Origin of the sequence: Psychrosphaera sp. B3R10, from assembly GCF_018861025.1 — a bacterium.
Lineage (GTDB): Bacteria > Pseudomonadota > Gammaproteobacteria > Enterobacterales > Alteromonadaceae > Psychrosphaera > Psychrosphaera algicola.
In genome coordinates, this window is the sequence record NZ_JAHKQH010000042.1 from 174,978 (window position 1) to 232,648 (window position 57,671).

At 40.1% G+C, this 57,671-nt stretch carries 36 protein-coding genes (2 of these 36 cut by a window edge); 26 read left to right on the top strand and 10 right to left on the bottom strand.

Going from position 1 to position 57,671, the window contains the following annotated elements; genetic code table 11:
* Positions 1 to 378, bottom strand: partial view of a ferrous iron transporter B gene (locus KO525_RS16230; RefSeq protein WP_215964878.1) — the 5' portion only. 1,440 nt of this gene lie to the left of the window's left edge; the window shows 378 of its 1,818 coding nt (coding positions 1–378); its start codon is at positions 376 to 378; its stop codon lies beyond the left edge, outside the window.
* 22 nt (positions 379 to 400) lie between these two features.
* Positions 401 to 631 carry a FeoA family protein gene (locus KO525_RS16235; protein ID WP_215964879.1) on the bottom strand — a complete coding sequence of 77 codons (231 nt, stop codon included), beginning with the start codon at positions 629 to 631 and terminating at the stop codon, positions 401 to 403.
* A gap of 227 nt (positions 632 to 858) precedes the next feature.
* Between KO525_RS16235 and KO525_RS16240 the strand changes: the two genes are divergently transcribed.
* From KO525_RS16240 to KO525_RS16260, 5 genes are all read left to right on the top strand, one after another.
* Positions 859 to 2,196: a DUF1800 family protein gene (locus KO525_RS16240; protein ID WP_215964880.1), complete on the top strand. Its 1,338-nt coding sequence runs from the start codon at positions 859 to 861 to the stop codon at positions 2,194 to 2,196.
* A 2-nt stretch (positions 2,197 to 2,198) separates the two neighbouring features.
* Entirely contained in the window at positions 2,199 to 3,353 is a 1,155-nt protein-coding gene (locus KO525_RS16245) for a DUF1501 domain-containing protein (RefSeq protein ID WP_215964881.1), read from the top strand.
* A gap of 108 nt (positions 3,354 to 3,461) precedes the next feature.
* Positions 3,462 to 5,342, top strand: a complete 1,881-nt coding sequence (locus KO525_RS16250; protein ID WP_215964882.1) for a methyl-accepting chemotaxis protein — start codon at positions 3,462 to 3,464, stop codon at positions 5,340 to 5,342.
* 299 nt (positions 5,343 to 5,641) lie between these two features.
* Positions 5,642 to 8,980: an FG-GAP-like repeat-containing protein gene (locus KO525_RS16255; RefSeq protein ID WP_252736559.1), complete on the top strand. Its 3,339-nt coding sequence runs from the start codon at positions 5,642 to 5,644 to the stop codon at positions 8,978 to 8,980.
* A gap of 450 nt (positions 8,981 to 9,430) precedes the next feature.
* The gene (locus KO525_RS16260) at positions 9,431 to 11,863 is read left to right on the top strand and encodes an alpha-amylase family protein (protein WP_215964883.1); all 2,433 of its coding nucleotides are present in this window, start codon (positions 9,431 to 9,433) and stop codon (positions 11,861 to 11,863) included.
* 107 nt (positions 11,864 to 11,970) lie between these two features.
* Here the strand turns inward: KO525_RS16260 and KO525_RS16265 are convergent, their stop codons facing one another.
* The 4 genes from KO525_RS16265 to KO525_RS16280 form a co-directional block, all read right to left on the bottom strand.
* On the bottom strand, positions 11,971 to 14,502 hold the full coding sequence (locus KO525_RS16265; protein ID WP_215964884.1) for a sugar-binding domain-containing protein: 2,532 nt from the start codon (positions 14,500 to 14,502) through the stop codon (positions 11,971 to 11,973).
* A gap of 55 nt (positions 14,503 to 14,557) precedes the next feature.
* Complete coding sequence (locus KO525_RS16270; RefSeq protein ID WP_215964885.1) at positions 14,558 to 15,439, bottom strand: beta-agarase; 882 nt, start codon at positions 15,437 to 15,439, stop codon at positions 14,558 to 14,560.
* A gap of 322 nt (positions 15,440 to 15,761) precedes the next feature.
* Positions 15,762 to 16,040 (bottom strand): sulfatase-like hydrolase/transferase, encoded by a 279-nt coding sequence (locus KO525_RS20020; RefSeq protein ID WP_215964886.1) that lies wholly within the window; start codon positions 16,038 to 16,040, stop codon positions 15,762 to 15,764.
* A gap of 94 nt (positions 16,041 to 16,134) precedes the next feature.
* Positions 16,135 to 16,749 (bottom strand): GntR family transcriptional regulator, encoded by a 615-nt coding sequence (locus tag KO525_RS16280; RefSeq protein ID WP_215964887.1) that lies wholly within the window; start codon positions 16,747 to 16,749, stop codon positions 16,135 to 16,137.
* 786 nt (positions 16,750 to 17,535) lie between these two features.
* Here KO525_RS16280 and KO525_RS16285 point away from each other — a divergent pair.
* The 11 genes from KO525_RS16285 (at position 17,536) to KO525_RS16335 (ending at position 36,468) form a co-directional block, all read left to right on the top strand.
* Positions 17,536 to 21,183, top strand: a complete 3,648-nt coding sequence (locus KO525_RS16285; RefSeq protein ID WP_215964888.1) for a TonB-dependent receptor — start codon at positions 17,536 to 17,538, stop codon at positions 21,181 to 21,183.
* A 64-nt stretch (positions 21,184 to 21,247) separates the two neighbouring features.
* Entirely contained in the window at positions 21,248 to 23,407 is a 2,160-nt protein-coding gene (locus KO525_RS16290) for a hypothetical protein (protein WP_215964889.1), read from the top strand.
* Positions 23,408 to 23,575: 168 nt separating this feature from the next.
* Complete coding sequence (locus tag KO525_RS16295; protein ID WP_215964890.1) at positions 23,576 to 24,289, top strand: SapC family protein; 714 nt, start codon at positions 23,576 to 23,578, stop codon at positions 24,287 to 24,289.
* Between the two features lie 39 nt (positions 24,290 to 24,328).
* Positions 24,329 to 26,650, top strand: a complete 2,322-nt coding sequence (locus KO525_RS16300; RefSeq protein ID WP_215964891.1) for a beta-galactosidase — start codon at positions 24,329 to 24,331, stop codon at positions 26,648 to 26,650.
* 99 nt (positions 26,651 to 26,749) lie between these two features.
* Entirely contained in the window at positions 26,750 to 28,618 is a 1,869-nt protein-coding gene (locus tag KO525_RS16305; RefSeq protein ID WP_215964892.1) for a TonB-dependent siderophore receptor, read from the top strand.
* Between the two features lie 39 nt (positions 28,619 to 28,657).
* A complete protein-coding gene (locus KO525_RS16310; protein ID WP_215964893.1) occupies positions 28,658 to 29,980 on the top strand; it encodes a cytochrome c in 1,323 nt (440 codons plus the stop codon).
* A gap of 19 nt (positions 29,981 to 29,999) precedes the next feature.
* A complete protein-coding gene (locus tag KO525_RS16315; RefSeq protein ID WP_252736558.1) occupies positions 30,000 to 31,466 on the top strand; it encodes a hypothetical protein in 1,467 nt (488 codons plus the stop codon).
* 8 nt (positions 31,467 to 31,474) lie between these two features.
* Positions 31,475 to 32,377, top strand: a complete 903-nt coding sequence (locus KO525_RS16320) for a ThuA domain-containing protein (protein WP_215964894.1) — start codon at positions 31,475 to 31,477, stop codon at positions 32,375 to 32,377.
* A gap of 31 nt (positions 32,378 to 32,408) precedes the next feature.
* Positions 32,409 to 33,866, top strand: a complete 1,458-nt coding sequence (locus KO525_RS16325) for a DUF5060 domain-containing protein (protein WP_215964895.1) — start codon at positions 32,409 to 32,411, stop codon at positions 33,864 to 33,866.
* Positions 33,830 to 34,264: a hypothetical protein gene (locus tag KO525_RS16330; RefSeq protein WP_215964896.1), complete on the top strand. Its 435-nt coding sequence runs from the start codon at positions 33,830 to 33,832 to the stop codon at positions 34,262 to 34,264. Before KO525_RS16325 ends, KO525_RS16330 begins: the two co-directional genes overlap by 37 nt.
* A gap of 284 nt (positions 34,265 to 34,548) precedes the next feature.
* Complete coding sequence (locus KO525_RS16335) at positions 34,549 to 36,468, top strand: sulfatase-like hydrolase/transferase (RefSeq protein WP_252736557.1); 1,920 nt, start codon at positions 34,549 to 34,551, stop codon at positions 36,466 to 36,468.
* Between the two features lie 344 nt (positions 36,469 to 36,812).
* Here the strand turns inward: KO525_RS16335 and KO525_RS16340 are convergent, their stop codons facing one another.
* Positions 36,813 to 38,081, bottom strand: a complete 1,269-nt coding sequence (locus KO525_RS16340; RefSeq protein WP_215964897.1) for an Ig-like domain-containing protein — start codon at positions 38,079 to 38,081, stop codon at positions 36,813 to 36,815.
* A 242-nt stretch (positions 38,082 to 38,323) separates the two neighbouring features.
* Between KO525_RS16340 and KO525_RS16345 the strand changes: the two genes are divergently transcribed.
* From KO525_RS16345 to KO525_RS16355, 3 genes are all read left to right on the top strand, one after another.
* Positions 38,324 to 40,126: a sulfatase-like hydrolase/transferase gene (locus tag KO525_RS16345; RefSeq protein ID WP_215964898.1), complete on the top strand. Its 1,803-nt coding sequence runs from the start codon at positions 38,324 to 38,326 to the stop codon at positions 40,124 to 40,126.
* A 103-nt stretch (positions 40,127 to 40,229) separates the two neighbouring features.
* A complete protein-coding gene (locus KO525_RS16350; protein WP_215964899.1) occupies positions 40,230 to 42,581 on the top strand; it encodes an alkaline phosphatase D family protein in 2,352 nt (783 codons plus the stop codon).
* Entirely contained in the window at positions 42,574 to 43,599 is a 1,026-nt protein-coding gene (locus tag KO525_RS16355) for an SMP-30/gluconolactonase/LRE family protein (protein WP_215964900.1), read from the top strand. Before KO525_RS16350 ends, KO525_RS16355 begins: the two co-directional genes overlap by 8 nt.
* 95 nt (positions 43,600 to 43,694) lie before the next feature.
* Here the strand turns inward: KO525_RS16355 and KO525_RS16360 are convergent, their stop codons facing one another.
* Together KO525_RS16360 and KO525_RS16365 are read right to left on the bottom strand one after the other, a co-directional pair.
* Entirely contained in the window at positions 43,695 to 46,025 is a 2,331-nt protein-coding gene (locus tag KO525_RS16360; RefSeq protein ID WP_215964901.1) for an agarase, read from the bottom strand.
* A 154-nt stretch (positions 46,026 to 46,179) separates the two neighbouring features.
* Positions 46,180 to 47,643 (bottom strand): tryptophan halogenase family protein, encoded by a 1,464-nt coding sequence (locus KO525_RS16365; RefSeq protein WP_215964902.1) that lies wholly within the window; start codon positions 47,641 to 47,643, stop codon positions 46,180 to 46,182.
* Between the two features lie 169 nt (positions 47,644 to 47,812).
* Between KO525_RS16365 and KO525_RS16370 the strand changes: the two genes are divergently transcribed.
* From KO525_RS16370 to aldA, 5 genes are all read left to right on the top strand, one after another.
* Positions 47,813 to 48,457 (top strand): putative glycoside hydrolase, encoded by a 645-nt coding sequence (locus tag KO525_RS16370; RefSeq protein ID WP_215964903.1) that lies wholly within the window; start codon positions 47,813 to 47,815, stop codon positions 48,455 to 48,457.
* A gap of 529 nt (positions 48,458 to 48,986) precedes the next feature.
* Positions 48,987 to 50,090, top strand: a complete 1,104-nt coding sequence (locus KO525_RS16375; RefSeq protein ID WP_215964904.1) for a mandelate racemase/muconate lactonizing enzyme family protein — start codon at positions 48,987 to 48,989, stop codon at positions 50,088 to 50,090.
* Positions 50,091 to 50,106: 16 nt separating this feature from the next.
* Entirely contained in the window at positions 50,107 to 51,132 is a 1,026-nt protein-coding gene (locus KO525_RS16380; RefSeq protein ID WP_215964905.1) for a zinc-binding dehydrogenase, read from the top strand.
* Between the two features lie 92 nt (positions 51,133 to 51,224).
* Positions 51,225 to 51,989 carry an SDR family oxidoreductase gene (locus KO525_RS16385; protein WP_215964906.1) on the top strand — a complete coding sequence of 255 codons (765 nt, stop codon included), beginning with the start codon at positions 51,225 to 51,227 and terminating at the stop codon, positions 51,987 to 51,989.
* A 4-nt stretch (positions 51,990 to 51,993) separates the two neighbouring features.
* Positions 51,994 to 53,445 (top strand): aldehyde dehydrogenase, encoded by a 1,452-nt coding sequence (gene aldA / locus KO525_RS16390; protein ID WP_215964907.1) that lies wholly within the window; start codon positions 51,994 to 51,996, stop codon positions 53,443 to 53,445.
* Positions 53,446 to 53,715: 270 nt separating this feature from the next.
* Here aldA and KO525_RS16395 read toward each other — a convergent pair whose 3' ends face one another.
* On the bottom strand, positions 53,716 to 55,212 hold the full coding sequence (locus tag KO525_RS16395) for a tetratricopeptide repeat protein (protein ID WP_215964908.1): 1,497 nt from the start codon (positions 55,210 to 55,212) through the stop codon (positions 53,716 to 53,718).
* Positions 55,213 to 55,468: 256 nt separating this feature from the next.
* Here KO525_RS16395 and KO525_RS16400 point away from each other — a divergent pair, with 256 nt between their 5' ends.
* Complete coding sequence (locus tag KO525_RS16400; protein ID WP_215964909.1) at positions 55,469 to 56,710, top strand: endonuclease/exonuclease/phosphatase family protein; 1,242 nt, start codon at positions 55,469 to 55,471, stop codon at positions 56,708 to 56,710.
* Between the two features lie 51 nt (positions 56,711 to 56,761).
* Positions 56,762 to 57,671, top strand: partial view of an alkaline phosphatase PhoX gene (locus tag KO525_RS16405; protein ID WP_215964910.1) — the 5' portion only. Its footprint extends 473 nt past the window's final position; the window shows 910 of its 1,383 coding nt (coding positions 1–910); the start codon lies at positions 56,762 to 56,764; its stop codon lies beyond the right edge, outside the window.

Sequence of the window (57,671 nt, forward strand, 5' to 3'; positions counted from 1 at the left end):
AAAGCGCTTGAGTTCGTCAATAAAATTTACGACAAACGCTATGGGTTTACTCGCTTGAGTTGCAAGTTGTTGAGCTTGAAGAGCAAACACCAAACTGCGCTCTAAACGAGTCGCATCTAGAACACATAAAACCAAAGATGTGTCATCGTCAGCGAGCTTCGCATTTAGCTGGTTTATTGCGACTTCTTCATCTTTAGATAAACTATTTAAAGAATAGGTACCTGGAAAATCGATAAGTTCAACGTTGTCCATTACGCCACTTTTTATTTCGACAGTCACACCAGGATAATTTGCGACTTTTTGTCTTAGACCTGTAAGTTGATTAAACAGCAAACTTTTTCCACAGTTTGGCTTACCAACCATTAAGATTTTTTTCATGTTTATATCTTTAATTTGTAACTTAGTTTGTTGCGAGATATACGTGTTGAGCAAGCTCTTGTTCTAATGAGAAAACTGAGTCACCTAATTGGACGACGATTGGGCCAGAAAATGGCGTACGCCTTAAACACGTGATGGATTGATTCGTTTCAAAACCCATTTCCATAAGTCGCACTAACAATGCTTCCTCAAGGGTGGGAGACAGATGAGAAATCGTTGAAAGTGAGTTTTTAGTAAGGTCCCAAAGTGTCATTATTAATCTCCAAAGCCTTATAGGAACTGTCATTTTTTTGCAGTATACAGTGAAGTAATCATGTTGCAAATGATAATAATTATCATTTGTAAGGTTGCTTAAGGTCGCTTTTTGATAAGTATTTGCAAATTGTTGATATAAACAGCGATAACAAGTTGCTGAGTGTGGGGTTTTAGTATATTTAATAAGATACTTGAAATTTTATTAACTCAGAAAGCGTGGCGTTGATGCAATATTCTCATTTTAATGCCTCCATAATTGCGGCCAATCGATTTGGTTATGGAGCAAAGAGCACCGACAATGTTAAACAAAACATTGATGCAAAAGCCTGGTTGAAATCAGGGCTAATAGCCCCTGATTTTGATAATAGTTTACCGACGTCAATTTCGCTGCGTCAGCAACTGTATGAATATCAGCAACAGCGGAAAAAGGCTAAAAAACAAGGTAAAGAGCTGTCGAAAGAACAAAAATCTTTTCCTAGACAAACCTATATTCGTTTTATCGACGACTCTTTCACACAAGTCGTTAACGCAGATCATACAATTCAGTGGCGATTATTAGATTTTTTCTCTAATCATTTTTCTGTAACCGCACAGTCAAATGTATTAAACGTATTGGCCCCGACATTAGAGCGCGAAGCAATTGCGCCAAATCTTTTTGGTAATTTTGAAGACTTATTGGTGGCGGTGGTTAAACATCCCGCGATGTTACTTTATTTAAATAATGAACGGTCATTTGGGCCAAATTCCAAAATGGGAAAACGTGGCAAAGGCTTAAATGAAAATTTGGCACGTGAAATTTTAGAGCTGCATACGCTTGGCGTGAACGGTGGTTATACTCAACAGGACGTAATAGAGCTTGCAAAGGGTATTACTGGATGGAGCATTGCATATCCAGCTAAAGAGCCGGATCAAGGCTTTGTGTTTCGAGAAAAAGGGCATGAACCTGGTAGTCGCAAATTGCTGTCTAGAACCTATAAAAAAGGTGGTGTTGAGCAGGGCGAGTTGATGTTAAAAGATATTGCACAGCATGCGTCTACTCGTCATTTTATTTGTAAAAAGCTTGCTTCTCACTTTGTAAGTGACAATCCTCCTAAGTCATTATTGGATAAACTTGAAGTCACTTGGCAAAAGACAAACGGCAATATTAAGCAAGTTATGACAACGTTAATTGATGCAGAGGAATCGTGGTCTGCATCGCTTCAAAAGTATAAAACCCCTCGAGATTTTGTCTTGTCCAGTATGCGATTGCTACCGAATAACAAATATAAAGGCAGACAAGTACAACAAGTATTAAAACAACTGGGTCAAGCACCTTTTAAAGCTGGATCACCTGCCGGGTTTGCAGACACTGAGGCTGATTGGATGGGCGCAAATGCAGTAATGACCCGAATTGATTTAGCCATGAATGTTGCGTCTCGATTTAAAGCAAACGCTGAACAACTATTAGCCACTGCATTGTCTAACACAGTGTCGGAGTTGACCTATCTATCGGTGGTACGCGCAGAATCTCGTAAACAAGCAACAGCCATGTTGTTGCTAAGCCCAGAATTCCAAAGGAGATAGACATGAATAGACGTGACTTTCTAAAATTTTCAGGCGCCAGTCTAGTTCTTTGGCCATCTGCATCTGCTTTGGCAACTACGGCCGTTGTTAAGCCTAAAAAATTAGTGTTTGTTATGCTGCGTGGTGCTTTAGATTCGCTGCACACCATTATTCCTGTAAATGATAAAGCGTTACACCAACACAGGCCAAAACTGGTTGCCGTTGCAGAGAAAAAAGCACTCTCGTTAAATACTCAGTTTGCGCTTCATCCTTCATTGCAGACGTTACATCGTTGGTATCGGCAAAAAACAATGTTGCCAATCGTTGCAGTAGGTTCTGGATACGACGCTCGTTCGCATTTTGATGGCCAAGACTTTTTAGAATCAGGCCTTAATAAAATTGACCACGATACAGGTTGGTTGGGCAGAGCAATAGATATTCAACGTAAGTCGGGTTTGGCCGTGTCACAAACTACGCCGATTGTTTTTAGAAGTGCCAAAGACGTTAATACTTGGTACCCAACCAACTTAAAATCTGCAGATGAAGATATTTATAACGATCTAATAAATTTGTACCAAAATGATCCTAAGTTGTTAACCAAATTGCAAGAAGGGATGGAAACCAAAGCGCTGGTTGGAAGCAAAAACGATAAGAAAAAAAATCAAGATAAGTTTGTGTCACTTGCTCGTTCTTGTGGCCAATTACTTAATACGAAAGGGGGGCCGGATTGCGCAATGTTAGAACTTGGGGGCTGGGATACTCACAACAACCAAGCGAATCGACTCACACGTAAATTAGCCGAACTGGATAATGGCTTAAATGCCTTAGAAAGCGCGCTAAAAGAAACTTGGAATGACACTGTTGTCGTAATCGCGACAGAATTTGGTCGTACAGTCAGAGAAAATGGTACAGGTGGAACCGATCATGGCACCGCAAGTTGCATGTTTGTCGCAGGTGGTGCGGTAAAGGGTGGAAAGGTCCTTGGAGAGTGGCCGGGATTAGCACCAGAACAGCTGTTTGAAAACCGAGATCTACAGCCAACGTCAAGTGCTTTTTCCTGGATGTCTGCGTTGTTATCTGAACATTGGCAGATGTCACCTGATCAACTGGCAAAGGTTTTTCCTGGAAATTCACCCTATCCTGCACGTTTATTAAAGTCCTATGCTATCTTGAACTAATAAGGCGAAAGGCAATTTGGGTGGATTTGTTACGAACTTTTAATTAAAAGTAAATAATAAGCCCTAATTGCCGATAACTTGCGTAATAAGTTGATGTTAAGGATTAATATGAAATTACAGCAAAAAGTTTACTTAAGTTTAGTTACCGCTATTTTGTTTCCGCTTACCTTGTCTACGTTTCTATTTTCTTCTTCTATCACCTCATTTTTAACCGATAAGCTTGAAACCTCAGAGCTGCCAACGGCACTAGCAGAAGTGCGAAACGCGATAGAACTGGAATTGTCGAGTCCAGTTGAAGCATCCAAGGCTATAGCAACCAATACGATGGTGACCAACTGGATTACAAATGGTGAATCAAGTTCGAAATTAGCTGAATTTACCGAGTACCTTGCCAATATCAAAGCTAACAATGAAGCTATTTCTGCATTTATAGTCTCAGGTGAAACGTCAAATTATTACACCAATGACGGCATCATTAGACAAATTAATCAAAACGAAGATAAATGGTTTTACAAATTTACTAATTCAGGGAAAGAATTTGAACTGAGTTTAGATGTTGATAAAAACTTAGGGCAAGCTGCTGTTTTTATTAATTACAGCATTAAAGTGAATAATAAAGTGGTGGCACTCGCAGGTGTTGGACGTTCTCTTGAAGCAATGACAAAACTTATTAAAGGTTACCGAATTGCCGATACGGGAATTGTTTATCTAGTGGATAGCGAAGGGATAATTACTCTGCACCCAAATCATAACTTAATCGGGCGGAAAATTGATTTAGCTGCAACTAGAACAACATCCCTTAATGAAGTTGATATTAACGGCGAGGAACATATTCGCAGTAGCATTAAACTCAAATCAATAGATTGGAATTTAGTGGCTGAAATTCCAAAAGTAGAATTGTTTGGTGCAATTCAATCTGCAATTTTTCAGAATATTTTTGTCGGGTTATTAATTGCGGCACTTGGGTTTGTTTTAACTAAAATATTAGCGAATCAAATTTTTAGTCCAATTCGTTGGATCCATAAGTCGGTTGTTAACTTGACTGAAAAAGACGGTGATTTAACCGCTCGGATCAGAGTTGATGAACAAAATGAAGTGGGCGAATTGGCTCAACAGATCAATATATTCTTAGAACAACTGCACGGTATGTTTAAGCGGGTTTCAAATGCGACAGAACATGTAAAAATTATTGCCGACACAGTGGCTGACAAAGTAAACCATTCGAAACATCTAGCGGATACTCAGTCCAATAGTACCCAAACGGTTGCCGCTGCGGTTAACGAAATGGAATCCACAGTCCGACAAATCTCTGAAAATGCGGCAGTGGCATCCGGTGTTGCTCATGACACTGAGCTTAAGACAAATGCGGGTAACGAATTTGTGCAATTAACAATAGACCAAATGAAATCGTTGGAATTGTCGATGAATCATTCAGTGGATTCAGTTAACGAGTTGTCGAATGAGATCCAGTCGATCACCCACGTACTTGATGTTATTAAAGGTATTTCAGAACAAACCAATTTGTTGGCGCTAAATGCGGCGATAGAAGCAGCGCGAGCTGGTGAACAAGGGCGTGGGTTTGCTGTTGTTGCTGACGAAGTACGAACTCTTGCCAAACGTACAGCGGATTCGACGGAAGAAATTAATTCGATGATCGCCAAATTACAAAATAAAGCTTCAGATGCGGTGTCTGCTATCAAAATTGGCAGCGAGGGAACACAAAATGCGGCGGGTCGTTTGATTAAAACAGGCGAAACCTTCACTGAAGTTGCCCAGGAAATTGTTAAATTAACTGAAATGAATAACCAAGTAGCATTGTCAACGAAAGAACAAACATTGGCTACAGGTGAAATCAATGAAAACGTTGTGCTTATCTCTGACACAGCAGGGGACAATAAACAAAAAATGGAAGAAGCGGCTGAGCTTTGTTTAGAGCTTGAAACGAATGCAAAAGAGTTAGAACATTTGGTGTCTAAATTTGTACTTTAAGTCTCCCTCCTTGTTGCTATGTGTCACCAATTAAACGGTTAGCAGTCTCGATGTTGTTATAGACGTCGAGACTTTATTCACTCAAAAACGCCTCACTTCCTTTTTATAAGGTCAATCATCCTACCTAGTAAATTATCAAATAATTTTAAATAACTTATAAATATCAGCTTGTTATGTTTGTACTAGTAATTGTGTAATGTATTTTACAATATTTTTATTTGGTTAATTGTTTACAAAATACTATCCAAAATGGAAAAGCTAAGGTATGGTCTTAAAAAAAGGTTAACGGTTAAATTAAAATGAGATCAGCATTCATCGACAACAAAAATCACATAACTCACGCAGCGTTATTTCAAACGAGATCATTATTAAAACTTGCTGTATTAAGCATAATGCCGATTAAAAAATATCGGCAGGTTTTGTTGTTCGTTAAACCGGTTATATTAGCAACAGCGGTGATCTCAAGTGCGCTTACAGCAGGGTGTTCTGAGCAGGCAGTAAATTCAAATGTAGGTCTCGCCGCTTTTACTAATAAGACGGTATTGCCAAACTCACCCCTATCAAGTGAAGTCAATATCACGGGTAGTTTAGTGAAAAAGTTAACTATTGAATTAACTAATCCGGCAAATTACGCAAGTTTAAGTCTTTATGGTGATAACGTTTTACTCGCAGATAACCTCAATATTGCCAAGTCAGGAAAACAGTCCATAAATGTTTTAGTACGGTTTCCCTCAAACGGAAAGGTTAAATTAACATTTAGGTCAAATAACGCCGACGTAATGATTAATCATTTGCTGCTCGAAGATATGGGACCAATAAATGTACCTAATTTTTCAGACATTTCGATTAAGGCCGGAATAGATAAAGTGAACTCGATAAAATACGGCGGGCCGACTATCGCCGACATCGACCAAGACGGTGATTATGACTTTATCGTTAATAACCACAATCAAGAATCGAGTAAACTTTATTGGAATAACGGTGATGGTACGGTAAGCAAACACAATAAAGACTTAGCGCGTTGGTTTATGCATGATTTACACGGTACATCAGTAGGTGACTTTGACAACGATGGAGATTTAGATCTTGTAGTTACCCAAGGCGGTGGCAATGGTAAAAACCCTTCAAAGGCAAATTTTTATACCAACAATAATGGCACTTTTGTATTGACCACTGGTGATGTAGCGATTGACAAAGGCGGGCGCGGACGAGGTGCAAAATGGTCCGACATGGATCTCGATGGCGATCTTGATTTGATGTTAATCAACGAGACTAGCTTAGCGGGCTCAAAGCCCCAGCATTTTTTCTATGAAAACTTAGGCGATGGCACGTTTACCTATAAACCAATTGCTGGCTTGCAAGACCAACATCCTTCCAGAGCGTTAATAACCGATATTAACAATGACCATATAGACGATGTGATTTTGTACGGTCCGTTGTCAGTATGGCAAGGCAATGGCGATTTTACATTTACCGACATCACATCTCAATTTCCCGCAGATATATCGTCTATTAAAGGTGTAATGGGGATTGCGGATTTAGACATAGATAACGACGGTGACCTTGATTTGTACCTTGCTAGAGGCAAAGAATTTGAAGGTGGCTTTGGCGAAAAACCGTCACTTGATCACGACCCGATCACTAAAGAATTGTCTATAAAGCCAAGAGGATACAAAGGGGTTGATTCATTTGAGTTTACCGCCGACGGCGATATCAAGTTTCATAGCTACTATTATTTATCCCAGGGGATTTTTAGGGGCAAAGATTATCCCATTTTTTTAGGGGCTAACAAAAATGCTACAGTTTTGGCATCCGGTGATGAATTTGTTATTGAGCAGCAAAGTTCAATTGGGTGGCCCACCGATTTAACGGAAAATGGCATGTACTTTGGCTTTGTTGGTGATAGTGATGTTGGTAGTGGCACAGGCTCCAACCCTAACAAAGGTAAATGGAAAGCAGCGTTGGTCAGAAATGGCGACATATTTTGGGGCTTTAATTTTAGTTTATCTGGCATTAATAGCGTGACGCCAAACTTCGAACCGGAAAATCGTAATACCCAAGATATCTTATTAAGAAATGACAATGGCACATTCACCAATGTAACGGAAAGTTGGAATTTACCAAGTGGTGGCAACGCCTTAGGGGTAACGGTAGGGGATTTTAATAACGACAGTTTTCAAGATGTATTTGTCTATCGTTGGGGCAAAATAGACGGCAGAATTTCAGATTATATGTTGTTAAATGACGGCAAAAATCAATTTCAAACGGTGACGATGCACGGTGCCAATGATGTAGGCGGACCGGGCAATGGTGATATGGGTCAGGCATTTGATTTCGATCTAGATGGTGATCTTGATTTACTCAATGGTAGTGAAGGTGGTCAATGGTACTTATATCAAAATGGTGTCAGTGACCAAACTGAGTCGCTTGCAGATAATGCGTATGTGCTCGTTAATGTTGGTTATTCACCACAATCCCACGTTGACGCGATTTCGGCGGAAGTTATTGTCAAAACAGCTAAGGGAGAATTTACCAAGCGAGTCGGTTCAGCTGGGTCAGTTTTCTCTCAAAGTTTATTAAATATAGTGCATTTTGGTCTTGGTGACGTTGACGTTATAGAATCAATTAAAGTGCGCTGGCGCAATGGCGAAACGATAGCGTTTCGCCACAAGGCGGTTAATCGACTTTATGCCACTGACAGGCTCGACCCAAAGGTATTAGACGTGTTTGTTGATGCGGAAAACAATCATATCAGACAAAATGCGACGATTCAGCTTAATACGGCGATGGTACCAAGTAACGCGGACAATCAAATTAACTGGACATCCAGTAACAAAAATATCCTGAAAGTTGATGAACGCGGTCGGGTAACCGCTGTGGGTGACATAAATCAAAGTGCAATAATTACCGCAACAGCTGCCGTAAATAAACTGACAAGTTCAGTAGAACTAACAATTATCCCTTGGACTCCAAAACCCGTTACTGCAGTTACAATTGCGAGTCAAGATGCCGCGGTTCGTCAAACTATGGTGGAAGGTGAGATTCAGAAATTACGCGCAATTTTATTCCCGATAAATGCAGACAACGTCATTGTTAACTGGAATAGCAGTAACCAAGAAATAGCAAGGATTGACGATAACGGTAAGGTCACCGCGTTAAAACCGGGTACAACAACGATAAGTGCCAAATTAGGGGACTCCGCAGTTAATAACGCAAATAAAGTCGTCGATAAGTTTACTTTGACCGTAAAGCCGCTAATAAAGCCATTTATTAAAATTACAAATGCTGAGGCGTTTTCGGGTAAACCGATACCTGTGAACAGTCAAATTGAAGTTAAGGTGCATTACAATGCCGGGACTGGGAATCAGGTGATCTCTTCAGATGAAGGGGGAATTCGATTTTGGTTAAGGCACTTTCAGTCAAAATGGATCCCGGTAGAAGATAGGATTGTTGTTGATTCATCGGTATTAAAAACTAACGAAGGAATTTCAAGTAAGGTCATTTCTTTGGCTGGCTTGAAGCCAACGTCAGAATTACCCGAGGGTCAGTTTTATCAACTAAGAGTGTCATTTGCATCAAGTGACGGAACGATGAATGACGCCTTGATTTACCCGCTTAACTTAGTTGCAATCGATTAAGATAGGCACTTTTTAGCAATGCTTCTCAGCGACTGTTAAAGGGCATTTGTCAGCAACAATTTAATTAATAAAAAATAGCGCAGTGTTGCCAGGGGTGCCTGCGTTATTTTTTATCTGAGTACAAACTCGACATTCTAGCCAAACGGCATATTCACCAATCTGCTTTAAATCCTTGACCTAATTTTTACTCGCACTTAACGATAGTGCATATTGCAATATGGTATAAAACCATACTTATTCTGCAAAAAAACAAGACAAAATAAGGTTAAAAACCGTACCAACAACTAAATGAAAATAATAAGTTATTGTTAAGTATGAGTAATTTTAAATATATTACTCTTTAAAAATTATCCATATACATATGATGTTTAAAAATATAAGATGTATCTCAGAAGGTTAAATTTATATTTTAGCTCTGGTTAAATCCAGAACAAAGATCAGGAGGCATCAATGAAACGTCACTTAATAGGCGCGGCCATCGCTTCGGCCCTGTTGTTAACAGCGGCTTGCAGCACAAAAGAAGAAGTTGCAGCAGAAACCGCACAGGAACAAATAGCTAATTTTAACGAACTGAGTCCATTGGAGCAGGAAGCTCGAATTAAGTTAGTTGAACTTAAAAGCATGATGGAAAAAGCGCAGAACAACGAAATAGATGTGGCCAGAGAAGAAACCATAGTTTGGTTTTCTGAACAGTTTTTAACGTTTGCTAATTGGGATGAAGCCAATCGAGACTCAATTGAAAAAGCATTTGGTTACGAGCGCTACTACGCAAAAGATAAAAAACGATTAGCAGATGAATTACCCGATTTTGAACGTCAAAAAGTTATCGATATTCTCGATAAAGGGATTGAGGTTTTGGCTCAAGAATTACGTGGCGAAATTAAACGTCGACCAGTTAATAAAGTCGATTGGCAAGGAACGAAGGCGTCAGACAATATGTTTATCAGCAATGGCAAGCCTATTTTCCCATATGACTATTTCTCAAAAACAGTGGGACAACCGCTAACAAATACCGATATCTACAATGACCATTTGGGGGCCTTGTATCATGGTGGTGAAAACCTATACCCTGTCGATCATGACAGGGCCATTAATTCATTTTTGTTAAAAGAAGACGGCACATTTGACCAAGAATTAATGAAAGAGTTAACAAGCATTCCAGACACTAATGTAGGATTTCTTTATTATTGGATCATGGGCATTCCAAAGTGGGTGGAAGAACGCGAACCGGAAGTACGCAAAGGTCGCTCATTGTTTACTGGTTTTGATGTTGATAACCCATTAGTTCGTGATGTTTGGGGCAAGATCATCCGTGAAACGGGTCGTTTAACTAAAGGTAAAAAAGTTACTGAACTTGGTTTTGTGTTGGCAAATGAACCTCATTGGTTTTCTGAAAAAGACCACTGGACGTATCGTTTTAAAGAAATGAACGACATTTCATCTTACACGCTAAACAAATTTCGCAATTGGTTAGACGCTAAATACAGTGGCGATGTCGCTGAATTGAACAGCAACTGGGGCGCTGCTTTTACAAGCTTTGACCAAGTGCAAATTGACATACCTTTGGACACTAAGTTTAAAGGCCAGCCAATGTGGTATGACTGGATGCGTTACAATATGGACCGCAGTACCGAGTGGTTTAAGTTTATGCAGGACGAATTGCATACTGTTAATGCCGATGCGGATACGCATATAAAGATCATGCCACGGATGTTTATGGATAATTCCCGCTCTGGTGGTATCGACACTGAAGCACTAGCTGAATTAACGACTATGGTTGGCCACGACGCTAAGTCATTTGGTAGCAAAAATATTCGTCCAGGTAAGTCTTCTGAATGGATAGAAAAATACGCTTATCACTGGGGCATAGTTGCAATGTTCCATGACTTTATGGAGTCAGTTGCACCGGATAAAATTAACGTAAATTCAGAATCACACTTTCTGTCGTCAGGCCAATGGCGTGACTTAGATACTCGAACAAGTTACGTCAGAAGCGTATATTGGTTAGCGACGTTACTTGGCATGGACGCAAATATGGGCTGGTTTTGGGCCCGGGATCCAGATGGTTCGCCAGAAGATCGTTTAGAAGGGGATTTAGACTTCTTCGATCCTGGTTTAGGTGGCGCATACGCCGGTTCTAATAACATGCAACCTCACGTCACTAATGAAGTTACCCAGGTAATGTATGACTTAAATAGTTTTTCTGAAGAAATCGTTGAGTTACGTGAACAACGTCGACCCATCAGACTGTTCTACTCAGAAACCACTGCAATAAACGCAGACGATTACATGACTCAAGGTTATAAGCTTTATGAAGAACTGTTCTTTGAAGGCATGCCGGTCGGCTTTGTGACTAAGAACATCATTCAGAAACAAGATAATGGGCTTTGGGATGTTGTTGTGGTTTATCGTAACCAGTTTGTGACAGATGCCGAGTTTGCTGCACTGCAATCATACCTAAACCAAGGCGGCACTGTAATTCTCGATACCAAAGATGCGTTATCTTTAAATGAATATGGTCAGAAACGCAAACAGCAACTGGTTAAAGGCAACGGTAAGTTGTTGGTGTTAAACACTAATAATATCGCTAAAATTAAACAAGCGACGTTAGATGAGATTAAACCAAGTAGTAAACCTGCTGTTGTGCTAAAAGAAATTAACGGTGTTGCCCACAAAACCACTATGTGGCGTGTTGTACCCAATGGTAAAGGGGGTTACTTGGTTAACATCCTCAATGTAGGTCATAACAAGGCAAATATTGAGCTGACACTGGCAAATGGCAAATCGGTCGATATCACAGATATGATGACGAGCAATCCACTGGAAACTCGATTTGAAATAGCATCTGAGCAAGTTTTGTTGTTGGAAGTAACACCAAAATAATAGGGCTAGAGATATAAAAACCCGGGCTTCGCAATGACTGCGTCGCCCGGGTTTTGTTTATATAGCTCACTAAAATCAATCGATTCAGGTTTGCTGACGTAAAAGATTTATCCGTTATTCAACCAGACCGTTTTGCTGGTTAGTCCTTGCCCCGAAATCGTTATCCAAGCCGGTTTGTTGTCATTTACTCTTACAATACCTAAAGCACGGCCTTCGCTGGTGATTACTTTGGTATTTTGATATTTGTCTATGGTGCGAGAGTTACCACTGTCTAAGCCAAGTAATTGTACATTGGTAGAGACATCAAATTGCAGTTGAATTTCTTGGTGGTGGACGGCAATATTATTTTCATCAGTGAGCTGTATTTCGATATGAGCAACATGATGAGGGTTAACGTCTAATGTCGATTTATCAATTGAAATGGCGAACTGACTAGCATTTTTTGCCGTAGTCACTTTATCGCTTGCGTCACAACCATCTAAGCCTTTAGCGACGAGTTGCCCAGCAGTGAAATTTACCGCCCACTTCAACTCGTGGTCAGGTGACTCGGATAAGCTTTGTATACCTAAAGATGACTCATTTTGAAACAGTTCTACACGGTCACAATTGCTGAGAACTTCAACAATGACAGATCCACCTTCTTTGTAGTTCCAATGGCGGTTTACATCTTGCCATAACCAAACTCGCTCGGCCCATTTTCCTTCTTTCTTTTCAACAACCTGTTGCCCATCTACTTTGTAAAGAGATTTATCTTCTACTTGGCTGGTTATGTGGATATGAGGTTGGTTATTCCACAACGTTTTATACATATGGAACGATGGGGTTTTAAACCCTGCGGTATCTAACATGCCTGACTCTAACGCCTTGCGAGGCCAACCATTGTTTGATTCGCCTAAATAGTCAATGCCGGTCCAAAGGAAGGTACCTGGTATAAAATCTCGTTCTTCAATGGCTTTCCATTCGTGCCATTGCACAACGTTTTCGGTCCCCAAGATCATTTTATCCGGAAACAATTCATGTCCATAATCGTAGATTACCCGACGGTAACTATAGCCAACAACGTCCAAAGCATCGGTATAACCCGAAATATGGCTTACCGATGGTAATATTAAATTTGCGGTAACAGGGCGTGTTGTGTCCATTTCTTTTACCCATTTAGACAGTTTTTGAGCTGTTTTTGCGAGTACATATTGGCCTTCTTCGCTGCTGTGGAAGCGCTCCTTGATTTCTTCGGGCGAAATAAACGGTGGGTTAAAAAAGTAGTTGCCCGCGGCGTTCATATCAAAATATCCCGTGGCTTTTTTATAACGAGGGTAGGTCCACTCAATTTCGTTCCCGATGCTCCACATAATTATCGATGGGTGGTTTCTATCGCGTTTAATTGGGTCTTTTAAATCGTGTTCAGCTTCTTGTTGAAAAATATCGGCATATCCACGGCTTATATCATCGTCGTGACGTTCCCATTGATTTAGCCGTTTATCTTTAGGGTTATCCCATTCGTCGAATATTTCCGCTTGAACTAATAAACCAAGCTCATCACACAACTCTAAAAAAGAAACTGAAACTGGATTATGAGCCGTTCTCACTGCATTTACGCCAGCTTCTTTGAGGGTTTCCAGCCGACGTCTCCATACATCATTTGGTACCGCTGTGCCAACAAGACCGGCACCATGGTGTAGATTTACGCCTTTGATTTTGTGATTTTTACCGTTTAAAAAGAATCCTTTGTTCGCATCATATTCGATAGTACGAATACCAAAGGGCGTTTTGTAAGTATCCACCGTTTTGCCATTTAGGCGCAGTTCACTTACTAAGGTATACAGGGATGGGGAATGCAGATCCCAGAGTTGTGGTTGAGACACTTCTGACGTGCTAGATAACGTTGTTTGTGTATTAGCTGCCAATTGGCCATTTAACGAGTGTTGGCTCACGAGGGCGTGGTTTTGGTCGTAAATTCGATTCACTAACGTGAAAGACTGTGCCACATCAAAATTGTTTTTAATTTCAATTTGGCTAGCAACTTCGGCGCTGCTTCTTGTCACTTTTGGTGTGGTGACATAAGTGCCCCAAATAGGAATGTGCAATTTGCTGGTGGATACTAAGGTAACATCGCGATAAATTCCTGATCCGGTATACCAACGACTGTCGATGTAACGTTCATGTTCTACTTTGACTGCAAGCACGTTTTTGTCTGCATTCAAGTGCTTGCTGATATCAATGTAAAATGGCGAATAACCGTTTAAACGGCCTCCAATATGTTTGCCATTCAAATACACTTCTGAATTGGCATATACACCATCAAAATAAATATAGGTCGAATTATCTAACCATTGTGGATCGGCTTTAAACGTTTTTCGATACCAACCCGTTCCGCCGGGTAGATAAGCTGTCGCCCCGTGATATTTTTGATCAAATTCGGCTTCAATGCTCCAGTCATGTGGTAGCGTTAACGTTCGCCATTTTTCGTCGTCAAATTCGACAGTAGCAAAGTCTTGGTTGTCCCCAAGGGTAAATTGCCAATCGTTATTAAAGTTTAGGGCACGTTTTTCAGGTAATGGAATGTGGGTTAACTCGGTATTGGTGCAAGCTTGAATAATTATTCCAAACAATAAAATGCCTATAAAATGTATGGTTCGCATCGTACGTTTCCTTTGTTGTCTAATGGTGGCAAATGTTGATTGTTCATGAGTAAGATTAAGTTTTAGGAACGGGTTTATAAAAACGCACCCAGTCTATGAGGTAGATGTTTTTTTCTGGGTCATGCATTTCAATATCGGTTGGGGCGATGCCCATATCAGATCGCCAGTCGTGGGACTCAGTATTAATTATGGCCTGCATCGGTTTATTTAGACCCGAACCATTTGTGTAATTAACAGGATCAATAATATCTTTGCCACTACTGGATTTAATAAACTGGCCGTCAACGTAATATTCTAAATGCCATGGATCACGCCAATAAGCGCCAATGGTATGGAAGTCATCTTTCCACTTTATGCCGTTTCGTGCATACCAAGTATCATCTGTTTTAGGTTGATAGTCTTGAAACGGATTGCGAATAAATACATGGTGACTCAAGTGTAACCGTTCGGAGAACCATTTTTGATCCGCTCTATCGCTGCCATAAGCCTCCAAAACGTCAATTTCTTGAGTGGAATCTTTACTTAAAAACCAAAAGTTAGACGCGGTAACCATATTTGATATTTTAGCTCTGACTTCCATATAGACAGGGTATTCGATGGATTGTTTTGAAGTAATACTGCCGGCAAAAACACTGCCGTTTGTTTCGTTTCGACCGGTGGTTATTCTTAAATACCCATCTTTAACTTCAGAGTATTCTGGATGCCATTCCGTAAGACCTGGGCCATTCCAGGCGTTAATAAAGCCCTCAGTCCAGCGTTGATGAAATTCTTCACTTTTGCCTTTGGCGGGGGCGGTGTAATTGAAATCGTCTGACATATCAGATAACTCCCAAACCATACCATCAGGTGCTATCGCTGGAATGGGATAATCATTCCAATCGTTTACTTGGAGCGGTGCGATAACCGCGCATGCCGAAAGCAAAATAAGGTTTTTCATATAGCCTCTATTGGTAACTGTTTATTGTTGACAATTTGAGGGTAAAACGAATAGCTTAAAATTTCCACTACTAATTTAGCTACTTAGGAGATTTTGGTGCTGTTGTACAAATTAGCGGTTTTGGAGGGGAGGGGCGTAAAGTTAGACTCTGTAAATCCAGGTTTTTATTGCTCTAAAAATTGGTGGTCAAAATATTAACTCTGGTTAAAACAATAAGTCTGATCATAAATGAACAGACTTATTGAGAAAATGACTTACTTAACTAGTGAGTCATTAATTGGTGGTTACTTTATGGTATAAGGCGCTAGCTCTTTTGCTTCTTTTAAATTTTTCTCAAATAACGCACGGTAAAATTGCGACATGGCGAGTTGTCGGCCCAATCAAAACTTGGCCACCAGGTGTCTGGATACAAACCACCATTATCTGATAGGAAAAATATCAATGTGTTTTGGTATTTTCCTTGTTGTTTTAGTGAGTCAATCAACATGCCGATACCTTGGTCCATTTCGTCAACCATAGCAGCATAATAGGTAGGGCATAGCCGTCTGAATTTATTGTGGTTTGCTCGGGATAGTAATGACGGCCACCATCTAAAATACATTCACAATTAACAACACTTCAACCTGTGTTGTTAATTGTTGACAATATTTGATGGTTACAAAAAAACCTTGTTTGTGCAACAAGGTTTTTCGTTTCTATTTGATATTTGCTTTAGTCGACTTTATCGCCTGGGCAATATTCCCTTCTCTAAGGGCATTTAGTATTGCTCTGTGTTCGTTAACGCATTGCTCAGTATTTACGATACGTTTGTAATTTAAACGCATACGCATAACATATGGATACCAGATATTGACAAGTTCATCACCGCCAGCTTTTTCTATAATGTAGTGATGGAATGAAATGTCGATTTTGGTTACCGCCGTATAATCTTCATTTTCTAACGCTTCTTGCAAGGCAATTAGGATGTTATCCAATGCATTAAAGTCGCGTTCAGTCAATTTGTCTTTGATTTGCTCCAAAGCAAAAACTTCGATTTCGCGTCTAAGCTTTATCATTAATTTTTGTAATTTTGGTTCGAGGATACAATTTACAGAAGCACCGCAATTGTTTTTAGAGATCAAAAGGCCTTCTTTTGTTAATTGTAAAATAACATCACGAATCGGCCCACGTGATAGACCAAAGCGTTCAGCAAGTTCTTTTTCATTGAGTTTTGTGTTTGGTAATAAATCACCTGAAATAATATCTGAACGAATTTGATCGGCAATTTGGTCTTTTACGGTAAGGATTTTTGTAGTTCTGGTAACGGCCATCGAGGTTCCTCAGTTGTTAAGGCGGTAATTTTAGTGTTTTCGCAATAAAATGCAATTGTTTAATTGTTTACAAAAGACCAGTGTTTTTTGTTGAATTAGCCAGTAAAACGAATTAGCTATATATAAGTAACCACTGATCAAAGGTTAAGGTGATAAGAATTGTCAAATTACGTTCATTATAGTTAACAATATCGCAATGCTAATTACTGATACTTTTGCGCGTTACTTGTTTAGCGTTAAATAAAGGTTTAATAGTTGAATGCGTAAGTTAGTAACTTATTGGATTTGTTCACTTGCCTGCATGTCCGTTTGCTTTGTTTAGTTCATCAATCAATTTCAGCGCTAGTGTGGTGCTTTATATTTTACTTTCGACTAATCTAAAAAAATTATTTGGCAGCGAATCATTAATTTATTGCCTTAGTTTTCATTTTGTTACTGGGGTAATTACCCTCGTTTAAGAGCCAAAATAGTAATAATTGAAAATTGTTAACAAAATATTTGTGAGGTTTATGTACGCGTCGCTAGCAAACAAATGGGCGAGTTAGGTTATGTCATAATAAACGGCAAAGTGAATGGAAATAGAGATTGAGGCTAAATGCTTCAAACTATAAAATGACTTTCTTTTGTATGTCGTATATAAAAAGTTAATTGAAGATTGTTAACAAAAACTTGTTGACATAAGTAATTGGGTAGATCTAAAGTGTGTGTAGATTTTATTCAAACTCTGTAGTTGGTGGGCGAGATAAAATCAACAACTATTAAAACTAGATCAACTGGGAAAACACAATGTCAAAATTAAAGACGAGTTTTAAGTTAAGTGCTGTCTACATGGCGATGCTTGCTTCAACAAGTTATTCCTCACACGTCATTGCTGAAGATAACGATAAAAATAACAAAGCAGAAGAAGACGTTGAGGTCATTGAAGTTAAGGGCTTTCGAGGAAGTCTTAAGAAATCGCTAAATGATAAACGATTTGCTTCGGGAGTTCGTGACACAATTAATGCTGAGGATGTGGGTAAATCTACTGACCAAAACATTGCTGATGCTTTGGGCCGAGTAACTGGTGTTACCGTAGTAAGTAGCGACGGTGAAGGTACTCAAATTACAGTACGTGGTGCTGATGCTAATCAAAATAATATTACGCTTAATGGTCAAGCATTAACATCAACGGATTTCTCTCAAGCTGTGGATTTAAGTTCGTTCTCCGCCGACATACTTTCTAAATTAGAAGTTGTAAAAACACCAAGCGCCGACCACGACGAGGGGTCATTAGGTGCGAGTGTCAATTTAGTTACCGTACGTCCATTAAACCAAATAGATGATATTCGTTCTCTAACGGTTCAAGGTCGATACAATGATTTTTCAGATGAAGCAAACCATAAGATACAGTTTTCAATTTCAGAAAAATTTTTAGATGAAACATTAGGTGTTTCACTTACTGCGTACGATGAAACAAATGCATATCGTAAAGACCAATACAATGCAGGCAATTTTGTCGAATCCCAAGAATATACTCAAGCTGTTGATCAAAATGGCAATGTAATATCTGGTGTTAAAGCCATCGAACCAAGTTTTGCAAGTTATGAACTTCATCAAAATGAAAGCAACCGCCAAGGGGCTTCATTAGGCATTCAGTTTTTACCAACAGACACATCAGAACTAATGTTTGATGTTACTTATAGTAAACAAGATTCAGTTAGAACATTTGATGCGATACAGGCAAAAAGCTTTTCGAATAACCTTAACTGGATTGAAGGTCAAGTACCGACAAGTTTCGTAAGAGCGCCAAATCCATATTCTGATCCAATTGACTGGATCCAAGTGGATACAACGACGCACGACATGACAAAACGAGTTAATCGTTATGGTAACGGTAATATGGTCCGTTCAGACGGTGGTCAAGACAATGAGAACTTGAGCACGACGTTAAACTTTCAAACTGAATTAACCGATAATTTGCGCGTACAAGCGCAAGTAGGTTATTCATCAAGTAAATCAGAAAGTTTACCAAATGCTTATACGGTTATGGAAAACTATTATCAAGTTCCTGGTCAGCTATTATGGGATGCCGGTGCAAATATTGAACCGGTCGGTGTTGATTGTACCGGGGGCGGTGATACATGCTCAATGGTATACGGTGATTCATTTGTTGATTTAGGTGACCATTTATACGCTTATACCGATCCTGAGACCGGCTCTCGAGTGCTAGGTAGCGCCGATAACGTGGCCTTAACAGGTTTCAACCCTCAAGATGTTTCATCCTTCCATTTAGGTTATATCCGTGAAAATGATCGTAATATTAAAGATACTATTGCTAATGCTCAAGTGGATTTCGACTGGGATATAGATGACTATGGCATTACAACTATTGAGTTTGGTGCTAAAACTTCAAAACGTAACAAAGATGTTGATGATCAATCTTATAGTTTCCAATCTTTGGAAGCTACGGAGATTATCAGAGACCCTGTTACAAATGAAATAGCGGTTGAGCTTGGTGGTTCATTAACGGATATACGCGGTGATATAATCGCAGGTGACCCAATAGAGTATGATGACTTTATGGAATCACTTGGATATGCACGAGAAGGGTCAACAGTTGGCTGGACACCTATTGATGTCAAAATGGCTAAAGAGATGATTTTAGGCGACGGAAATGTGATTCGCAATGTCGACAACACTGCCTCTCGTGAAACCAATATTGATACAAATGCCCTTTATTTCAAAACAAACTTTGAATTTCTTGATGGCCAGTTAACAGGTGATATTGGTGTTCGTTATGTTGAAACCGAAGTAGAAGCTATTGGTTACTCAGGTATGAGTTATTATGAACAAGGTGGTTCAGATTTAGAGCGTGACATTGACCGCCATACTTTAGGTGAATTGGCTGATAGAAGTCTACCTGAGTGTCGAGCTGTTAATTTAGGTGATGATGGCGTTGCTCAAGATTATGAATTAAAATATCAACGTGTAGATGGAACTGGTTGGGATACAAGTGCCGGTCCTGATCCATCGACTTGGACTCGTATTGAAGACCAAGGGGCTTGTCACGATCCATTATTTGCTAATTACGCAGATGCATTAAATGATTATCGAGCTGGAAACGGTGCAATACCTACACTGGCTGACTATAGTTTGTTATGGCAAAGTATGTGGCGTTATGCTGATATAGGTACTGGCCGTACCTATGGCTGGGACAATCTACCTGCATGGAACGGAGAGTCCACAGGCGTAATTACTAATTACTCTTGGGAAACATCGACTAATAATCAAGTTGCATCAACACCAGCATATAAAACTCATAAATATACGAATGTTTTACCTAGTTTAAATTTAAACTATGCATTCTCTGATGATTTTGTTGGTCGTTTAGCTTTGTCTAAAACCATGACACGTCCAGAAATAGATTTGTTACGTCCAGGTTATAAAGTGACAGAAGCTGGTTATTGGGGCAGTGGTAATACTAATGTAGGTCGTGTTGATATGTATAACACGCAATTAGAGCCATTAGAGTCTAATAATTTGGACTTATCACTAGAATGGTATTTCAGTGAAACGGGTATGTTAAGTCTTGCATATTACAAAAAAGACATGTCTAACTTCACAGATCGTGAAACTACTTTGTCGCCAATTTACAGTGTCAGAGACCCTGAAGACGCACCAGAAAGCGGTGATGAATTAATCTTGCAAAATGAAGCTGACATTGCTGAATGTCACCCAATTAGAGCGACGACTGAATTCGGTTACCTAGCGAGTGACCCAACAACGTTTAGCGGTGATGCAAGTGACAACTGTGCAAATATGACAGTGACAAAAACAGTTAATGCAAAAGACGCGACAATTGAAGGCGTAGAAGTCGGCTACATGGATACCTACGACTTCCTACCTGGAGTTTTCGGTGGCTTAGGTATTAATGCAAATTATACTTATCAACAAAGTGAATATGAATCAGAGTATTCATCAATCAATCCAAACCTGTTACTACCGTCATTCCCAGTAGCAGATACTCCAGAGCACAGTTATAACTTTACCGCGTTCTGGGAACAAAATGGTAATCAAATACGTTTAAGCATGCGCGGAACCTCTGATTCATTAGTGGGTAAAGATTGGGCGAATGGCCAATACGGTCGTAGCTGGAACCAAGGTTCAATTTGGAATGAAGGTCGTACGACGCTTGATTTGTCAGCTTCTTGGCAAGTAAGTGAAAACATGTCGTTGACATTCCAAGCAATTAACTTAACTGATGAAGCATACCGCACCTACTTTACTAGCCGTACGTTAAATGTTGTACGAGTCGCGGCAGACAATGCAGCAGGTTACGACTTTGTTGCGTTAGAAGAAGGTAATCCACTTGAGGGGGATGCACCAACACATCGTACTTATACTAAGTACAAAGTTGGTACGACATACCGCTTAGGGTTACGCGTTAACTTCTAAAAGTAGTTCGGATTGTGGCGGTATTACACCGCCACTAAGCAAAAACAGAATTTGGTACAAAATAATGAAAACAATAAAAACAAATAGAGTTTTATTAGTTAGCTCAATACTGGCAGCATTAGCTGGATGTAACGTAGAAAATCCAGAATACGACCCAGAATCAATGGGTAATTCAGTCGCGCCGACACACGGTGGTGATATTGTTGTTGATCTTCACGAAAAAAATGTATTCAAACAATACAATTTATTAGGTTCAATAACGGGTGAAAATACTGGTGAAAGCATTGCAAAAGACGCCGATGGTAATTATTTGTCTGTAACGGATATAGCCATTACCACATCTGGTGATAGAACCGAAGATATCGGCTCTGACGGTATTTTAATTCAAGGAAATAAAGTAGGTGTTAGAGCTTTGGATATCGCACCTAATTTAGATACTGACGAAACCCACACGGTTGTATTAACTTACAATATAACTGACGGCGTAAACAAAACGCCTCGTACAGCAACTTTTAACTTTACCGGGGAAGATTTTGCTCCTGAAATTACCGGCGGGTTACTTGGTAATTTCACGCGAGACGCTGGTGCCAGTGTATTAGATGGGCTTAAAAATGTTACTGATGCTGACAATGAAATACTTACGTTAAGCAACTTAGTTGCTGACGCAGCGAACCCATATAATTTGCCTGTTACTATAAATGGCAGTAATTTAGATGTAGATATATCTGCAGTTGAAAGTAGTATTCCTGATGGCCAAAAAGTGACATTTAACTTTACTTATACAGTAAGTGATCATCGTTTTGACCTTACGCGTAATTTAACTATTAATGTACTAGGTGTACAAGATATCAGTGGCGCACCATTAGTTTTAAACTACTTTAAAACTGATAAGTTTGACGAAACCGACGGTTTAAAAGTTTACAACCTAGCGGATGAGATAGAAGAGCGTGAAGGTGATGACATCGTAATTAGTGACGTTATGTTAGACGGTTCTGCGGAATTACCATTTGGTGTTAAATTTGAAGGCACAACATTAACGTTTAACCCTAATGCATTTTATGACGATATCGCGGCTAATTCATTTAAAGACTTTGTTTTTACTTATAAAGTAGCGGATTCCAATGGCAACATGTCTGACGGTACTCCAGAGTTAGCTCTGACTGTTGATGGCGTTGAGTCGAACTTATTTAAAGCGTTAGGCGCAGACGTAGGTTTTGAAAATGGTGGGACTGGATTTAGTTTGTTTAACTGTCCTGCAGGGATTGAATTTACAAACTCAATCGTTGCCAACGGTGAACATTCTATGCAGATGTTGGGTAATCCTTGTTATGTCACTATTGGCGCTCAGTATTTCCCTGATTTAGCCGCGGATCAAAAGTATTACTTTAGTTACAATGCTTATGTAGGTGCGGGTGATGCATCGCCATACATGATGATCAGTAATGACCCAAATGGTGGACATAACTTCTGGGCAGGTGCTCGCCCTTGGCATCCAGCTAATGGGACTTGGCGTCCACTCATGATAAATTATGATACCAATAGTGGATATTTAGCGACAGCCAATGCTGCCGGTGAAAAACCAAATGAAATTGGTGATCAATTACAAATGTTTATCATGAGCGCATGGATGGGTAATGACGGCATGCCGGTCTTTGATGACTTTAATATGGTTCGTTATGATAATTTAGAAGGTGTTGATTTACTAAATAATAACGAAGGAACATTTGAAGCCGCAGATTATGCTCCAACGTCTTCAGGTGGTGGAACGGTTGAAGTTCAAACCGACGCAAATAATGCGGATAACAAAGTTCTATATGTGGATACAACTGGCGCCGATGCTGGCGGAGTTAAAGTAGAATTTGCAGTTCCCAATGGAGCAATTGTTTCTGGTGGTAAATATCGAGTCACTTTTGATATTCAGTATGTGAACTTTGAGGAAAATAAAGCAGCAGCAACTGATCCAAATATTAACCAGTGGGGCGGTTACACATTAGATGTAGTATTTGCTAATGGTGACAATGACTTAAACTTTACTCTAAACAATACGATATGGAATGGTGCAGGCTTTGGCCAAGTTCAAGGTATTGCGGATGAAACTACCCATTGGTTCGGCTTTGGTGCTAATACTGATTGGAACAGCGATAATGTTACCGCAACCTTTGTTTTAAAAGGGGTTGGCGCTAAATACATTATTGATAATATTAAGATTGACCGCGTACCTTAATTGTTCGTAGTTAATTAAATTTGATAATAAAGGCCGGCTTGCCGGCTTTTTTATTGGGTAAAATTAATTTAATGTAGATTGATAATTGTTAACAATTGTAAAAGGGTGTATAAAAGAATATAAATTTAATAGATGAAGTCATCTCATAAAACGTGAGTAAAGATCAAAATGCCAAAACAACAATATGAATTAGTTAATACAGAAGCGCATAAACATCTAAAAATTAACACGCAGCAAGTTAATGTAGTTGAAAACAAAGTGAATGCCTGTGTTGTCGTGGCAGGTGAACTTAGTACTTTAGTTCATGAATACCCTATATTTATTAGCAAAAGCCAGCAAACACAGCAGTATCAATTAACCGCTATTTTAGGGTTACATAGTGGTGAAAACCTCTATTTAGACGGTGAAAAATGGCGGGCGAAATTTCTGCCACTAGATATTTTACGTAAACCATTCCACGCATTTATTCCCGACCCTAGCAAGCCAGCTAAAGGTTCAATTGCAATCGATCTTAACAGCGCCATGGTCAATGAAAATGACGGGCAAAGCTTATTTGAAGACGATGGCAACGCGACGGATTACTATAAAAGAATTGAAACAACATTTGCCCAATTAATGGGTGGTAGTAAGTACAGTGCAGATTTGTTGCAGCTTGCCGCTGATTTAGAATTGTTAGAACAAGTTTCTCTCGACATTGATTTACCTAATGATCAAAAAACTAGCTTGACGGGATTATACGTATTTGATCAGGAAAAACTGACTGCACTTACCGGTGAAAAACTAGAGAAGTGTCATCAATCAGGTTTATTGCAAGTTAGTCATTTGGTTTTGAGTTCTTCCGTACATCTCCAAAAATTAATTAATTGGTTTAACGAAAAATAGCCGGTAACCAGCTTGGAATTCAGCAAGAAGAACACAAAAATGAACATTAACAAGACACCGACAAACATTTCTATAGTTGCATTTGCCCTGATCGCTATTCCTATATTATTAACTGGTTGCGGTCAAAGTAAACATCAAGACTCCGTTGAGCCAAAGCCTGCGCAAACCCTGTTTAATTTTGAGTCAGATGCAGAACTTAGACAATTAAAATTAAACAACGCTTTGGCGACACTAAGCCATATAAATCATAGTCAGGCAGCTAAGATTGAATTTTTAAGTGCTCATAACCATGAGTCAATGGTGGAATTTGTCCCTACTGAAAAATGGAATTGGTCAAAGTTTAATGCATTTGGTGTCGCGCTAGATATCAGTAACTCAGAAAACTCGTCGGTACATTTATACGTGACTGTTAAAGACTCCCATGGTTCGAGGCATAACCGTAGCTTTGTGGTACCTGCTAATTCATCAGACAAATACGTAATGGAACTTGCCGGAATTGACTTAAACATTGAAACCGGTATTCGTAGCAACCCATTTAGTTGGCAAGATAAATATAAACCAATAATTTGGCGGTATGGTTCAAAGAATATTGATTTAACGGATGTAGCCAGTATTTCTTTTAAAGTGATTGGTGTTCCAGAAAATAAAATTTTGCATTTTGATAATGTCGAATTAGTCGAACCCAAACAGATTGATCAAGATTACTTAGTTGGTTTAGTAGACAAGTACGGTCAAAGCACAAAAATTGAATTTGCCAATAAAGTTTCGACAGACGTTGAGTTAGTAAAAAAATCACAACAAGAAATTGAACGGCTTAACAAAGCTGCAAACTTCGATAGATCGAAATTTAATGGCTGGAAGTCTGGCCCCAAACTTCCTGCCACAGGTTTTTATCGAGTGGATAAATATCAGGGCAAGTGGACACTTGTAGACCCACAAGGCTATTTATTTTATTCCAACGGAATTGCCAACGTTCGTATGGCAAACACCACGACAATTACCGGTTATGATTTCGACCCAACACACATTAAACCTCGCGACCCTGGTGATTTAACTCCAGAAGATTCAATTGGTTTAAATACGGCACCTGCGAAAGCATGGCCTACACGTAAACGAACTTCTGACCTTAGAGCAAATATGTTCACTTGGTTACCTGAGTATGATTCCACGTTAGGGCAATACTTTGGATACCGTCGTGAAGTACATAGTGGCGTAATTGAAAAGGGCGAAACCTTCAGTTTTTATCAAGCTAATTTAAGTCGAAAATATCAAATGAAAGACATGGATAAAGTCGAACGTACATGGCGCGAGACCACCATTAAACGAATGCAAAATTGGGGCTTTACCTCGTTTGGTAACTGGATTGACCCAAGTTTTTACGACATGGCGGAATATCCGTACTTTGCCAACGGATGGATAATTGGTGACTTTAAAACTGTTAGCAGTGGCAATGACTATTGGTCGCCGCTACCAGACCCATTTGATCCAAAGTTCAAAACGCGCGCCTTTATTACCGTTGAGCAGATTGCGAAAGAAGTCAAAAACTCTCCCTGGTGTGTTGGTGTGTTTATCGATAATGAAAAGAGTTGGGGACAAATGGGAAGCCACAAAAGTCAATATGGTATCCCATTGAGCGCGTTGGCACTGAATAGTAACAACAGCCCAAGTAAGGCCCATTTTAGCCGCTTGATGAAACAACAATACAATACAATTGAAGGCTTAAATCAAAGTTGGCAAACCAATTTTGAGTCATGGTCTGAGTTTGATAGTGGCGTTGAGTTACAAACGCTAACGGATAATATTGTTGCTGACTTATCAACGATGTTGTACGAATTTGGTCGACAATATTTTGTCATTGTAAATCAGGCGATGGAACAATATATGCCAAATCACTTATATATGGGCGTGCGTTTTGCCGACTGGGGGATGACACCAGAGTTACGTCAGGCAGCCGCTGAAATCGCGGATGTCGTAAGTTATAACTATTACAAAGAAGTGATAAATGATGATTTTTGGCAATTTCTAGCTGAAGTTGATAAACCAACAATCATTGGTGAATTTCATAATGGTTCCTTAGATTCTGGCCTGCTCAATCCGGGTCTCATTCACGCAAGCGACCAAAAAGATCGAGGTAAAAAATACGCTGAATACGTCAACAGTGCGATTGATAACCCGTATTTTGTCGGCACACATTGGTTCCAATACATTGACTCGCCACTTACTGGGCGAGCACTTGACGGTGAAAATTACAACGTCGGTTTTGTCTCGGTGACCGACATTCCGTATCAACCGCTCGTAGATGCGGCGAGCGAAGTAAATCGTAATTTATACCAACGACGGTTTAACGATAAACGAAATTAACACTAAGCCAGTGACAAAAACATTAGCGTGTGTAAGTCGCTGGTGTTTTGGTCATTAAAAAAACTTGTTAATAATCAATTGTATTGAGGTAGATTGGAATTGCGTAACATAACAGCCATATTATTAGTAGTCACAAGTTGTTCTGGGTATTCTGCTCAAGCAACGGGTGCTGAAAAAGGCAAACCAAATGACATAGAAACGATAGAAGTTTTTGCTAACTTTAATCCGGTTCGGTCGAATCAAATGCCTAGCTCGACATTTGTATTAGAGAAACATCAAATCGATAAAATGCAGGGGACGTCAGCGTTAGATCTTTTGGCGCAAGTACCCGGGATTACAACAAAATCGTCTGGAATGGTGCAAGAAATTTTCCTTCGAGGGGCCGAAACCAATTTTGTCATCTTGCAAATTGATGGTGTGCAAGTCAATAACCCAATGGACAGCCGTGGTGGTAGTTTTGATTTAAATTCAGTCTCCAAATATATCATCCAAAGAATTGAGATCATTAAAGGTGCTCAATCTTCAATTTATGGCTCCGATGCCATTGCCGGAGTGATAAATTTAATTACTTTTGAGCCATCTAATGACGTTCGCACAGTAGGCCTTCATTATTCAAAACACGGAAAAAAAATTGCGACAATCGCAGTTGGCGGCCAAAACAGCACGCTTTCGGCAAATTACACAACCACTGATGTTCAGCCCAACGGAAACAAGTTAAGGGCCGCAGAATTTAGCATTCATCATCAAGTCAACTTGCTTGATGACTCTACAACGCGTTTTAACATAAGGCACAGTCGTTATCGTCAGCAAGGTTATGCGGACCAAAGTGGTGGCGCCATGTATGCCGTAAATACAGACAAAGAAAACAAAGATGGTAAATCAATAACTGCTGCGGTGCGTCATACCCAGAAGGTGAGTCCCGAATACCAATTGGGTGTTCAAGCTGAATATTATTTAGCGGAAGATAATATTACTTCACCAGGCATACAGCCTTATGACAATGCGCCACCATCGCAAAGTCAAAACGAATATGAGTACATTAAAGTGCGCTGGTTGAATCAGTTACTGTTAGGAAGTAATACACTCACCGCTGGCATAGACATTAAAAGCGAGCAAGGCAAAACCGATGGGCAGATGTTGCTGTTTGGGTCTGAACTGCCAACCATTTACGATTTAACAAGAGATAACTTCGCGGCTTTTATAGACAGCCATTGGAAAATTGCCCGTGCAAGTTTATTTGCCAGTTTTCGACATGACTATAGCAATGAATTTAAGAGTATAAATACTTGGAAGTTAGGCGCTGATTATAACTGGAGTCCTAATATTAGAGGGTATATTAATGTTGGCACTGCATTTAAACAACCCAGTTTATATGCACTAAGTAATAACTTAATCGGCAACATGGACCTTGAGCCAGAGGAAGCATTCAACACCGATTTAGGACTTGAATGGTTCGTTAACTCATCAAGCTTGAGTGCCTCTATTTTTAGTTATGAATATGAAAATCTAATCGATTTTGATGGGCAAACGTTCGCTTTAGTCAATCGTTCGAATATTCGCAGCGCTGGTGCAGAAGTTATTGTCGAACACGAATTGACAACACAGCTGTCGATGTCGGGTCACGTCACCTATGTTCATACTAAAACCCAAGAAGGGGCATTATTAACAGGCCGACCAGAGTGGCAGGCTGGGTTAACTATGAACTACCAACACAACAAAAATTTGTCTACCTCCATTAGTACAACTTATATCAGTGATACGACAGCAACTAGTTTGCATACAGGTACATTTTCGGTTGAACAGTTGTCAGCTTACTCTCCGTTTCATGCAGCGCTTTTTTGGCAACTCAGTGACAAGCATTTATTGGATTTTTATTTAACAAATGTTTTTGATGAGCAGTATCAAACTGCTGTTGGTGTGCCCGGCGAGCGTCAAACTTGGGGCGTTAAATATCAATATGTATTTTAACTTGGTATGCGTAATTAACCTTTTGGAGTGTCATATTTAATGAAGAATGGCGTTTTTAACCTAGTACTTTTGCTTTTGATCTTATCGAGTGACTTGATGGCAAACGAAGTCAATCAGCGACTCACGCAAAAAAGTTTGTCGCCGATTGAGATCAAACAAGGCCAGCAATTATTTGAGCAGGTATGTGCTTCTTGTCACAGTAAGGATCTAAGTGGTGCTTCGGGTTTTAATCTCAAAGATGCAGAATGGGTTCATGGTAATAAACCCGAGGCCATCTTACATAATGTCAAAACGGGTTTTGCTAATGCGGGCATGCCAGCGTTTGGTGCAATATTTACCGAGTCGCAATTGGAATCGATAGTCGCGTATGTCATTTCTAAGCGAGAGGGATGGGATAACTTATCTTACAAGTTGTATCAGTTGAATGGCGAACACGATAAAGAAATAACGGCCGACAAATTAGTGAAATCAGGCTCATTACCTAAAGGTTTTGCGGATTATTCGATTCCTGAAATTGAACATTATTTCATAGAGTTTGAGGGTGACTTTTACGCCCCAAAAAATATGGATTCGCAACTTTGGCTCCAATGGGGCTTCCCTCATGAATACAATGTATTTATTGATGGGTTACAAGTGCATAAAGGCGGAACGGCGTGGTTTCCAACTTGGGGTTTAAAACGAGGCAAGCAACGACTTAAGGTAACTTACCATTCTGGAACGTCAAAACCCGGTCAACGAAATTTAATTGTCTATGTTACTAACCTAGATATGACCATCAAATTGTTTGCTTTATCTAGTCGAGCAGAGCAAATCATGGCTGGAAAAAACTACGAGATAACCGCGTCGAATAAAGCCGTTGTTGAACGAAAACGAATCAATGAACTACCGCCCTATACTATTTCGGTAGGGTTACCTTCAAAAATAAATTACGCTTTTAATACTAAATCTTGCTCTATTGTCGGCCTTTGGTCGGGTGATATGTTGAATATAGGTCCAAACATTGATGGTCGCGGTGATTTCCCAAGTTTACCTCTTGGTGATTTAGTTTTTAAATATCCTAAACAAATCAAATTTGAGCCTTCTCATTCTTGTAAGTATTTGGGCTATACCACCCTTAATGACGTTCCTGTTTTTAAATTTCAAATACAAAATGAAACCTATCAATTCTGGGGAGAAAGCAACAGCTCGAAGGAAATTTCTTTCTATTGGCAGTTAACGGGTCATAAAAACTTACGTTTATCACTGCCTCAGGTTGACTCTATTCAGTGGCAAGATCATAACGGTAAAACAGTAGAAAACGGTTTTGATGCAATGCCAAATAAAGAACAACAAGTATTGCTAAAAGCAGTCATAAAACAATAACTATTGGGGTTGAATTAAGATGAATAACGTATTCATAAAACAATTTTTTAGAACTGCTTTCGCTATCTCTAGTGTTTTGACAATAGGCACTGCGAATGCCGCGCAAGCACCAGAACATACTTATAAACCAGACGGCTACAAGATCATTACCGTTGAAACGCCAAAAGATGTTCGTTTTCACGCGACCGGTTTAGACAGCGACAAAGAAGGTGTCATTTGGGTGGCAACTCGATTGGGGGAAGTTTGGTATTTAAAAAATAATAGTTGGTCTAAATTTGCGGAAGGTTTGCATGAACCAACGGGGCTATTAGTGGATGAAGATGGTTCTATTCTCGTTGCACAAAAACCAGAGCTAACTCGCTTAGTTGATGCTAATGATGATGGTGTTGCTGACAGTTATATACCAGTAGCGAACCAATGGACGTTTCACGACAACTATCATGAATTTACCTTTGGTCCAGTAAAAGATAAACAAGGGAATTTATACGGCACTTTGAACCTAAGTCATAATCACCCTGATGCTTTCAGAATGGGCGCGATGGGGACGACAGGCGGGAATCGAGGTTTTGCTTTTAAAGTAGACAAGGAAGGGAAATATACGCCTTATGCTCACGGTTTACGCTCGCCTGCGGGTATAGGTGCTAGCCCTCAAGGGGAAGTGTTTTTTACGGATAATCAAGGGGATTGGGTACCAACCTCTAAAATGCATTTATTAAAACAAGATAAGTTTTATGGTCACCCCGTATCGTTAATTGAAATCGACGGATTTACTCAAGAGCGTGTAAAAGCATTACCCTTAGACACACTAAGCGCTATGAGTGAAAAGCCAGTGGTTTGGATACCTCATGTTGAAGTCGCCAACTCACCAGGTAATCCAGAGTGGAACACCACTGAAGGAAAATTTGGCCCGTTTGAAGGGCAAATATTTATAGGTGACCAAACCCAATCAAATGTATTTCGAGTCTTATTAGATGAAGTGAACGGCCAATATCAAGGAGCTGTTATTAACTTCATGAATAAATTTCAAAGTGGCAATATAAGGGCTGAGTTTGATATTCATGGTCAGTTATGGATAGGACAAACTGCACGAGGTTGGGGCGCTCAAGGTGGTAAACCATTTGGCTTGGAAAAAGTGGTATGGGACGGAACAAATCCATTTGAATTGCTGGACATCAAACTCACGAAAAAGGGCTTTAAACTAACCTTTACTGAAGCGCTAAACCCTGAGTCTGTTACCGCTAAAAGTCTCAGTGCCCAATCTTGGCATTACCATTATTCTAGTAACTATGGTTCCCCTAAGGTGGATTTAACCTCTTTAACCATTAATAAGGTTACCTTGTCTGAAGACCACAAAACAATCTATGTTCAGATGCCTTTGGCAAGCGACAAAGTAATACAAATTGATTTTCCCGGTTTAAGAGACGTCAAAGGACGGTCTGTGAGCGTGGAAAAAGTGTATTACACCCTGAATCAGCTACGTAAGTAAAAGCCGTGATGAAACTAAAATTAATGCCTTTAGTGCTATGTTATTTTTTGCTTAGTTGCTCGGTGATTAATAAAGCTGAACCTAAGCTAAAGGTACTGATTATTGATGGCCAAAATAACCATGCTATCTGGCCAAAAACAACCCAGATGATGAAAGTGTACTTGGAGAGCATTGGGCAATTCGAGGTTGATATTTATCGCACCCAATTCACTTGGATGGGAAAAGACTTAATCACCAAATTTCCAGCTCAAGATGGCAGAACACATCAAGCTTCTAAACAACCTAAACATGATCCTACATTCAGTCCAACGTTTTTAAACTATGATGTTGTGATTTCCAATTTTGGTTGGCAAGCAGCACCTTGGCCAGAATCAACACAATTAGCGTTTGAGCAATATATGAAAAATGGCGGTGGTTTTGTCACTGTTCACGCGGCGAACAATTCGTTTCCTCAATGGGGTGAATATAACAAAATGATTGGGTTAGGTGGTTGGGGTGGTCGTACTGAGAAAGATGGCCCTTACCTCTATTTCGACGACGCTGGCGAATTACGAAGGGATATGACACCGGGTAATGGTGGAGGTCATGGGCATCAACATGAGTTTGATATTCAAGTGAGAAACAAAAACCACCCAATTATGCAAGATTTACCAACGAGTTGGCGTCACAGTAAAGACGAGTTATATAACCGGTTGCGAGGTCCTGCGGAAAATTTAACCATATTAGCCACGGCTTACGACGATAAAAAATTTAATGGTTTTGGACGGAATGAACCCGTCTTTATGACCATTAAATACCATAAGGGCCGAGTATTTCATACGACCCTTGGACATGATTCGACGGCATTCCAAGACACAACCTTTATGTCGATACTGGCAAAAGGCACTCGCTGGGCAGCAGGTTTAGAGTAAAGCTTGAATAACTAAGTTAAAGGCGTTTTCTATGTTTCGCAACATGACACTATCGATGAGTTTGTATGGTTTATTAGCGTTATTTTCTTTTTGTTCCATCGCTCAAGTCCCAGTTTCAGTTCAAGGTGAGCTGAAAAAATGGCACAAGATCACTCTTGAATTTGCTGGGCCAAATGTATCGGAACAGGATAACTACAATCCGTTTATTAACTATAAATTGAACGTATTGTTTACCCATTCAAAGACCAAAGCTACTTACCTCGTTCCCGGGTATTTTGCCGCAGATGGGAATGCGGAAAATACCAGTGCTGATTCAGGCAATAAGTGGCGTGTGCACTTCAGTCCAGATGAAATAGGGCTATGGAATTGGAAGGCGAGCTTTATTAAAGGTAATTATGTTGCCGTTGCGAAAACCAATAAAACAGGATTGAGTGCTGGTTTTATGGATGGGCAATCTGGCTCATTTGAAGTAAATGCCACGGACAAACGAGGTCCAGATTTTAGAGCATACGGCCGTCTACAATATGTTAATAAGCCCTATTTAAGGTTTGCGGATCAAGGTGGATATTTTATAAAAGCAGGACCTGACTCTCCTGAAAATTTGCTGTCGTACGCTGATTTTGATGGCGGATTTAAAAACGATGGGTTTAAAGATAATTTAGTCAAAACCTGGCAACCTCATGTTCGAGACTGGCAAAAGGGGGACCCTACGTTCAAATCTGAAAAAGGCAAAGGGCTGATCGGCGCACTTAATTATATTGCCAGCAAAGGCATGAACTCGATTTCATTCTTAACGCTTAATATTGTTGGCGACGATCAAAATGTATTTCCTTATGTCGATAATAAAGATTTTTTACGCTTTGATGTGTCGAAATTGGCGCAGTGGGAAATTGTGTTTGAACATGCTCAATCGTTAGGTCTGTTTTTACACTTTAAGACACAAGAAGTGGAAAATCAGGGTCTATTAGACAATGGTGGATTGGGACTTGAACGCAAGCTTTATTACCGCGAACTAATAGCACGCTTTGGACATCACTTAGCGCTTAACTGGAATTTAGGGGAAGAAAATGGTGAATGGCATCCTAATCCGCCAACACCACCACAAACCACCATCCAGCGGTTGGCAATGGCTAAGTACTTTAAACAAACCGATCCGTATCAACACCACAGAGTCATACACAATGGTCAATACTTTCATGATATAGCAGCCAACAACAGCCAATACACAGGCGCTTCAGTGCAAACTTCCTCACCCGATTTTTCACAAATTCATGGTGCGGTTAAACGTCTCAGAGATTGGCCTGTTAATAATGGCCGACCATTGGCTATCGCAGTAGATGAGCCCGGTGACGCTGAATACGCTTTGCGTTCTGATGCACTAAACCCTGAACATTTTGATGCGCGTTCAAATGGTTTATGGGGCGCATTAACCGCAGGCGCGTGGGGCACTGAATGGTACTTTGGTATAAAAATAAACACTCGGATTTAACCGCGCAAGATTGGCGAACCAGAGATAACTTTTGGTCGCAAGCCAAACACGCTATCGACTTTTTTAACATCACCAATTTAGATTTACCTAATGCCGTCAACAAAGATGATTGGGCTACAAACGCTTGGGTGTTAGCCAAAGATAATGAATTTTATGTTGTTTACACCAAAGATGCATCAGCAGGTGTTTCGCTTAAATTACCCGGGGAGCCTGCGAATTATAGTGTGTCATGGTATGACCCAAGAAACGGTGGTGAATTACAACAAGGCTCAGTAACTCAATTGTTACAAAACGAGCCATTTAAACACTTTTGGGTTCGACATCAAAAAGATTTAGGCGCTGCACCAAACAATCCAGATAAAGACTGGGTGATTTTGGTTCGTAAAATCCAGCAGTAATGTAAGTCAATAGGGCAATCAGGTTGTGTATGAGGATACTTACAATCCTATTACCACTATTTTGAGAAATAAAACGCAAAACATTTTTTTGGGAGATCAAAGAATTGAAGTGGATTGGAATTAACAAAACGATACGTACAAAAGTAATTTTGCCAAAGGTGCTCATGATCGCTCCTTAAAAGAGCTTAATAATTATTCCGATATAGCGTGTGAACATTAAAGTTTGTTGTATTCGCAAACTAAGAGTTAAAACAAAAATTAGAACATTAACCTGAGTATATTTTATGAAACGAAAAAGTTACAAAATCACCTCTTCAATGATATTTATTTTGCTCACTGCCGTAATGACTGGCTGCAATAGCTCACAGACTGCAACGAACAGTCAAACAGCAATCCAAAAAGAAAAAGAGCAACCCAATATATTGTGGATCATTACAGACGATCAACGACCAGACTCGGTCAGTGCATACAATCGCGTAATGTACGGTACCAACGAGAGCCCGTTAGGGTATGTAGAGTCTCCAAACATTGATAAGTTGGCTGCAGAGGGCACGCTATTTGTTAATGCATTCACGAACTCGCCGGTGTGCGGGCCTTCAAGGGGCTCGATGTTGACAGGTCGTTATCCTTTTAGAAATGGTCATTATGCATTTGAATTGACTCATCAGAACCCTGACTTTGTAAAACCTACGGTGTCACAAACCATTCGTGACAATGGTTATCAAACCTCTGTTTTTGGCAAAGAAGACTCTTATATTTTTAAGTGGGGACCCGGTCAAGGTTTTCATGATGCAGGTTTGTTCGACTATAAAGTGCATTTTAAACATCACTTACAGGCAAATAACAAAGGCGATATCTTCGGCGAAGCGTCGTACGGCGAAGTTGATGGTTCCCCAGTAATGAACGGTTATGCTGAGAACGTTGTTTATGCAGACGGTCGTACTCGTGAGTATTTTCTTAAAAGAAAAGGTGGTGAGCTTACTGAACGAGATTTAGCTGAAAGAGAAGTGACCAACCAAGAATTTGATATTTTACGTGCGTATACGCGCACCAATACATCGCTAATTTTAGCAGGGGAAAATCCACAACCTGCAGATAAAACGGTTGACGCTTATATTGTTAAAGAGTTTGTAAACTACTTAGATAATGCAAATAAAGCATTTAAAACCAGTTGGGGCAGTGACGCTAAAGGCGCGAATTCAAATAAACCGCAATATATGCAATTGGGATTTCATCTGCCACACACGCCGGTTTTACCGCCTAAATCCATTCGAGATAGATTTAAAACTAAGTCCTACAACATACCTGACTATTCAGCCGCAGAAACTGATAAGTTGCCAGAGCAACTGCAGGCGATTCAACAAGCCGGTGACATATCGGGCATGACTTATGAAGAGAAGCAAAAAGTAATTCAAGACTATTATGCCTTTTGTGCTCACGGCGACGACCTAATTGGTAAAGCCGTTGAAGCATTTAAAGAATACAGTAAAAACAGTGGCCGAGAGTACGTCATCATCTACACTATAGGAGACCACGGCTGGCATTTGGGTGAGCAAGGCATCGAAGCCAAGTTTGGTCCATGGGCGCAATCAACCGCGAATGCTGCGATCCTTGTATCGTCAGACAAGTCCCTTATCCCAGCGGGTAAAGTGTATAAAGACTTAGTGGAGTTTGTTGATTTCGCTCCAACGGTATTAAGTGCCGCAGGCGTTGATACCAGCACAGAACAATTCGATTATTTAGACGGCTATAACTTGTTTGATGTATACAGTGGCAAGCTACCAAAACGCGATTATGTATTGGGTGAAATAAGTGTAATTTCGGGACCAAGAGCTTATCTGCACTCTGAACGTTTTCGATTCTCAATGCGAACACGACCATTTAATAATTGGGCAACAGAAGAGCAATTAGGTAAAGAGTTAGATTGGGCGCTAACGACAACGGCAGAGAAAGCTGAAATGACGCTATACGACTTGGACAACGACCCGTTAGAACAAAACAACCTTGCTTATCAAAACGATTATGTTCAACTCGCGGGCTGGTTCAGGAATAAACTAGGTAATATCGTGCTGGGTGATGGACGTGTTGAAGCCGATTGGCGCAAAGCCAACGCTTACCACATCAGTAATTTTGCTAAAGGTGCGGATGATAAGGTGCTCGATATACCACAAGAGCTCATTCCTTCAATTGCCGGTAGGAAATAATATTTATTTAATGGGTAATTATTTAGTTGAAAGGGTTGCCGTTAGGGGTTGGTTAGTCGTTGGGTTAATAACGAGATAACTGGCTGAACAGCGGTACCTGACTTATTGTCAACACAGTGACGTTACAAGCCAAATATTTACCCATTGATACAATAAGCTTTTGAACATAGCAAGCGAAAACCTAAGCACAAAGTAGTTATCGGCCACTGGAACACTACTACGTCAGTTTTACACGGAAATTAATGCCGAAGTTGATCAGCGAATGGAAAGGAAGACAAGCTCAGAATTTTAATTCTGAGCTTTTTTATTTGCTTGTTAGTTATCTCATTTACTAAATTATTGTGTTATTGATCTTCTAACTTCCAAGTTCTCACCCAATCAATATATGCCGTATTTACGTCATTGTTTGAGAGTTCAGACTTTTTAGGAAGACCGCCCACCCAACTCGCTTCACTAGTCCAAAGATCAAATATTATTTCTAAATCTCTGGTAAATTCACGATCGTACGTTTTGCCATCTAAATGCTCACCGACTTTGACTTTTCCTGCTGGTTCGCCATTTAAATAAAACTGCAGGTTGTTGGCATCTTGCCACCACACACCATAAATATGGTAATCCTCATTCCAACCCACATTTTTTAGCGGATTGACATCCGACAGGCCTGAACGCAAAAAGTTACCATGTTCACGAACGGTTTGAGGGTCTTTGTTTGAATCTGCTTGGAAATACTGAGAGTTCATTTGATAAGGGTATTCAGGTTTACATCCACATGAAGGGTTTGAGTTATTTTCTATAATGTCGATTTCATCTCTGTTGTTGCTGTCTCCATTGTTTAACCAATATGTTGTATAAGCTGACAAATGGGAGGTTTTTATTCTCGCCTCGGTATACATAGGGTATTTAGTTTCGGCTTTACTGTGAACTCGAGCAGTTTGGAACCAACGCCCTTCAGGATTGCTTTCATTTAATGTTGCTTTAAGCCATAACTTGCCGTCGGTAACACCTGAGTTTTCGTCTGTTGTGGACATAAAAACCGGGACGCCATAGTTCCACGACGATTTGAACCATTTCGAATTATCCCAAGAATCAAATTCGTCTGACATAGATTCGAGTTTAACCCAAGACTTTCCTGTTGGCGTGGTATCTGAAATAGATACAAAAGACGGTAAGCTAGGGTCCATGTTGTTAAATAGCTCTGCGGTCAGCTGGGTTTCTATTTCGTTTACTGTAATTGATACAGTCGCTGTTACTTCGTCCCCATCAGCATCGGTCAGCGCATAAGTGAATGAGTCGTTACCTGTGAAATTTTCATAGGGAATATATTGAAATACGCCATCAGAAATTTCAGTTACATCACCGTAAACGGGATAATGAGTAATACTGTAATCATCTCCGTCGCTACCGTTAGCACCAATATCGTCGTTATTTGATACGGCAATTTGGTTTGCCGAGCCTGTTTGACTATTTGCATCGACGGTTAACAAATCATTTTGTGCGCTCGGTACAGTATTTACAGACGTGTTTTCATCATTATTTGAGCTACAGCCTAACATCAGAGATGCGCTTAACATAGACATGATAAATGGAGATTTTTTAAGGTTTAGTGTGTTCATATTTTTATGAGCTTCAGTTGATATAGAGGTACTAAAGTTATCAGAATATTTAACAAAAATACAATTTGTTAACAATTTACTATAAACAAAGTTGTTGGTGCTTGGAATAAACTTAAATTTGTTATTACAAATGCCTAAGGCGTTCGTCGTCTACAAATGTTTGTATTGTTAACAAAAAACAGTTGACTAAGTTGTGTATTTTTATATTGTTATATTCTTTATATAAATAATGAAATGCATAAATGTTTGAATCGATTCGCCGAGCTTTATTGTCACTAACATCATTGAGTTTGTTGGCGTGTAATAGCATAGAAACAAATACAAGGGACATATCGTCAGTTCCTTTTGAAGAGGTTTCTAAACCAAATGTGGTGTTAATTTTGATCGATGATCTCAATCACTATGGCATAACAGCCTATGGCGCAAATCGGTTACATTCCTATGATGGTGAATTCAAACATAAAGTATTTTCAACCCCGAGTATTGATAGCTTAGCCCAGAAGGGGGTGTTGGTAGAGAGGGCTTACGCGCATCCCATTTGCGAAAATACACGGATTTCGTTAATGAGCGGCAAAAGAAATAACCGGAATTATTTAAGACCTAAATCACAACATCATTCTGATTTAACTTTTGGCGATGCTTTTAAAAAAGCAGGTTATAAAACAGGACTTTTTGGTAAGTGGAAACAATCTCGAGGCACTGAAGAGATCGCCGGTCAAAGTTATTTATCTGAGTTTGGCTGGGATACATATACTGCGTTTGATGTTATTGAAGAAGGTCAACGTTTTATAAACCCGAGTCTAGTGGTCAATGGCGAAGTAGTAAATTATAAAGGTAGGCAAGACGTCGATCCAGAAACAGGGAGACGTTGGTATGGTCCGGATATAGTTAATCGCCATGCACTTCGTTTTATTGAAGAAAATAAACATCAGCCGTTTTTTTTGTATTACCCAATGTTACTTGTTCACGATGATCATAAACCAACGCCTGATACTCGCCCTAAATCCATTTTTGACAATTTTCCAGAAGTTGCAACCTATAACAATACTCTTGGAGATGATCGTCAATATTTTCCTGACATGATCATCTATATGGACAAGTTAGTGGGAAAGGTCGTAAACAAGTTAGAAGAGCAAGGTTTAATAGAAAATACTTTAATCGTTGTGATGGGAGATAACGGTACTAAGTCAACTTTTGGTCATGTTTTGCCAGACGGAACCATCTATCCTGGTGGCAAAGGACGTACAGCTGAAAATGGTATTAGAGTGCCGTTGATATTGAGTCAACCAAGTGTAATACCTTCTGGTCAAGGTTCCTCAATAAGACGTTATTCAGGCATTGTTAACATAACTGATATTTATCCAACGGTTGCTGAGAGCGCTGGTGTACATATGCCTAATGCTGATCAAGTAGATGGAGTAAGTTTTTGGCAGCAGGCTGTAGGGAAAAACAGTGTAGAACACCGAGACTATATTTATCGTTGGTATATTGGTAACAATCGATTTCCAACTGATGATTTATTGAGATTCGTTTTTAACAAAGACTATAAATTGTATGCCCCCGACAAAGATTTTCCAAAAGGGCGTTTTTTTGATTTAACAAATGATCCATTAGAGTTACATGGCGAATTTTATATCAATCGTAAGTGGGGTATTCGCAGGTATAGCGGACTCAGTTTTGACTCCTTGACGGAAACGCAACATTTAGCTTACCAAGAATTAAAGAACAAATTAGAAAAGCATAAAGAGCAACGTGTCACATCGCTTGCCATTATCGTCGATAAAAGGCAGCTAACCGTAGGTGAACGTTTAACATTTGACGTTGAGGTTTTACCTAATTCAGCGCAACGACAAGGTGTTATATGGCATTCAACGGATCCAACAATTGCGACGGTTGATAAATTTGGCGTAGTTACCGCTTTACAGGTTGGGGAAGTCGAAATACAGGTGTATTCATGGGATGACGCAAAGCCATTGGCTGCTAATGAGGCACCGAGTTATTTACGAGAAGGTCTATCGGATATGGTTAAAATAGAAATAAAGTGAATACGAGTGACTCCTGAAGGAATTTGAAGTGCTGAAAAGATAATAAATTGGAATGATTTAGAGTTAATCAAACTCTCTATCTCAATCAAATACAGGTAAAAAAATGAATAATAAAATATCTCGACGTGATGCGTTAAAAGTTTTTGCGGCTGGTTTAGCAGCAACAGGCGTAGCGTGTTCAACAAAATCCACAAATATGATCAGCAAACCTGTGTTACAGAACACAATTAAAGACAGTTGGAGTAATACCCACAACAGAGTTTGGTTAGGTGGTGAATATTGGGCCAATCCAATGGAAGATTGGCGAATAAACAATGGTGCTGCAGAGTGCGTTACAACGGGTGGTCAACGGAGCGTGCACTCATTACAACATCAGTTGGTTGATACCACTAAAGCATTCAGAACGTCTGTACGTGTAAAGTTAGCAGAACAAGGCATCAAAGATGGTGGCGCGTCTATCCGATTTGGTATTCGCAGCGAAATAAATGAATATCGTAGTAACTGTTTTGTACAACAAGGTTTAGACGTAGGGATAATTGCTAATAAAATAGCGCTAGGAGATAAACGTAAACTGCTATCCAGACCTAATGTTAATGAAGAATTAGAAATTATAATTTCTGGCGCCCCACAAGCACAGTTGGTTGCCCTTGACGTTGAAATTAAATCGGCGACCAGTGGTGAATCCCTTGGTCGTATGGCGTCTTTAGTCGGCACGGAAGAGTTATTAGGAAACCTTGCTGTCGTGAGTAATTTTGAAATACCTTCTTTTGAAAGTGGGCCACAACAGTCCCGTAGTGATGGTGGCCGTTATCAATTTAAAAATTGGCAAATCGAAGGTGAAGCTTTTAGTCATAACGTAAAGCAAAAATTTGGACCTATCCTTTGGACTATGTACACCTTAAACAACAGTCGCAGCGCTGAAGGTTTTGTTATGAACCTGAGTGTGCTCACAGGTCCGCTAGGCAAGAAAGACTCTAAACAAGTAATATTACAAACTTTCCAAAATGGTGATTGGCAGGTCATCAGTAAAGCTGAACTGGATACCGATGCTTGGGTTGCTTCCTTTAGAATCGTTAACTGGGATGAAAAACAAGCAACTCCTTACCGTGTTGTTTATGGCGAAGGACAAGTAGACGGGACAACAAAACTAGACGTTTATGAGGGAATGATTAGGGCAAACCCTTCTGGGCGAAAAATGCGTATGGCTGCGCTGACATGTCAAAATGATTATGCATTTCCATATGAGCCTGTTGCTAATAATGTAGTAAAAATGGACCCTGATTTAGTGCTGTTCTCTGGTGATCAACTTTATGAAAATCACGGTGGCTTTGGCATGATCCGTGTGCCAGCTAAAATGGCGATTTTAAATTACCTTCGTAAGTATTATCAATTTGGATGGGCCTTCAGAGATGCCATGAGAAATGCCCCGACAATTTGCTTGCCGGACGACCATGATGTGTTGCAAGGTAATTTGTGGGGAGAAGGGGGCAGCCCAATGCCATTTTCTGCTCATGAAGAAAACAGAGTAGACAAAACCGGAGGGTATATTGAGCCAATTAGAATGTTGAATGTCGTACATCGCACTCATACAGCCCATCATATGAAACCGGCTGATCCTACACCATCAAAAAATAATTTGAGTGTGTATTATGGCGAATTAATTTATGGCGATGTTAGCTTTGCAATTGTCGCCGATAGGCAATGGAAAAGTGGTCCAGAACGATTAGACATTTTAGTTGGCACCTCAGGCAATGAAGAAGATCCTAATTTTATAAATCCCAAATGGGATTCTCCAGATTTACATTTGTTGGGAGAACGTCAAGAACAGTTTTTAAAAGTATGGAGCCGTGATTGGCGAGAACATAAGCTGAAAGCTCTGATATCTCAAACTATTTTCGCAAGTTTAGCCACACATCAAATGACCCCTAAACATTATTTAAAATATGACTTCGACGCTAATGGTTGGCCAGCATCAGGTCGCAATCGAGCTGTAGAAGCAATAAAAGGGTCTAAAGCCTTACATATTTGCGGAGACACGCACTTACCAAGTGTTTCTCAATATGGGTTAGAAAAACATCGTGATAGTAACTGGGCGTTCTGCACTCCTGCGATTGCGGTTGGTTGGCAACGTTGGTGGCGACCTGATGATGTAGGTTTGAAGTATACTCATCGTCCTGAACACGGTATGGCGAATACCGGTGAATATTTAGATAGCTTTGGCAATAAAAATTATATTTATGCCATAGGCAATCCAGAAGTTAGTCGCTCAAAAAATAGATATGTAATGGCACATGAGAAAAGTAGTGGTTTTGGTTTTGTTACTTTCGATAAGGAAGAGAAAACCTACACTATGGAAGCATATAAATTCATGGTGGATATCACAGATGGGAAATCGAGCAATCAATTTGATGGTTGGCCTTTAACAATCAAGCAATCGGAAAATCAGAGTGTTTGATTTTACAGATGATAAAAAGATAACAAAGATTAAGAAACCGCTGAAGTATCTGATTTTGAGTTTATTTTTTTGCAATACAATTAATGCTCAAGCCTCAGAACTGCCCCCGGTGTTGATGAAACAGGGGGCTTATACGATCTACGATAAACAAGCGCTTGATTTACTTGATCTTGGTGCAAAATTAGAAGTGTTAGCATCAGGTTTTGAATGGACTGAAGGGCCAGTTTGGGATGATAAAAATAAACGTTTATTATTTGTCGATATTCCCAATAATAAAATTCATTCGTATAGTGAATTACAAGGTGTTACTGACTTTTTATACCCGAGTGGCCGAGTAAATGGTTTGTTAATTGATGCTGAGGGCACATTAGTGATGATGTCCACAGCGACTAGAACGGTTGCGAAGTTGAAAATGACTGAGCGTGTGAAAGCATCAAGCGTCCAGCATATTGTCAGCCACTATAAGGGAAAGCGACTCAATAGCCCGAACGATGTCGCTTTGCATCGCTCTGGGGTCTTGTTTTTCACAGATCCACCTTATGGATTACCAAAACGTATGGACGATCCTAATAAGGAGCTCGACTTTCAAGGGGTATATCGTTTGTCAGTGGACAATAAATTATCTTTAATAGATGACGAACTTACATTTCCAAACGGTATTGCAATATCACCAAGTCAGGACAAGCTTTATGTTGCGGTATCTGACGACGCTGAGCCTGCTTGGTATCAATACCTGTTAGATGCACAAGGTAATGTCATTGATAAATCTTTGTTATTTAAACCCAAATTTTTAGGCATTGAGCATGGCACAACGGATGGTCTTAAAGTACATAGTACTGGAACTGTTTTCGCGACAGGTCCTGGAGGGGTTTGGATATTTTCTTCTGACAAGCGATTGCTAGCACAAATAGCCATGCCTGGCTTTACTGCAAACTTGGCATTTAATGGCGATGAATCTCTTATATATTTAACAGCCCATAAAGAATTAAGACGGTTGAAATTGAGACACGCCGATTAGTTTATTGTTGCTGGATAGATTACTAAATTCAATTTTAAGAAAAGGAGGCCTGAACATTAAGTTCAGGCCTAATATTTACCACTATTTTGAAGGTATTATTTGGCTAAACGTTGCTGGTACATCTTGCCTGTTACTTCTTTAACCGCCTTTATTAATTCAGGGTAAGGCGTGTCAGTAACGTTTACAAAACCTATATTGGCATTTTCTCCATCAAGTGCCCGACCGGTAATAGGTTCATCGACATACTGGAACCAATGCGCGCCAACCATATAAGGTTTTGATAAAACACTTTGCATATACGCTGTGTATTTTCGGGCTCGATCTTTTTGATCGCTGGCATGAACAATACCAGGATTGAACATCCCGGAATCTGACGCTGTGCCAATATGAAATTCACCAATCGTTACCGGTAAATCGACTTCTTCTAAAAATTGCCAGTAGTCATCCTGCATACTGTCTTCGTAAATGTTAAAACTCAAAACATCAGAATACGCAGTAGATGCCTTAATAATTTCATCAGGCATTCCCCAGTTCGCCATTCGTGCTCCCATATATAAATGGTTTGGTAGAACGTCTTCTAACGTGTTGTGGACAACGATAAAGTACTGTTCACCTAATAACTCTAACATTTTAGATAGATCTGCTACGTAGGCCGCAGTATGTTGCTCAACAACTGCGTTTTTAGCAAATGTCTTCCAACTTGCAAATGTTGAATTCCAGCTAGAGTTTAATGCCGAGATAGATTGATATTTTTGTTTTAAGTGTTTAGTGAACGCTTGTTTTGCTGGGCTTTCCAAACTGTTTTTGGATAGCGCATCCAATATTATACCGTAACGTGCTTCAATACTGCCTTCACGTTCGCCCCAGCTTTTTTCATTGTCGATAAAAATACCAGCACACCAAGGAGAATTGTTAATGTTTTTCGCAATTTCTTCAATTGTCGCGCGGGCACGTTCAGCGAATACCGGATCAAAAACATCTGGCATTAACCCCCAATGATTTACTTTACCTGACAATGTTTTGAAATCACCAATGATCCAGCCATTCGCAAAGTAAGGTACTTGTTTTTTCTCATAAAAGTTTGGGTCAACCCAGTTACCAAAAGAGGTGAATCCCCAGTTTTTCATGCGCTGCAAGGTAACGTCATACCAAGAATCCATGAAGTTTTCACCGTATTTACGTTCTAGGTTAGCCCGATAAAAGTTAAATGTTTCGCCGTGGTCCATAGCGCCTTTTAAAGCCCACCGACGGTAACTGTAGTGTTTGGCGAGCGGTTCATTATATTCGGGTAACCATGCAAATAGGTTGCGTCTAATATCCGATGATAAGTAGCGTGTTTGGCGAGTTTCGTCTGAAACGTGTACAACGCCCATTGAGTCTTCAGGGGTCAATTCATCAGGGGAACGATATCTTACCTTGTCATCCTTAAAGTCAATTCCAGTCAATGTAGACAAGTTCGCCATGCGAACATTGGCCGGGCCATGGGAAAAGTAAAGATAGCCGTCGGGGTCAACCATCCACCACTTTCCTTGATATTTCTGGGTACGAAAATAACCAGTGGCCTCTAGTTTTGGGCCAGCTTTGTAGCCACCAAATCGTGAACGAGTTGGATCAGGTTTGGCGTCTTTAAGCGCCGTCAACTCGGCTTGCGTGTTTGCCGCTAATTGCGCATCGTTATCGATATGTAAAGCCGTTTTATTGTTATTGTTTTGACCATATTGATCTAACACATTAGTCATCCAGTTTGGATCACGTGGTGGGTTTTTTCGGATCCTAATATTATTGATTTCAATTGTATTATCTTCAGCAAGACCAATTGTTTGAAAGGTCAACGCTTTAATTGTTGATACGTCAACGTTATCGTGGCGCCACGAACGCCATATCATTAATTGGTCTTTGGTCTGCCACGGGGGTTGGTCCCCCCAAAAACCCGCTTCGGTTTCGGCTTCTTTTCCTGATAATGGGAAGTAAACCGTTCCTTGATATCCCTCTGGAATGGCGATGGACCGGCTCTGAGCCTCGCCATCTTGATTTTCTAGCAACAAATAAAAGTGACTTGAGTGAGCGCTTAAATTTTTAACGTCAAATGCAAGATTGTGCTCAGGAAAATTGGAGAGTAACCATGGAGAGGCGGGTTCAATTCGAACTGTTGATATGTTTTCTGATGCTTTGAAATTAATGATTAGTGATTCATTATCGATCCAATCATACTTTGCTGTTTCAGCTGTTATCCAACTGGATTTTTGTCGCTGTAACTTCGGTAACAAGTCCAATAATAGGGTTTCTGTTTCAAAGTGGTCTACTAGTGCTGATTGAGACTGCTTTGCTAACTGAGGTTCGCCGTTTTGGTAGCAACCTACCAGCACCAACGAGGACAACAGAGCCGCAGTAAATAATGGTTTAAATTGAATGTTGTTGTTATTCATTTATTTCCCTTGTGATTGAATTTTAAACACGTCCCATTGTTTGTGTTAAATAGTTAATTGTCAACAATCAAAGGTGAAAAACAAGGCTAATGAGGATAGCACTGTATGAATCATAGTGGTTTGCGGTTATGTAAGCTTTAGCGTTTTGTATTAACTAACTAATTCGTTTTAAGTAGTCAGCATGGTTAGGCAATCGTACAACTTTCTTTTGAATATCTTGTTCAATGTCGTCAAGAAAACGCTTTAATTCACTCTCTGAGAGTTCGTCGGCAATTGGGTGATGGTTATCTGGGATCAAACCTTGCCCAATCATTACCTGCAACCATGAGTCGTTAAAAATTTCGTTTTTCCGTTGCACAAATCGACCCGTTTGTTTAAACATATCCATTCTTTGTTGCAGACTTGGCGGGACTTTCATTTCTTGACAGAACTGCCAAAATGGTGAGTCATTGCGGTCAGTTTGTTTGTAATGCAGAACAATAAAGTCTTTAATTTCGTTGTAGTCCGTCTCCATATAATAGTTGTATTCATCGACTTCCAGCTGATTTATGCCGTATGTTGGGAAATACTTAATAAGTTGTAAGATCCCCTGCTGAATGAGATGAATTGCCGTAGACTCTAGCGGTTCAATAAAGCCACCGGCCAAGCCAATTGCGATACAGTTTTTATTCCATAGTGTTTTTCTGTGGCCCGTTTTAAATTTTAGCATGCGCGGTTCAGTTAACATTTTACCTTCAACAGATGTTACTAATGTATCGCGGGCTTCGTCATCACTCATGTAATCGCTACCGTATACAATGCCGTTACCCATCCGATGTTGTAAAGGAATACGCCATTGCCAGCCAGCCTTGTGAGCAATAGAACGCGTATAAGGGAGCGGTGGTGTTGCGAGTTCGGTTTGCACTGCAATTGCTCTATTCATTGGTAACCAATGGGACCAGTCGACAAATGGTGTTTTTAATGTTTCATCAATCAACAGCCCTTTAAACCCGGAGCAATCAATAAAGAAGTCTGCCTCTACGGTAGGACCGTCTTGTAGCTCAAGCGCATTGATATAACCATTATCAGGGTTAGTTTGTACGTGATTGACTAAACCTTCTTGCCTTTTCACGCCTTGTGATATGGCTTTGTCTCGCAGCAAATTCGCATATAAACTGGCATCAAGATGATAGGCAAAGTTTGGACCGCCTTGGAGATGGGCAAATTTACCTTGTAAAGCAGCTTGGGTTTCTAAGTTGTAACAACCAAAAGGCTTGCTGATCCCAAGCTCGATGCCCCGTTGCCAGTATTCATGAAACCCTGCTGCCCACATACCTAGCCCTGTAGAGCCAAAACCATGAAAGTAGCTTTCTCCTGGTTTACGCCAGTTTTCAAATTGAATGCCGAGTTTAAAACTGCCTGACGTCTTTTTTATAAACTCGCTAGAATTTACCCCTAACATATCATTAAAAAAGTGAAGACTCGGGATTGTCGCCTCGCCAACGCCAATGGTTCCAATTTGTTCAGATTCCACTACCGTGATGTCAACTTTAGAAAGCGCTTTAGATAAGAGGGCCGCGGTCATCCACCCTGCAGTACCACCACCCAAAATAACGACTTTACTTACTTTATGTTGCATATCAATTGGCTCCCCAACGCCTTGGTCATTTTTGCCATGACTCTACTTTAATATAGTGTACTTTACATACTATACACAACTAGTCAATTGTAAATTGTCAACAATGAAAAAGTGGGATACAGTAAATACCGAACAAAATAATAACCAGTAAATTAAGTAGAGTGTCATTATGAAAATGTTAAAAATAATTTGCATGATATTAATTTTGGCTGCTTTCCAAAGTGCAGCCGCTTTAGATCCAAACATTAATTATCTAAACAAAGGCAGTGCGGTATCGCCATGGGAGTTGGGGTTAAATTATGGTAAGACCAAATACATAGGAGAAAGTGTCGCTACAGTTCGCAGTAGCTTGCAGGCGTCTCCTGCAAAAAAATCTGTTGATGGCGATGCTGTTCGATTTAAGTGGAAACCGAAAGGGATTAAAAACGAATGGGGCAGTGTTGACTCGAATATTCTGACGATGAATGTGACCAATAAGATGAAACACACAGACCTAACGAGTGTCATTGACCGAGCGGCGCTAACCTTCGATGTAAAGGTAAATAAAGTCCCAAAAGAAAACGTTGAATTGATGATGGAGTGCGCTTGGGATTGGAAATGCCGGACGAAGTTCCCACTTAAAAATGCGTTTAAACGTGCGCCTAAAGGAAAGTGGGTTTCTATCCCTATCCCGCTTAAATGTTTGGCAAATGAAGGGTTTGATTTTAGCAAAGTGACAACCATATTTAGCCTTCAGACTGTCGGTAAATTAGACATAGAAATCAGCAACATTCAATTGACTGGACTTGCTTCTGGTGAAGTCAATTGTGGTTAGTTTTAATGTAATGCGAACCAATGTGCTTTTTTACTTATTGAGTAAGCGCATTGGGGAGCCCTAAAAAGTAAAAATGGCCACGATTTATTGTCAGTAACAGCAATACCCTTAGATCTGGTTGTACAATAAATGTCACCTTTTAGTTACCCAGACTTAAAATTATCAGTGGATAGCTGTTGATTTAGGTGGCAAATAGACCGAATAAAAATATCTACCTTATATTCTTCAAGGCTGAAATCTAATTTCACCTTATCATGTTTTTTAACTTATCCAACTTTTAGTAAGGGGAAGGTTGGCGACTAATCGTTTTGGTAATGATCTGTATTTGTTACTAATTTTCACTTACACCCGATGAAATTTCGTTATCGCCATAACAAAGGTTATTTCCCCGCGAATTATAGCCGAAAACCAATGTTCGATTTATTTAACTAGGTTAAAACTATTTTAACTTTCAACTTTACATACCTAAAATTAATGTGTAGATTGTTAACAATAAACTGTAATTAGTCTTCTACTTTGAGAGTGAGTTATGCCAATTCGCAAAATTAAATCGATAAAAAATGCGATTTATAACATTCCGTTGAAAGAAGTTTTGTCTGACGCCAAACATGGTGATCATACTCACTTTGAAATTATCGTTAGTACCATCTTTACGGATGATGGGTATGAAGGTACGGGTTATACCTATACCGGTGGAAAGGGCGGCAGGGCCATATTTTCGTTGCTAGAAGACGAAATTAAACCAACGCTAATTGGTGCTGATGCCAATGACATTCAAGCCGTCTGGAATAGCATGTATTGGAATTTACATTACGTAGGGCGTGGTGGAATTTTAAGTTTCGCAATGTCAGCGATAGATATCGCTCTTTGGGATATCAAATGTAAAACCTTAGGCAAGCCACTATATCAGGTCGCCGGTGGCGCTAGTGACCGAACCAAATGCTACGCTGGCGGAATAGATCTTAATTTTAGTCAAGAAAAGCTGTTAACGAATATTCAAGGTTATTTGGATAGAGGATTCCATGCAGTAAAAATTAAGGTCGGTAAAGAAAACTATTTAGAAGATGTTGCCAGAGCCGAAGCCGTGCGCAAACTGATCGGCTCTGACATTAAGTTCATGGTGGATGCAAATTATTCAATGTCTGAAAAGCAGGCAATCCAATTTGCAAAAGCCATTGAACCTCTTGATATCACCTGGTTTGAAGAACCAACCTTGCCAGATGAGTACGAGATGTATGGACGTATCGCCGATGCGACGACAATACCTTTGGCAATGGGTGAGAATCTCCATACTTGGCATGAGTTCACGTATGCATTTGCCCAATCTAAACTGGGTTTTGTTCAACCTGATGCATCAAATATCGGTGGCATTACGGGCTGGTTAGAAATCGCAGAACTCGCGAAACAACACAATATTCCAGTATGCAGTCATGGAATGCACGAATTACACGTGTCATTGCTGTCTTCTCAGTCACACGCTGGTTATTTAGAAGTGCACTCATTTCCAATTGATGAGTACACCACACGTCCAATTCAAATCGAAAATGGCTTGGCGCTCGCGCCTGAGCTGGTTGGCACAGGTGTCGAGTTTGACCCTGTTTTAGTTACTCCACATTTAGTCAAGACTTCTTAAATTTATAGGTAAAAACATGTTAGCAGCTCAATATATTGGTAATAAAAATTTCAACATCGTTGAAGGGCAGGCGTTAAAGCCAGGTGCAGGTGAAGTGCGTCTAAATGTCGGTTATGTTGGTATCTGTGGAACAGATATGCACATTTATCATGGAGTGATGGATCAACGTGTTAACCCTCCTGCGACTATCGGACACGAAATCTCAGGCGTTGTTGCTGAATTAGGTGACGGCGTAACCGGTTTTTCTATTGGTGATAAAGTTGTAGTACGCCCATTAGATTGGTGTGGTGAATGCCCAACTTGTAACGCCGGTTATACTCACATTTGTCAAAATCTTAAGTTTATGGGAATTGACTCACCGGGTGCGTTCCAAAACTCATGGACAGTTAAATCGCGTACATTGCATAAATTACCTGCAAATGTTGATTTGCAACAAGGCGCACTTATCGAGCCTTTATCAGTAGCATGTCATGACATTCGCCGTTCACGCTTACAAGCTGGTGAAAAAGTGGTTGTTTTAGGCGGTGGGCCAATTGGTCAATTGGTTGCAGCTGTTGCCAAAAGTGTTGGTGCAGAAGTATTGGTTTCTGAGCCAAATGAAAGCAGACGAGCATTTGCCACAGAAAAACTAGGAGTGAGTGCCGTTAACCCAATTGACACGGACTTAGCGAAATTTGTTGACGAGTGGACAGAAACAAAAGGTGCAGATGTCGTATTTGAAGTCTCTGGAGTAAAACCTGCCATAGATGCAATGACACAAATTGCTGGCCGACGCGGTCGTATTGTTATGGTGGCTATTCACGCCCAAGCACCTGAGATTGATTTGTTCCAATTTTTCTGGAAAGAGTTAGAGTTATTAGGAGCACGTGTTTACGAAGCGGCTGATTTTGACTGGGCTGTTGAGCTAATTTCTTCTGGTAAAATTGATGTTAGACCATTTATCAGTTCAGTAAATGAGTTAAAAGACATCGGTAAAGCATTCGCTGGGATGGATAACAATCCGACTGGTATGAAAGCATTGGTTTCATGTGGTGCGGAATAAACCGATAAACCATTAATATCCTAAACGCTTATATCGCTAATTAATTTATTGGTTTTCCCAGGCTTTTGGGGAAACCAAAGAGAGAATAAAAAATGTTAGAAAAATTCAATTTAGAAGGCAAAGTGGCCTTAGTAACTGGCGCTAAACGTGGCATTGGTAAAGGTATTGCATTGGGACTAGCAGAAGCTGGCGCTGACATTATCGCAGTATCAGCGAGTTTAGAACTTGAAGGTTCTGAAGTCGAAAAAGAAGTCAAAGCTTTAGGTCGTAATTTTAAAGCTTACCAATGTGATTTTTCAGACCGTGATGCTCTGTACAAATTTATTGAACAAGTAAAAGCTGATTTTGACCAAATAGATATTTTGGTTAATAACGCAGGCACTATCCTACGTGCACCAGCTGCAGAACATGGCGATGACTTGTGGGATAAAGTGATTGACGTTAACTTAAACTCGCAGTTTGTTCTTAGCCGCGAAATTGGCAAAGATATGGTTGAACGAGGCAGTGGTAAGATCATATTCACTGCATCTTTATTGACTTTCCAAGGTGGAATTACCGTACCTGGTTATGCTGCTAGTAAAGGCGCAATTGGTCAGTTAGTTAAAGCATTAGCAAATGAATGGGCAGGTAAAGGCGTAAACGTAAATGCCATCGCACCTGGTTATATTGACACTGACAATACTGAAGCATTACGCAATGATCCGATACGTTCAAAATCGATTTTAGATCGCATACCACAAGGTCGCTGGGGCACCCCAGATGACTTTAAAGGCCCAGCTGTGTTTTTATCGTCAGACGCAGCTTCTTATGTAAATGGTACCATCTTGTTAGTAGATGGCGGCTGGATGGGGAGATAATCCAATGCAATTTCAAAATAATGTAAATTTTATAAATGGCGAATACGTTGCGTCAAAAGTAACAGAAACGATCGATATCTTAAGCCCATCAACGGGTGAGAAAATTGGTGTTATCCCAAAAGGTTGCGCAGAAGACGCACAATTCGCGCTAGAAAACTCAGACGCTGCACAAAAGAAGTGGGCTAAGCTAACGGCGCGTAATCGTCAGAGTATATTACGTAACTTTGCGAATAAAATTCGTGAAAACAAAGATATTTTAGCGCCAATGATTGTTGCAGAGCAGGGTAAACTGTTATCGGTTGCTCAAATGGAAGTGGATGTTACTGCGACATTTATTGATTACGCCTGTGATAATGCATTGACTATCGAAGGTGACATTTTGCCTTCAGACAATGAACACGAAAAAATCTATATTCACAAGGTTCCTCGTGGTGTTGTTGTGGGAATTACCGCATGGAATTTCCCACTTGCTTTGGCGGGTCGTAAAATTGGTCCAGCCCTAATTACGGGTAATTCCATTATTGTCAAACCCACGCAGGAAACGCCATTGGCGACAACCGAACTCGGTCGTATAGCAAATGAAGCTGGTATTCCAGCGGGTGTGTTAAACATTATAAATGGTTCAGGTTCAGTGGTGGGTCAGGCACTTTGTGAAAGTCCAATTACAAAAATGATCACCATGACAGGGTCAACGGTAGCAGGTAAGCAAATTTACAAAACCTCTGCAGAATATATGACACCTGTTATGCTGGAGTTAGGTGGTAAAGCACCTATGGTCGTTATGGCCGACGCCGACCTTGACCAAGCGGTTGAAGGCGCATTATGGGGACGTTTTGCTAACTGTGGACAAGTTTGTACTTGTGTTGAACGTTTGTATGTACAAGAAAGTGTCTATGATAAGTTTATGGCAAAGTTTTTACCTGCCGTTAAATCACTCAAAGTGGGTGATCCGATGGACCCTGAAACACAAATGGGCCCTAAGTGTAATCAACGTGAAATTGAAAACATTGACCATATTGTTCAAGAAAGCGTTAAGCAAGGTGCAACCGTTGCCCTTGGCGGTAAAACGGCAAATGTCGATGGTTTTGAAGGTGGTTGTTGGTACGAACCAACGTTATTAGTTGACGTTGAACAAAGTAACATTGCCGTTCATGAAGAAACATTCGGTCCTGTTTTACCTATTATCAAAGTGAAAGATATGGACCAAGCTATTGAATACTGCAACGACAGTATTTATGGGTTAAGTGCTTACATTTACACGAAAAACTTCTTTGATATTCATAAAGCCATTAGCGATTTAGAAGTCGGTGAAGTTTATGTCAACCGCGGTATGGGTGAACAACATCAAGGTTTCCACAACGGTTGGAAACAATCTGGCTTTGGTGGAGAAGACGGTAAGTTTGGTCTTGAGCAATATTTAGAGAAAAAGACTGTTTACCTTAAAGAAACCCCGTAAACGCATATGTTTTAAATTAAAAACTAGTCCTGTGTCTGCTCAGAACACTAAATCTGAGTCCTGTTGTTTTATAGCGATGTTAGCGAAAGCTACATCGCTTTTTTTTGCCTGCAATTTATACCAGCCCATTGAACAAAATGGGCCAATAATAATTGAAGAAAAGCGAGTAAACAAAGGAGATTGCAGCAAAAACAACCCCGATTAAAACAACCCCGATTAAAAAGAGGTAGCTAAACGCTGGCCTGTAATGGTCACCTTGTATGTGACCAATTAGTACGTCTCATTGGAAATCGTTACATTACCGCCTGACGTCCATGTTGTAAGTTTATCGTGCCACTCCTTAGTGTCCCAGCCTCGTTGTTCAGCACGGTAAATGGCATCTTTAATCATTCGAACAGCATCTGCTCGCTGGCGTTTGTCTTGCTGTTCATATGCAAGGGCCATTAAATATAATATTTCGGGATTGTCACCATTTAAGTTCATTAGCGGTTGTAAGTAGGTTAACGCTGTTTTGGCATCGCGCAGTTTTGGGTCCGTAGCATTTAATTTAATATAGGCAGAGCGCTTTAACGCCAACTCATGACCCTGTTTCGCGGCGCGTTCTAGCCAAAAGTGTGCTTTGTGTTCATCAATCTCTATCCAAGGGCTAGTTAAACAGAGTTCACCGACCAAGTATTCGGCATTTGCGAGACCATTTTGTGCCGCTTTAATCAGCCAATGTGTAGCTTCTTTTATGTTTGTCTGCTCTCTATACATTTTGCTGCCTAGCACATATTGCGCCTCTGCTACGCCAGCGTCTGCTGACTTCCTAAGCAATGTTTCTACTTCGCCTGCTTGTCGTTTTATTCCGTCGAATGCCATTAAAACAACGGCATACAAATATTGATCTGATGGAGTTAGAAGGTCGTTTTTACGTTTGTTTGTGATGTGTCTAATCCCACTATATATTTTTTTATAGTCTGTACGTAAGTCACTGACATTAAGGTGCTGCTGGGCTAGACCTAATCTAACCCGTTTAAAAAATGGTATTGTGGATTCATTAAATATTGGTTTAGCAAATTTCACTTCTTTTAGTTGTCTCAATGCTCGACGAATAGAGCCATATTGTTGAATAACATCGATATGTCTTACGGTGCCGTCCGCAGCAATTGATAAATCCGCAATTAGCAAATAAGGGCTTTTTTGGCTTCTCATCGAGGTATTACTTACATAGCTACTGCCAAACTCATCTGAAAAGTCAGAATCGACTGATAAATCTAAATCCTCCTCGTCAAGGATGTTGTCAATTATGTCATCTTCAATATCCAATAAATATGACTCGTCACCGTTTGAAAATTTAACTTTTTTTGACAGATTATTGGTTATCAACTGGGGCAGAATATTGGTATTGATTGATTTTTTTCCGTATACGGGTTCCAGTCGCTGTAGCTGTTCGACGAGGTTTTGTTTGTCCGCAGGGGAAAGCTTAGCGGATAACAAACTGGCTAGTTTTTTTGAGTTTTTAAAGTCATATTGCGCCGCTAATGTTAGCCAACTGATGACCATGTTTTTGTCTTGTTCAACGCCTAAACCCTGGTTGTATATCACGCCAAGAGTATGCAACGCTCTGGCATTGCCGGCCTGCGCCGCCGCTTTATATTCGGTAATGGCACTTTGATAATCACCGGATTCAAAGGCAATATCAGCGAGTTTTATGTTGGCATCAACTGGACCGGTCGCTACGATAAGTAAGGACACGAATAAAGTCTGAAATTTGGATAGCGTCATGAGTGTCCTAAGGACGGTAGTTTTGTTATCTGTTTAAAACAAATTACAACGGAAGAACCATAATTTAATATTGAGAATTGATAAATAATTTCTATTTTGGTTGGATCTAAATGTTTAACCAAAGAAGTTAGATTTTTGTTTTTTTAACTTTCTATCAACTCAAAACTAAGCGTGTCGTTGTTAATGTAAACGTAAAGTTAGTGGTGTAGTATTGTTGTGTAACCCAGCAAAGAATACATCCAAGGGCTCTGATTTTATGCGTTTTTTCTACTTAATATTTGTTTTTTTATTACTCGCTTTGCTCAGTGCATGTGGCACAGGTCAACACTTTAAAAATATCGAACAAGGGACAAGCCCAATCAATACATCAACACCGATTACATTAAAAGTGGCCACATTTAATGTCAGCATGGAAGCCACTAATTATGTAGAAAACAACCAAAAAGCCATGTCGAATGCAGCGTTGCGAACAGCCCTTAAGTCTGGAGAACACCCACAGATAAAAAATATTGCTGAAATCGTGCAACGTGTTGCGCCCGATATAATACTGCTTAACGAATTTGATTACATTGCTGACAAGCAACAGGGCATTACGTTATTTAAACAAAAATACCTAGAAGTTAGCCAGCGAGGTCAGCAATCTATCAGTTACCCCTTTGTCTATCTGGCCCCGGTTAATACCGGTATGAAAACGCCTTTCCATCAGGATAAAAAAAGTCGTTTGAGTCATTTTGGGTTTGGCAAGTACGAAGGTCAATATGGCATGGTTTTATTGTCAAAGTATCCAATTGGCCCCACTGAAGTCAGGACATTTCAGCATTTTCTTTGGAAAGATATGCCAAACCATTTGATGCCTAAAGAGACGGACGGTAATCATTGGTATCGTAAAAATGAAGTTGAGTTAATGCGTTTGTCGTCAAAGTCTCACTGGGATATTCCGGTAATGGTTTGTGGAGAAACCATTCGGGTTTTAGCCAGTCATCCGACGCCTCCTGTATTTGACGGACCAGAGGATAGGAATGGCCGCCGTAACCATGACGAACTGCGTTTTTGGGCAGATTACATTAACAATAGCAGCACAAGTTATCATTATGATGATAATGGCACTAAAGGGGGGATTCCGGATAATTCTCCATTTGTTATTTTAGGGGACTTAAACGCAAGCCCAGTAGAAGGGGATGCATTTCCTGGCGCCATCTCGCAATTGCTAACGCATCCAAAAGTAAACAGTAAAATAATCCCAGAGTCAGAAGGGGGCGTGCTAAATCGCAATGCCAGCGAGTTCGCTGCAAATCATACAGCATCATGGGGGATAAGAGCTGATTACGTTTTGCCTTCCATTGATTTTAATGTGATGTCTAGTGGCGTATTCTGGCCAAAGCCGCAAAGCCCGTTATCGCGCCTAGTTTCGACTCGGGAAGCCTCTTCAGATCATAGATTGGTTTGGGTGACGCTGCAATTACCAGTCAAGACCAATGACTGTATAAGTAAAGATTAGAGCGTAGTTACTTGAACGAACATACTAAATTCATCGTTAAATAGGATATTTATGATTTCTCGTCGCCATTTTATGTTTGGTATCGCCGGCACAGCTTTTGCCGGACTAAGTTTAAGCTTGCTTGGCCGTAAGGTGAGCGCGCAAGTTACCAATCCTCCTCTCCCAACTTATTCTGGGTATGGCCCGTTACTTACTGATCCTAATCGACTTTTAGATTTACCAGAAGGCTTTAGTTATCAAGTGGTTTCACAGTTCGAAGATCGAATGAGTGATGGCTTGCCTGTACCTGATCGAGCCGATGGAATGGGGTGCTTTAAACTTGATGACGATCGGGTGGTATTAATCCGAAACCATGAACTGCATCCAAAACATTTCGACGATTTACCTGAAAAATCCAAAACCTACACCTCAGACAAAGCATACGATAGTTTTAGTAACGGAATCGCTTTGCCAGGAGGGACAAGTAATTTAATTTATAATCTTAAAACTCAAAAGCTAGAACAGGAGTTTTTGAGTTTAATTGGCACAATTCGAAATTGTTCAGGCGGCATTACTCCTTGGGGTACTTGGTTATCATGCGAAGAGTCTGTCGCAAAGGCTGGGGACGATATTACACGCGACCATGGTTACATTTTTGAAATCTCGGCTAACGCTACGGGCTTGGTAGAACCTAAACCGTTAAAAGAAATGGGACGTTTTAATCATGAAGCGGCTGCAGTCGACCCTCAAACTGGAATTGTTTATCTAACAGAGGACAGGGGGGACAGTTTGTTTTATCGCTTTATACCTAACGCACCTGGCCAGTTGGATAAAGGTGGTCAGTTACAAGCAATGGTTGTCATGCACTTGCCTAAATTTGATAGCCGTAATTGGTCTAATTTAACTATGCCAATAGAGAAGTGGTTTGATGTTGAATGGATTAATATAAACAACCCAGAGGCACCTGAAGACGACTTGCGAA

What these genes read in the sequence shown, in the direction of transcription:
- KO525_RS16235 (WP_215964879.1), bottom strand. Translation starts at nt 631, where the DNA reads ATGACACTTTGGGACCTTACTAAAAACTCACTTTCAACGATTTCTCAT.
- KO525_RS16240 (WP_215964880.1), top strand. Translation starts at nt 859, where the DNA reads ATGCAATATTCTCATTTTAATGCCTCCATAATTGCGGCCAATCGATTT.
- KO525_RS16245 (WP_215964881.1), top strand. Translation starts at nt 2,199, where the DNA reads ATGAATAGACGTGACTTTCTAAAATTTTCAGGCGCCAGTCTAGTTCTT.
- KO525_RS16250 (WP_215964882.1), top strand. Translation starts at nt 3,462, where the DNA reads ATGAAATTACAGCAAAAAGTTTACTTAAGTTTAGTTACCGCTATTTTG.
- KO525_RS16255 (WP_252736559.1), top strand. Translation starts at nt 5,642, where the DNA reads ATGAGATCAGCATTCATCGACAACAAAAATCACATAACTCACGCAGCG.
- KO525_RS16260 (WP_215964883.1), top strand. Translation starts at nt 9,431, where the DNA reads ATGAAACGTCACTTAATAGGCGCGGCCATCGCTTCGGCCCTGTTGTTA.
- KO525_RS16265 (WP_215964884.1), bottom strand. Translation starts at nt 14,502, where the DNA reads ATGCGAACCATACATTTTATAGGCATTTTATTGTTTGGAATAATTATT.
- KO525_RS16270 (WP_215964885.1), bottom strand. Translation starts at nt 15,439, where the DNA reads ATGAAAAACCTTATTTTGCTTTCGGCATGCGCGGTTATCGCACCGCTC.
- KO525_RS20020 (WP_215964886.1), bottom strand. Translation starts at nt 16,040, where the DNA reads ATGTATTTTAGATGGTGGCCGTCATTACTATCCCGAGCAAACCACAAT.
- KO525_RS16280 (WP_215964887.1), bottom strand. Translation starts at nt 16,749, where the DNA reads ATGGCCGTTACCAGAACTACAAAAATCCTTACCGTAAAAGACCAAATT.
- KO525_RS16285 (WP_215964888.1), top strand. Translation starts at nt 17,536, where the DNA reads ATGTCAAAATTAAAGACGAGTTTTAAGTTAAGTGCTGTCTACATGGCG.
- KO525_RS16290 (WP_215964889.1), top strand. Translation starts at nt 21,248, where the DNA reads ATGAAAACAATAAAAACAAATAGAGTTTTATTAGTTAGCTCAATACTG.
- KO525_RS16295 (WP_215964890.1), top strand. Translation starts at nt 23,576, where the DNA reads ATGCCAAAACAACAATATGAATTAGTTAATACAGAAGCGCATAAACAT.
- KO525_RS16300 (WP_215964891.1), top strand. Translation starts at nt 24,329, where the DNA reads ATGAACATTAACAAGACACCGACAAACATTTCTATAGTTGCATTTGCC.
- KO525_RS16310 (WP_215964893.1), top strand. Translation starts at nt 28,658, where the DNA reads ATGAAGAATGGCGTTTTTAACCTAGTACTTTTGCTTTTGATCTTATCG.
- KO525_RS16315 (WP_252736558.1), top strand. Translation starts at nt 30,000, where the DNA reads ATGAATAACGTATTCATAAAACAATTTTTTAGAACTGCTTTCGCTATC.
- KO525_RS16320 (WP_215964894.1), top strand. Translation starts at nt 31,475, where the DNA reads ATGAAACTAAAATTAATGCCTTTAGTGCTATGTTATTTTTTGCTTAGT.
- KO525_RS16325 (WP_215964895.1), top strand. Translation starts at nt 32,409, where the DNA reads ATGTTTCGCAACATGACACTATCGATGAGTTTGTATGGTTTATTAGCG.
- KO525_RS16330 (WP_215964896.1), top strand. Translation starts at nt 33,830, where the DNA reads ATGGTACTTTGGTATAAAAATAAACACTCGGATTTAACCGCGCAAGAT.
- KO525_RS16335 (WP_252736557.1), top strand. Translation starts at nt 34,549, where the DNA reads ATGAAACGAAAAAGTTACAAAATCACCTCTTCAATGATATTTATTTTG.
- KO525_RS16340 (WP_215964897.1), bottom strand. Translation starts at nt 38,081, where the DNA reads ATGAACACACTAAACCTTAAAAAATCTCCATTTATCATGTCTATGTTA.
- KO525_RS16345 (WP_215964898.1), top strand. Translation starts at nt 38,324, where the DNA reads ATGTTTGAATCGATTCGCCGAGCTTTATTGTCACTAACATCATTGAGT.
- KO525_RS16350 (WP_215964899.1), top strand. Translation starts at nt 40,230, where the DNA reads ATGAATAATAAAATATCTCGACGTGATGCGTTAAAAGTTTTTGCGGCT.
- KO525_RS16360 (WP_215964901.1), bottom strand. Translation starts at nt 46,025, where the DNA reads ATGAATAACAACAACATTCAATTTAAACCATTATTTACTGCGGCTCTG.
- KO525_RS16365 (WP_215964902.1), bottom strand. Translation starts at nt 47,643, where the DNA reads ATGCAACATAAAGTAAGTAAAGTCGTTATTTTGGGTGGTGGTACTGCA.
- KO525_RS16370 (WP_215964903.1), top strand. Translation starts at nt 47,813, where the DNA reads ATGAAAATGTTAAAAATAATTTGCATGATATTAATTTTGGCTGCTTTC.
- KO525_RS16375 (WP_215964904.1), top strand. Translation starts at nt 48,987, where the DNA reads ATGCCAATTCGCAAAATTAAATCGATAAAAAATGCGATTTATAACATT.
- KO525_RS16380 (WP_215964905.1), top strand. Translation starts at nt 50,107, where the DNA reads ATGTTAGCAGCTCAATATATTGGTAATAAAAATTTCAACATCGTTGAA.
- KO525_RS16385 (WP_215964906.1), top strand. Translation starts at nt 51,225, where the DNA reads ATGTTAGAAAAATTCAATTTAGAAGGCAAAGTGGCCTTAGTAACTGGC.
- aldA (WP_215964907.1), top strand. Translation starts at nt 51,994, where the DNA reads ATGCAATTTCAAAATAATGTAAATTTTATAAATGGCGAATACGTTGCG.
- KO525_RS16395 (WP_215964908.1), bottom strand. Translation starts at nt 55,212, where the DNA reads ATGACGCTATCCAAATTTCAGACTTTATTCGTGTCCTTACTTATCGTA.
- KO525_RS16400 (WP_215964909.1), top strand. Translation starts at nt 55,469, where the DNA reads ATGCGTTTTTTCTACTTAATATTTGTTTTTTTATTACTCGCTTTGCTC.